The organism is Microbispora sp. NPDC004025 (assembly GCF_053604425.1).
The window spans coordinates 1-52,898 of sequence record NZ_JBSGHN010000012.1; the positions used below are offsets into that span (position 1 = coordinate 1).

The 52,898-nt window shown below is 73.7% G+C and carries 53 protein-coding genes and 1 pseudogene; 23 read left to right on the forward strand and 31 right to left on the reverse strand.

What is annotated here, in order from left to right; genetic code table 11:
* The 4 genes from ACWEQG_RS26415 to ACWEQG_RS26430 all read right to left on the reverse strand — a co-directional run.
* Window positions 1–993: family 1 glycosylhydrolase (locus ACWEQG_RS26415; RefSeq protein ID WP_452288643.1), on the reverse strand; the 993-nt coding region annotated here is incomplete at its 3' end.
* Window positions 990–1,880 carry a carbohydrate ABC transporter permease gene (locus ACWEQG_RS26420; protein WP_452288645.1) on the reverse strand — a complete coding sequence of 297 codons (891 nt, stop codon included), beginning with the start codon at window positions 1,878–1,880 and terminating at the stop codon, window positions 990–992. The genes ACWEQG_RS26420 and ACWEQG_RS26415, both read right to left, overlap by 4 nt.
* 1 nt (window position 1,881) lies before the next feature.
* Window positions 1,882–2,808, reverse strand: coding sequence for a carbohydrate ABC transporter permease (locus tag ACWEQG_RS26425; protein ID WP_182875223.1), 927 nt, complete (start codon window positions 2,806–2,808; stop codon window positions 1,882–1,884).
* Window positions 2,809–2,877: 69 nt separating this feature from the next.
* On the reverse strand, window positions 2,878–4,146 hold the full coding sequence (locus ACWEQG_RS26430) for an ABC transporter substrate-binding protein (RefSeq protein WP_363473850.1): 1,269 nt from the start codon (window positions 4,144–4,146) through the stop codon (window positions 2,878–2,880).
* A gap of 235 nt (window positions 4,147–4,381) precedes the next feature.
* Here ACWEQG_RS26430 and ACWEQG_RS26435 point away from each other — a divergent pair.
* A pseudogene (locus ACWEQG_RS26435) lies at window positions 4,382–4,507 on the forward strand (LacI family DNA-binding transcriptional regulator); the annotation flags it as partial.
* A 69-nt stretch (window positions 4,508–4,576) separates the two neighbouring features.
* Here ACWEQG_RS26435 and ACWEQG_RS26440 read toward each other — a convergent pair.
* Window positions 4,577–5,530, reverse strand: a complete 954-nt coding sequence (locus ACWEQG_RS26440) for a tyrosine-type recombinase/integrase (protein ID WP_363473852.1) — start codon at window positions 5,528–5,530, stop codon at window positions 4,577–4,579.
* A gap of 98 nt (window positions 5,531–5,628) precedes the next feature.
* Between ACWEQG_RS26440 and ACWEQG_RS26445 the strand changes: the two genes are divergently transcribed.
* On the forward strand, window positions 5,629–8,721 hold the full coding sequence (locus tag ACWEQG_RS26445; RefSeq protein ID WP_452288647.1) for an AfsR/SARP family transcriptional regulator: 3,093 nt from the start codon (window positions 5,629–5,631) through the stop codon (window positions 8,719–8,721).
* Between the two features lie 6 nt (window positions 8,722–8,727).
* Here ACWEQG_RS26445 and ACWEQG_RS26450 read toward each other — a convergent pair whose 3' ends face one another.
* The 3 genes from ACWEQG_RS26450 to ACWEQG_RS26460 form a co-directional block, all read right to left on the reverse strand.
* A complete protein-coding gene (locus ACWEQG_RS26450; RefSeq protein WP_452288649.1) occupies window positions 8,728–8,997 on the reverse strand; it encodes a glutaredoxin domain-containing protein in 270 nt (89 codons plus the stop codon).
* A 257-nt stretch (window positions 8,998–9,254) separates the two neighbouring features.
* Window positions 9,255–10,208 carry a sigma-70 family RNA polymerase sigma factor gene (locus tag ACWEQG_RS26455; RefSeq protein ID WP_452288651.1) on the reverse strand — a complete coding sequence of 318 codons (954 nt, stop codon included), beginning with the start codon at window positions 10,206–10,208 and terminating at the stop codon, window positions 9,255–9,257.
* An 18-nt stretch (window positions 10,209–10,226) separates the two neighbouring features.
* A complete protein-coding gene (locus ACWEQG_RS26460; protein ID WP_452288653.1) occupies window positions 10,227–11,426 on the reverse strand; it encodes an NAD(P)/FAD-dependent oxidoreductase in 1,200 nt (399 codons plus the stop codon).
* 120 nt (window positions 11,427–11,546) lie between these two features.
* Here ACWEQG_RS26460 and ACWEQG_RS26465 point away from each other — a divergent pair, with 120 nt between their 5' ends.
* The 3 genes from ACWEQG_RS26465 (at window position 11,547) to ACWEQG_RS26475 (ending at window position 13,829) form a co-directional block, all read left to right on the forward strand.
* Window positions 11,547–12,338, forward strand: a complete 792-nt coding sequence (locus ACWEQG_RS26465; RefSeq protein ID WP_452288655.1) for a TetR/AcrR family transcriptional regulator — start codon at window positions 11,547–11,549, stop codon at window positions 12,336–12,338.
* A gap of 145 nt (window positions 12,339–12,483) precedes the next feature.
* On the forward strand, window positions 12,484–13,023 hold the full coding sequence (locus ACWEQG_RS26470) for a DUF2243 domain-containing protein (RefSeq protein ID WP_452288657.1): 540 nt from the start codon (window positions 12,484–12,486) through the stop codon (window positions 13,021–13,023).
* Window positions 13,020–13,829, forward strand: a complete 810-nt coding sequence (locus ACWEQG_RS26475) for a cytochrome c oxidase assembly protein (protein WP_452288659.1) — start codon at window positions 13,020–13,022, stop codon at window positions 13,827–13,829. Before ACWEQG_RS26470 ends, ACWEQG_RS26475 begins: the two co-directional genes overlap by 4 nt.
* Here ACWEQG_RS26475 and ACWEQG_RS26480 read toward each other — a convergent pair.
* A complete protein-coding gene (locus ACWEQG_RS26480; protein WP_452288661.1) occupies window positions 13,750–14,961 on the reverse strand; it encodes an NAD(P)/FAD-dependent oxidoreductase in 1,212 nt (403 codons plus the stop codon). The two genes, ACWEQG_RS26475 and ACWEQG_RS26480, sit on opposite strands and share 80 nt — an antisense overlap.
* Before the next feature lie 152 nt (window positions 14,962–15,113).
* On the opposite strand from ACWEQG_RS26480, the gene sigJ reads away from it, so the two are divergent.
* Window positions 15,114–16,055 (forward strand): RNA polymerase sigma factor SigJ, encoded by a 942-nt coding sequence (sigJ, locus tag ACWEQG_RS26485; protein WP_452288663.1) that lies wholly within the window; start codon window positions 15,114–15,116, stop codon window positions 16,053–16,055.
* Between the two features lie 66 nt (window positions 16,056–16,121).
* Here sigJ and ACWEQG_RS26490 read toward each other — a convergent pair whose 3' ends face one another.
* Window positions 16,122–17,282: a cation:proton antiporter gene (locus ACWEQG_RS26490; RefSeq protein WP_363471639.1), complete on the reverse strand. Its 1,161-nt coding sequence runs from the start codon at window positions 17,280–17,282 to the stop codon at window positions 16,122–16,124.
* A gap of 9 nt (window positions 17,283–17,291) precedes the next feature.
* On the reverse strand, window positions 17,292–17,774 hold the full coding sequence (locus ACWEQG_RS26495; protein ID WP_363471637.1) for a cation:proton antiporter regulatory subunit: 483 nt from the start codon (window positions 17,772–17,774) through the stop codon (window positions 17,292–17,294).
* A 115-nt stretch (window positions 17,775–17,889) separates the two neighbouring features.
* Here ACWEQG_RS26495 and ACWEQG_RS26500 point away from each other — a divergent pair, with 115 nt between their 5' ends.
* Complete coding sequence (locus ACWEQG_RS26500) at window positions 17,890–18,489, forward strand: helix-turn-helix domain-containing protein (RefSeq protein WP_452288665.1); 600 nt, start codon at window positions 17,890–17,892, stop codon at window positions 18,487–18,489.
* Window positions 18,490–18,493: 4 nt separating this feature from the next.
* Here the strand turns inward: ACWEQG_RS26500 and ACWEQG_RS26505 are convergent, their stop codons facing one another.
* The 8 genes from ACWEQG_RS26505 to ACWEQG_RS26540 all read right to left on the reverse strand — a co-directional run bounded on the left by ACWEQG_RS26505 (window position 18,494) and on the right by ACWEQG_RS26540 (window position 25,791).
* Window positions 18,494–19,282 carry a class I SAM-dependent methyltransferase gene (locus tag ACWEQG_RS26505; protein ID WP_452288667.1) on the reverse strand — a complete coding sequence of 263 codons (789 nt, stop codon included), beginning with the start codon at window positions 19,280–19,282 and terminating at the stop codon, window positions 18,494–18,496.
* A gap of 56 nt (window positions 19,283–19,338) precedes the next feature.
* Window positions 19,339–20,601: an RNA polymerase sigma factor gene (locus ACWEQG_RS26510; RefSeq protein ID WP_452288669.1), complete on the reverse strand. Its 1,263-nt coding sequence runs from the start codon at window positions 20,599–20,601 to the stop codon at window positions 19,339–19,341.
* Between the two features lie 7 nt (window positions 20,602–20,608).
* Window positions 20,609–20,980, reverse strand: coding sequence for a YciI family protein (locus ACWEQG_RS26515; RefSeq protein ID WP_452288671.1), 372 nt, complete (start codon window positions 20,978–20,980; stop codon window positions 20,609–20,611).
* Between the two features lie 48 nt (window positions 20,981–21,028).
* Entirely contained in the window at window positions 21,029–21,691 is a 663-nt protein-coding gene (locus tag ACWEQG_RS26520; RefSeq protein ID WP_452288673.1) for a DUF998 domain-containing protein, read from the reverse strand.
* 99 nt (window positions 21,692–21,790) lie between these two features.
* Window positions 21,791–23,044 (reverse strand): sensor histidine kinase, encoded by a 1,254-nt coding sequence (locus ACWEQG_RS26525; protein WP_452289157.1) that lies wholly within the window; start codon window positions 23,042–23,044, stop codon window positions 21,791–21,793.
* Between the two features lie 76 nt (window positions 23,045–23,120).
* The gene (locus ACWEQG_RS26530) at window positions 23,121–23,780 is read right to left on the reverse strand and encodes a TetR/AcrR family transcriptional regulator (RefSeq protein ID WP_452288675.1); all 660 of its coding nucleotides are present in this window, start codon (window positions 23,778–23,780) and stop codon (window positions 23,121–23,123) included.
* 274 nt (window positions 23,781–24,054) lie between these two features.
* A complete protein-coding gene (locus tag ACWEQG_RS26535; protein WP_452288677.1) occupies window positions 24,055–24,951 on the reverse strand; it encodes a helix-turn-helix domain-containing protein in 897 nt (298 codons plus the stop codon).
* 24 nt (window positions 24,952–24,975) lie between these two features.
* Window positions 24,976–25,791, reverse strand: a complete 816-nt coding sequence (locus tag ACWEQG_RS26540) for an alpha/beta fold hydrolase (protein WP_452288679.1) — start codon at window positions 25,789–25,791, stop codon at window positions 24,976–24,978.
* A 234-nt stretch (window positions 25,792–26,025) separates the two neighbouring features.
* Here ACWEQG_RS26540 and ACWEQG_RS26545 point away from each other — a divergent pair, with 234 nt between their 5' ends.
* Window positions 26,026–26,175, forward strand: a complete 150-nt coding sequence (locus ACWEQG_RS26545) for a hypothetical protein (protein WP_452288681.1) — start codon at window positions 26,026–26,028, stop codon at window positions 26,173–26,175.
* Here the strand turns inward: ACWEQG_RS26545 and ACWEQG_RS26550 are convergent.
* A complete protein-coding gene (locus ACWEQG_RS26550; protein WP_452288683.1) occupies window positions 26,153–26,560 on the reverse strand; it encodes a nuclear transport factor 2 family protein in 408 nt (135 codons plus the stop codon). The genes ACWEQG_RS26545 and ACWEQG_RS26550 overlap by 23 nt on opposite strands.
* Window positions 26,561–26,691: 131 nt before the next feature.
* Between ACWEQG_RS26550 and ACWEQG_RS26555 the strand changes: the two genes are divergently transcribed.
* Complete coding sequence (locus ACWEQG_RS26555) at window positions 26,692–27,288, forward strand: TetR family transcriptional regulator (RefSeq protein ID WP_452288685.1); 597 nt, start codon at window positions 26,692–26,694, stop codon at window positions 27,286–27,288.
* Window positions 27,289–27,399: 111 nt separating this feature from the next.
* Window positions 27,400–28,326, forward strand: coding sequence for a pentapeptide repeat-containing protein (locus tag ACWEQG_RS26560; RefSeq protein WP_452288687.1), 927 nt, complete (start codon window positions 27,400–27,402; stop codon window positions 28,324–28,326).
* Here ACWEQG_RS26560 and ACWEQG_RS26565 read toward each other — a convergent pair.
* Window positions 28,232–30,379, reverse strand: a complete 2,148-nt coding sequence (locus tag ACWEQG_RS26565) for a BTAD domain-containing putative transcriptional regulator (RefSeq protein WP_452288689.1) — start codon at window positions 30,377–30,379, stop codon at window positions 28,232–28,234. The two genes, ACWEQG_RS26560 and ACWEQG_RS26565, sit on opposite strands and share 95 nt — an antisense overlap.
* Window positions 30,380–30,492: 113 nt before the next feature.
* On the opposite strand from ACWEQG_RS26565, the gene ACWEQG_RS26570 reads away from it, so the two are divergent.
* Entirely contained in the window at window positions 30,493–31,371 is an 879-nt protein-coding gene (locus ACWEQG_RS26570; protein WP_452288691.1) for an alpha/beta fold hydrolase, read from the forward strand.
* A 28-nt stretch (window positions 31,372–31,399) separates the two neighbouring features.
* Here ACWEQG_RS26570 and ACWEQG_RS26575 read toward each other — a convergent pair whose 3' ends face one another.
* Window positions 31,400–32,989 carry an alpha/beta fold hydrolase gene (locus ACWEQG_RS26575; RefSeq protein WP_452288693.1) on the reverse strand — a complete coding sequence of 530 codons (1,590 nt, stop codon included), beginning with the start codon at window positions 32,987–32,989 and terminating at the stop codon, window positions 31,400–31,402.
* A gap of 219 nt (window positions 32,990–33,208) precedes the next feature.
* On the opposite strand from ACWEQG_RS26575, the gene ACWEQG_RS26580 reads away from it, so the two are divergent.
* The gene (locus ACWEQG_RS26580; protein WP_452289159.1) at window positions 33,209–33,622 is read left to right on the forward strand and encodes a YciI family protein; all 414 of its coding nucleotides are present in this window, start codon (window positions 33,209–33,211) and stop codon (window positions 33,620–33,622) included.
* The gene (locus tag ACWEQG_RS26585) at window positions 33,619–34,884 is read left to right on the forward strand and encodes an RNA polymerase sigma factor (protein WP_452288695.1); all 1,266 of its coding nucleotides are present in this window, start codon (window positions 33,619–33,621) and stop codon (window positions 34,882–34,884) included. Before ACWEQG_RS26580 ends, ACWEQG_RS26585 begins: the two co-directional genes overlap by 4 nt.
* 28 nt (window positions 34,885–34,912) lie before the next feature.
* On the opposite strand, the gene ACWEQG_RS26590 is transcribed toward ACWEQG_RS26585, so the two are convergent.
* Together ACWEQG_RS26590 and ACWEQG_RS26595 are read right to left on the reverse strand one after the other, a co-directional pair.
* The gene (locus ACWEQG_RS26590) at window positions 34,913–35,293 is read right to left on the reverse strand and encodes a VOC family protein (protein ID WP_452288697.1); all 381 of its coding nucleotides are present in this window, start codon (window positions 35,291–35,293) and stop codon (window positions 34,913–34,915) included.
* Window positions 35,290–36,105: an arsenate reductase/protein-tyrosine-phosphatase family protein gene (locus tag ACWEQG_RS26595; protein ID WP_452288699.1), complete on the reverse strand. Its 816-nt coding sequence runs from the start codon at window positions 36,103–36,105 to the stop codon at window positions 35,290–35,292. The genes ACWEQG_RS26590 and ACWEQG_RS26595 overlap by 4 nt, the downstream gene beginning before the upstream one ends.
* A gap of 68 nt (window positions 36,106–36,173) precedes the next feature.
* Here ACWEQG_RS26595 and ACWEQG_RS26600 point away from each other — a divergent pair, with 68 nt between their 5' ends.
* The 8 genes from ACWEQG_RS26600 (at window position 36,174) to ACWEQG_RS26635 (ending at window position 44,055) form a co-directional block, all read left to right on the forward strand.
* Window positions 36,174–36,854 (forward strand): pyridoxine/pyridoxamine 5'-phosphate oxidase, encoded by a 681-nt coding sequence (locus ACWEQG_RS26600; RefSeq protein ID WP_452288700.1) that lies wholly within the window; start codon window positions 36,174–36,176, stop codon window positions 36,852–36,854.
* Between the two features lie 67 nt (window positions 36,855–36,921).
* Window positions 36,922–38,181: an APC family permease gene (locus ACWEQG_RS26605; protein ID WP_452288702.1), complete on the forward strand. Its 1,260-nt coding sequence runs from the start codon at window positions 36,922–36,924 to the stop codon at window positions 38,179–38,181.
* A 93-nt stretch (window positions 38,182–38,274) separates the two neighbouring features.
* Window positions 38,275–38,985 (forward strand): MerR family transcriptional regulator, encoded by a 711-nt coding sequence (locus tag ACWEQG_RS26610; RefSeq protein ID WP_452288704.1) that lies wholly within the window; start codon window positions 38,275–38,277, stop codon window positions 38,983–38,985.
* 83 nt (window positions 38,986–39,068) lie between these two features.
* A complete protein-coding gene (locus tag ACWEQG_RS26615; protein ID WP_452288706.1) occupies window positions 39,069–39,461 on the forward strand; it encodes a GntR family transcriptional regulator in 393 nt (130 codons plus the stop codon).
* Entirely contained in the window at window positions 39,458–40,348 is an 891-nt protein-coding gene (locus ACWEQG_RS26620; RefSeq protein WP_452288708.1) for an ABC transporter ATP-binding protein, read from the forward strand. The genes ACWEQG_RS26615 and ACWEQG_RS26620 overlap by 4 nt, the downstream gene beginning before the upstream one ends.
* A complete protein-coding gene (locus ACWEQG_RS26625) occupies window positions 40,345–41,406 on the forward strand; it encodes an ABC transporter permease (protein WP_452288710.1) in 1,062 nt (353 codons plus the stop codon). The genes ACWEQG_RS26620 and ACWEQG_RS26625 overlap by 4 nt, the downstream gene beginning before the upstream one ends.
* On the forward strand, window positions 41,403–42,827 hold the full coding sequence (locus ACWEQG_RS26630; RefSeq protein ID WP_452288712.1) for a S41 family peptidase: 1,425 nt from the start codon (window positions 41,403–41,405) through the stop codon (window positions 42,825–42,827). The genes ACWEQG_RS26625 and ACWEQG_RS26630 overlap by 4 nt, the downstream gene beginning before the upstream one ends.
* A 37-nt stretch (window positions 42,828–42,864) precedes the next feature.
* Complete coding sequence (locus tag ACWEQG_RS26635; RefSeq protein ID WP_452288714.1) at window positions 42,865–44,055, forward strand: alpha/beta hydrolase family protein; 1,191 nt, start codon at window positions 42,865–42,867, stop codon at window positions 44,053–44,055.
* 19 nt (window positions 44,056–44,074) lie between these two features.
* On the opposite strand, the gene ACWEQG_RS26640 is transcribed toward ACWEQG_RS26635, so the two are convergent.
* The 3 genes from ACWEQG_RS26640 to ACWEQG_RS26650 all read right to left on the reverse strand — a co-directional run bounded on the left by ACWEQG_RS26640 (window position 44,075) and on the right by ACWEQG_RS26650 (window position 46,895).
* Window positions 44,075–45,031: a phosphotransferase family protein gene (locus ACWEQG_RS26640; protein WP_452288716.1), complete on the reverse strand. Its 957-nt coding sequence runs from the start codon at window positions 45,029–45,031 to the stop codon at window positions 44,075–44,077.
* 92 nt (window positions 45,032–45,123) lie between these two features.
* Window positions 45,124–46,008: a fructosamine kinase family protein gene (locus ACWEQG_RS26645; RefSeq protein ID WP_452288718.1), complete on the reverse strand. Its 885-nt coding sequence runs from the start codon at window positions 46,006–46,008 to the stop codon at window positions 45,124–45,126.
* A 74-nt stretch (window positions 46,009–46,082) separates the two neighbouring features.
* Window positions 46,083–46,895, reverse strand: coding sequence for a putative protein N(5)-glutamine methyltransferase (locus tag ACWEQG_RS26650; protein WP_452288720.1), 813 nt, complete (start codon window positions 46,893–46,895; stop codon window positions 46,083–46,085).
* A gap of 415 nt (window positions 46,896–47,310) precedes the next feature.
* Here ACWEQG_RS26650 and ACWEQG_RS26655 point away from each other — a divergent pair, with 415 nt between their 5' ends.
* Window positions 47,311–48,384, forward strand: a complete 1,074-nt coding sequence (locus ACWEQG_RS26655; protein WP_452288722.1) for a TRM11 family SAM-dependent methyltransferase — start codon at window positions 47,311–47,313, stop codon at window positions 48,382–48,384.
* 29 nt (window positions 48,385–48,413) lie between these two features.
* Here ACWEQG_RS26655 and ACWEQG_RS26660 read toward each other — a convergent pair whose 3' ends face one another.
* Together ACWEQG_RS26660 and ACWEQG_RS26665 are read right to left on the reverse strand one after the other, a co-directional pair.
* Window positions 48,414–49,820: an MFS transporter gene (locus ACWEQG_RS26660; protein ID WP_452288724.1), complete on the reverse strand. Its 1,407-nt coding sequence runs from the start codon at window positions 49,818–49,820 to the stop codon at window positions 48,414–48,416.
* The gene (locus ACWEQG_RS26665; RefSeq protein WP_452288726.1) at window positions 49,817–50,458 is read right to left on the reverse strand and encodes a TetR/AcrR family transcriptional regulator; all 642 of its coding nucleotides are present in this window, start codon (window positions 50,456–50,458) and stop codon (window positions 49,817–49,819) included. The genes ACWEQG_RS26660 and ACWEQG_RS26665 overlap by 4 nt, the downstream gene beginning before the upstream one ends.
* Window positions 50,459–50,568: 110 nt before the next feature.
* On the opposite strand from ACWEQG_RS26665, the gene ACWEQG_RS26670 reads away from it, so the two are divergent.
* Window positions 50,569–51,396, forward strand: a complete 828-nt coding sequence (locus ACWEQG_RS26670) for an MOSC domain-containing protein (RefSeq protein WP_452288727.1) — start codon at window positions 50,569–50,571, stop codon at window positions 51,394–51,396.
* A 142-nt stretch (window positions 51,397–51,538) separates the two neighbouring features.
* Here the strand turns inward: ACWEQG_RS26670 and ACWEQG_RS26675 are convergent, their stop codons facing one another.
* The gene (locus ACWEQG_RS26675; RefSeq protein ID WP_452288729.1) at window positions 51,539–52,129 is read right to left on the reverse strand and encodes a DinB family protein; all 591 of its coding nucleotides are present in this window, start codon (window positions 52,127–52,129) and stop codon (window positions 51,539–51,541) included.
* Window positions 52,130–52,275: 146 nt separating this feature from the next.
* A complete protein-coding gene (locus ACWEQG_RS26680; protein WP_452288731.1) occupies window positions 52,276–52,806 on the reverse strand; it encodes a hypothetical protein in 531 nt (176 codons plus the stop codon).
* Window positions 52,807–52,898: the final 92 nt, after the last annotated feature.

Below are 52,898 nucleotides of genomic sequence, written 5' to 3' on the forward strand. Positions count from 1 at the left end.
CCGCACACCCAGATCGAACGCCGTACGCCGCGCGGGATCGGGCTCGTCATACGGCGCGGCCTCCACATGCAGCCGGTAGTAGTAGTTGACCCCCAAGAAGTCCACCGGCCTGCCGATGATCTCCAGATCGCCGTCCCGGCGGAAGGAGAAGCCGGTGATCCGCCCGAACGTCTCACCCATGTCGGCGGCATAGGCCCCGCCGAACAGCGGTTCGGTGAACTGCCGGTTGACCAGCAGATCCATCCGCCGCGCGGCCTGGAGGTCCTGCGGGGAGGAGGTCACCGCAACCGTGGGCGACATGTTGAGCGTCACCCCGATCTGCTGACCGGGCCTGGCCATCTGGCGCAGGCGGGCGACGGCCAGGCCGTGCCCCACCAGCAGGTGGTGGGCCGCGGCCAGCGCGCCCTCCCCCTCCGTGGCACCGGGCGCGTGCCGTCCCTCGCCGTAGCCGACGATCGAGGAGCAGTACGGCTCGTTGAGCGTGATCCAGTTCGAGACCGACTCACCGAGCGCCTCGTACATCACCTCGGCGTAATCGGCGAACCGCTCGGCGGTCTCGCGGACCCGCCAGCCCCCGCGGTCCTCCAGCGCTTGCGGCAGGTCCCAGTGGTACAACGTCACATACGGCTCGATACCGCCCTCACGCAGGGCGTCCACGAGCCGGCGGTAGAAGTCCAGCCCGCGCCGGTTCACCGGCCCACGGCCCTCGGGCAGCACCCGCGGCCAGGCAACGGAAAATCGGTAGGCCCCCGCCCCCAGGTCTTTCATGAGATCGACATCCTCTTGCCAGCGGTGATAGTGGTCGCAGGCGAACTCACCCGACTCGCCCCGTGCCACCGCGCCGGGCACCCGGCAGAAGGTGTCCCAAATCGAAGGCCCCCGGCCGTCGATGTCGACGGCCCCCTCGATCTGATACGCCGCGGTGGCCGTGCCCCACACAAAGCCCGCGGGAAAGGTCCGCGGCATGGCGGGACGTTCGTCGGTCGCCGTCATCCCTTGATCGCTCCTGACATGATTCCTCCGATGATCTGCCGGCCCAGGGCCGCGAAGACGGCCACGACGGGCACCGTCGCCAGCACCGTGCCGGTGAGCACGAGCGCGTAGTCGGTCGTGTAGCCGCTGGCCAGTGAGGAGAGCGCGACCTGCACGGTCGGGTTCTCCGGGGTGAGGACCACCAGCGGCCAGAAGAAGTCGTTCCATGCCTGCATGAACGTGAACAGCCCGAGCACGGCCGCGGCCGGCCGCGCCGCGGGCACCACCACGTGCCAGAACAGGCGCAAGGTGGAGCAGCCGTCGATCCGTCCGGCCTCCAGGAGTTCGTCCGGCACCGCGCTCGACAGGTACTGCGTCATGAAGAAGACGCCGAACGCCGTGACCAGGCCGGGCACGATCACCGCCTCCAGCCGGCCGGTCCAGCCGAGCTCCGCCATGAGGATGTAGAGCGGGATGATCCCGAGCTGGTGCGGCACGGTGGTGGTCGCGATGGCAACGACCAGCAGCGACGTCCGGCCCCGGAAGCGGAGCTTGGCGAAGGCGAACCCGGCCAGCGTGGAGAACAGCACGACCGAGACGGTGACCGAGCCGGAGACGATGAAGGAGTTGAGCATCGCCTTGCCGAACGCGGTCGTGTCGAAGACCCGCGCGATGTTCTCGAACAGGTGCCCGCCGGGCGTCAGGACGGGAGGCACGCGCGCGATGGCGTCGTTGTCGTGCGACGCCACGATGAGCGACCAGTAGACGGGGAACAGGGAGCCGAGCAGGACGGCGGCCAGCGCCGCGTAGGTCCAGAACCCGGCCGAGCGGCGCCCGCCGCGGGAGCGGGCCGCCCGCGAGCGGGGCACGCGCGCCTGCCGGGGCGCCTCGGTGATGATCGTCGTCACGTCAGCTTCTCCTGATCCGGCGGGTGACCGAGTAGTTGACCAGAGCCATGACCACGATGATCAGGCACAGGGTCCATGCGATGGCCGAGGCGTAGCCGAACTTGTACAGGCTGAACCCCTGCTCGTAGAGGTAGAGGCCGACGGTCTGGAACTGCCGGTCCGAGCCTCCCGTGGGGTTGCCTGTGCCGGCTTGGAACAGCAGCGGCTCGGCGATGATCTGGAAGCCGCCGATGGTGGACACGACGGCGGTGAAGATGATCGTCGGCCGCAGCATCGGGATCGTGATCTTCCGGAACTGGGTGAACTGGCCGGCCCCGTCCAGCGTCGCGGCCTCGTACAGATGCTCGGGGATCGTCTGCATGGCGGCCAGGTAGATCAGCGCGTTGTAGCCGGTCCACCGCCAGATGACGATGAGCGAGATGGCGATGTGCGAGGACAGGGTGCCCGCCTGCCAGTCCACCGGGTCGAGCCCCACCAGATCGAGCGCCCAGTTGACCATGCCGAAGTCGCGGCCGAAGAGCTGGGCGAAGATGATCGTGACGGCGACGATGGACGTCACGTTGGGCAGCAGCACGCCCATCCGAAAGAACGTGCGGGCACGCAGGCTGCGGTTGAGCATGTGCGCGATGAACAGGGCCGCGAGCAGCTGCGGCACGGTGGACAGCAGCCAGATGCTTACGGTGTTGAACAGCGCGTTCCAGAAGTAGTCGTCGGTCAGCAGTTCGGCGTAGTTCGCCAGCCCCACCCAGTGCCGGGTGGGCTCCAGCAGGTTCCAGTTCGTGAGCGAGACGTACGCGGTGTACAGCAGCGGGAACATCCCCACCGCGCCGAACAGCAGGAAGAACGGGGCGATGTAGAAGTACGGCGAGCCCTTGACGTCGAGCTGGTAGGCCCAGCGGCGCCGTGGCCCGGATCGTGCGAGGGTCATGGGTCCATCCCGGGGGAAGGGGTGACGGCGGGCCCTTACCTCCCGCCGTCACCCGGCTTGGCTGGGCGGCTACTGCTCGATGCGCTCGACGTCCTTGAGCATCTGCTCCCAGGCCTGCGGGCCGTCCTGCTTGCCCTCCTCCACCCGGTTGATCGCGTCGCGGATGGCGGTCTGGATGTCGCCGGCCCGCGGCCCTTGGTACTGCGGCTTCAGGTTCAGCGCGGCGGTGGTGAAGACCTGCCCGACCGGGGCGTCGTTGAAGAAGGCGTTCTTCAGGTTCTTGACCTCGGGCTTCTCGTACGTCGCCACGGTCGAAGGCAGGATGCCGTGCGCCTTGAACACCTCGATCTGCTGCTCGGGAGCCGTCAGCCAGGTGATCAGGTCCACCGCTTCCTTCGCGTGCTTGCTCTGCGCCGGAACCGTCAGGTAGGAGCCGCCCCAGTTGCCGCCGCCGCCGGGGATGGCCGCGATGTCCCACTTGCCGGCGAATGCCTTGGCCTGGTCCTGGATCTTCGCGAGCATCCAGGCGGGGCAGGCGATGGTGGCGAACTGGCTCTTGGCGAAGCCGGTGTTCCACGCCGGGGAGCTGCCCACCAGCTTGGCCGACTCGCCGTCGGCCACGGCCTTGAGCACCTCGTCGTACGCCGAGCGGACCACCGGGTTGGTGGCGACGACCACGTGGTCGGAGGCGTCGTAGTAGCCGGTCTCGGCCTGCCCGATCATCGCGTTGAAGATCTGCGCGCCGCCGTCGAAGAAGCTGGCGCCCTCCGGCTTGTTCGCGGTGTACTTCCTGCCGGCCTCGAAGTACGACGCCCAGTCCGGCCAGAGCTTGCTCACCTCGTCGCGCTCGGTGGGCAGGCCGGCCTTCTCGAACAGGTCGCGCCGGTAGCACATGGCCAGGCCGCCGACGTCCGTCCCGTATCCGATCTGGGCCCCGTTCTTGGCCACCGACGCCTGCCACTTCCACGGCAACCACCGGTCCTTGAGCCCGTCGGCGCCGTGCTTGCGCAGGTCGACGAAGCGCTCCGGCTGCGCCCTGAACTGGGCGATGAAGCCGGTGTCGATGCCCTCCACGTCCGCCGCGCCGCTGCCCGTCGCCAGGTGGGCGGCCAGGTTGCGGTGGTGGTCGTTGTACGCCGACGTACGCTCGACGATCTTGATGTTTGGGTGGGCGGCCTCGTACTTGGCGTACAGGTCCTTGAACCCCATGTTCCCGAACAGGTTGAGGGTGAGGGTGACGGGGCCGTCGCCGGACGAGCCGGACGAGCCGCCGCAGCCGGCGGTGAGCACGCCGACGGCGAGCACACCCACGAGCAGACGAAGTTTCGAAGCAGACACCGTGAACTCCTTGGCAGGGAGGAGGGGGTGGCTGCGAGATGCGACGGTCGAACCGCGGCAACGAATCGACCGATACGCCCGCCATAAGACATAACAGCAGCACGCGCTGTCAAATTACGAAAACGTAACGCCGATGAAGTTTTCTGCCATCTTGACAAAATTCCCGAGATTGCGTAATTTCTGCGAAACCGGTTACATGAAACCGGTTGCAGCGAGATGCGACAGCGTTTGATCCGTGGCAACGATCAAAGAGCCGGCACGCCTTTGCGGCGTGTCCCCGGCAACCGTCTCCCGCGTTTTCGACAATCCGGAGGTAGTGAACGCGAAGACCAGGACGCAGGTTCTGCGGACGGCCCGCCAGATCGGCTACCTGCTCAACAAGTCCGCCCGCACGCCGGCCCCGGCCGTCGCTGAACTCGCCACATTCGAGTCAGCGGGCGGCGCCGGGGACGCGGAGCCGGTCGACGGCCTCGCGACGGCGCCGCTCGGGCCGCCGGTCGTACCGCGCGGTGGTGGCGGGGGAGGCGTGGCCCACCAGGGCCTGGGTGGTGGCGAGGTCGACCCCCGCGTCGAGCAGTTCGCCGATGAACGTGCGCCGGAAGTCGTGCGGCGTCCGCGGTGACGCCCCGGCGGCGGCCAGGCGGCGGGAGACGATGTCGGCGATGGCCTGGCCGGTCATGTGGGCCGGCCGCAGCCGCCCGCCCTTGTTGATAGGGCAGAACAGAGGGCCCGTCGCCCGGCCGCGTACGGCGAGCCAGAGGTCGAGGCGTTCGACGGCCTCCGCGGTCAGGTAGACGAGCCGTTCCTTGTCGCCCTTGCCGCGCACCCGCAGAGAGCGGGCGTGGGGATCGAAGTCGGCCAGGGTGAGCCCGGCGATCTCGGCCCGGCGGCAGCCGGTGGAGTAGAGCGCGGCGAGCATCGCGCCGTCGCGGCGGCCGGCGGGGGAGTGGTCGCCGTCGCACACCTCGAGCGCCGCCGCCAGCGCCTCGGCCTCGACATGCCGTCCCGCCGGGACGCGGGTGTGCTTGTAGGCGGGCAGGTCGGCGGCGCGCTGGTAGTCCTCGCCGCTCATCAGGCCGAGCCGCCACGCCTCCTTGAGCACGCGGCGGAGAGCGACCAGGTGCTTGTTGACGTGGGCGGGCGACCAGCCCTGCTCCCGCATCAGCGTGCGCAACCGGATCGTGTGCTCGTAGCGGAGCAGTTCCCAGGGTTGTCCGGCGCCGGTCGCCTCGGGGTCGCCGGTGATGAGGCGGGCGATGCGGTCGAGGCAGCCCTTCATCGTGCGCTTGGACTCGGGACTCTGGAGCGCGTCGAGATACACCCGGTAGGGGTCGCGCTCGGGCCGCGCGGGGGTGTCCCGCTCGGGGACGGCGGGCGTGTTCATCACGGTGATCCTACTATGAATCTACAATGTAAAGGCGCTCGATTATTACAAGATCATTTAGATCGCCAGCCAAAACCCTCAACGACAATGAGGGGACCATGCGAATCCGGATTCTCGGGCCGTTGCACGTGGAGGGGGCCCCCATCAGAGGCGCGCGCCTGCGCGCGCTCCTGATCCGGCTGGCCCTGGAACCCGGCAGGGTGGTCGCCGCCGGGAGCCTCGTCGACGACCTGTGGGAGAAGCCGCCGCTGAACCCGGCGGCGGCGCTGCACTCCCTGGTGTCGCGGCTCCGCCGAGAGCTACACGAAGCGCTGCGGGACGCGGTCATGTCGCATCCGGCCGGTTACCTGCTCGACGTCCCGGCGCGGGAGGTCGACGCGGCGGAGTTCGAACGCCTGGTGCGAGCGGGCCGGGCCGAGCGCGATCCGGGACGTGCCGCCGCGTCACTGCGCGCCGCCCTGTCGCTCTGGCGCGGGTCGCCGCTCGCCGACGCGGCGGACCTGCCGTTCGCGCGGGTCGCCGCGGCACGGCTGGACGAGCTGCGCCTTTCCGCACTGGAGTCGCGGGTGGGCGCCGACCTCGCCGTGGCCGACACGACGGCCGACACGACGGCGGCCGGCGCGCTGGTGGCGGAGCTGGAGGAGCTGGCGGCCGCGCATCCGCTGCGTGAGCCGTTCCACGCCCTGCTGGTGCGGGCGCTGTGCGTGGCGGGGCGGCGCGGGGACGCGCTGGAGGCGTTCGAGCGCGTCAGGCGACGGCTGGCGGACGAGCTGGGCGTCGACCCCGGGCCCGGACTGCGCGCGGCACATCTGGAGGCGGTGCGCGATCCTCCGGCTGCCCGGGTCGTAGAGGCCGTACGGGCCGTACGGGTCGCGCGGGCCGTACGGGGAAACCTGCCGGCGCCGGTGACGAGCCTGGTCGGCAGGCGGGAGGACGTGGCACGGGTGCGGAGCCTGCTGTCGGCCGCGCGGCTGGTCACGCTGACCGGGCCGGGCGGCGCGGGCAAGACCAGGCTGGCGGTGGAGGTGGCGGGCGGGCTCGCCGCGGCCTCGGGCGTCTGGCTGGTCGAGCTGGCCGCCGTCGGGGACCCGGCGGACGTGGCCGCCGCGGTGCGGGCGACCATACCGGCGGCCATACCGGCGGCCGGGCCGGAGCCGGACGGGGACCCTGCCGGGCGGCCGGCCGCGTCGCCGCTCGACGCGCTGGTGCGGGCGCTGGCCGGCCGGGAGCTCGTGCTCGTGCTGGACAACTGCGAGCACGTGGTGGACGGGGCGGCGACGGTCGCGGAGCGGTTGCTGTCGGGGGTGCCCGGGCTGCGGATTCTGGCCACCAGCCGGGAGCCCCTGGACGTCCCCGGCGAGCACCTTCATCCGGTGCGGCCGCTGGCGTTGCCGGCGGACGGGGTGGCCGCGGCGCGGGCGCTCGAGTTCCCGGCGGTGGCGTTGTTCGCGGAGCGGGCGTCGGCGGTCCGCCCGGGATTCGCCGTGGACGACTCCGTGGTGGCGGAGGTGGTCGCGCTGTGCCGGGACCTCGACGGCCTGCCGCTGGCGATCGAGCTCGCCGCGGCCCGGCTGCGATCGCTCACGATGCGGCAGCTCGTGGAGGCGATGGGGGAACGGCTGACGTTGCGCGGCAGCCGTACGGCGGGGCCGAGGCACCGGACGCTGCGGGCGGTGATCGACTGGAGCTGGGATCTGCTGTCGCCGGGGGAGCGCGTGGTGTTGCGCCGGTTGTCGGTGTTCTCGGGCGGGGCGACGGCGGAGGCGGTGCGGCGGGTGTGCGGGGGCGATCTGGAGACGGTCGCCTCGCTGGTGGACAAGTCGCTGGTCGTGGTGACCGAGCCGGGCGGGTCGTCGGCCCGGGCGGCACAGGTGCGTTATCGGCTGCTGGAGACCGTCCGGGCGTACGCCGCCGAGCGTCTGGAGGAGTCGGGCGAGGCGCGGGCGGTCCGGGACCGGCATCTGCGTTTCTTCCTGGAGTCGGCGGAGGCGGCGGAGCCCGGGTTGCGGACGGGTGAGCAGCTTCGCCTGCTGGCGACGCTGGACGCCGAGCGGGGCGACCTCGACGCGGCGCTCGGCCATGCCGTACGGACCGGGCGGGAACGGGCGGCGCTGCGGCTGTTCATGGCCAGGTTGTGGGCGTGGACGGTGCGGGGGCGGGGTGACGAGGCGGTGAGGTGGGCGCGGGCGATCCGGACGATACGGGCTGCGCCGGACGGGGACGCGCCGGCCGGGCTGGAGCTGCCCGCCATGGTGTGTGCGCTGCTGGCGTCCGAGGGGCCGTACGCCTCGCGTGAGGCGCTGCGTGTGGTGGAGGAGTCGCGCCATCCCGTGGCGCTGTGGGCCTGGACCGTGGGGGTGAGGCCGTCCGGCGGGGGCGCGGAGCACTGGCGACGGGCGATCGCGGCGATGCGGGCGTTCGGTGACCACGAGGACCCGTGGGCGCGGGCGACGGCGCTGCTGATGGGCGGGATCGCGGAGTTCGAGTACGGCGGGGCGGGGGCCGGGGCGGCCGAGGCGCGGCTGCGCGCGGCGTTGGCGGGCTACCGGGCGCTGGGGGAGCGGTGGGGGTTGTCCCTGGCGCTGTACTGGCTGTCGCTGGTGGCGGAGAACCGGGGGGACGCGGCGGAGGCGCTGACGCTGCTGGAGGAGGCGGCGGAGCCGGCGGGGCTGATCGGGGGGATGGAGGCGATTCCCGTCCCGTTGATGCTGCGGGTGCGGCTGGCCCAGTTGCGCGCCCGTACGGGTGACCTGGCGGGGGCGGAGCGGGAGCTGGCGCGGGCCGGCGAGGTGGCCGGTCGTACGCGGGATCGGGTGGCGCTGGCGCGGGTGCGGCAGGCGGCCGGGGAGGTGGCGCGCCGGCGTGGGGTGCCCGCCGAGGCGGAGGCCCTGCTCGTGGAGGCGTTGGAGCTGGCGGGCGGGCAGGCGGGTGTGCCCGCGCAGTTCCTGGCCACGGTCCACGTGGAGCTGGCCCGGGTGCGGGGGGAGCGGGGTGACCGCGCGTCGGCGTGGCGGTCGCTGCGGTCGGCGCTGGAGTCGTCGGGGCTCGCGGGTGACGAGACGGTGCGGGCGACGGTGCTGGAGGCGGTGGCGGATTGGTGCGCCGGGGGTGGGGACCTGTCGCGTGCCGCGCTGCTCGCCGGTGCCGCACGGACGCTGCGCGGCCTGGACCGCGCAAGCCGGGAGGGCTGAGGCAGGTCAGGGCAGTTGCGCGCGCACCCATCGGGGGTCGGGGTTGACGTGAGGGGTGCCGGCCACCACCACGGTCGGCACGGTCTCGTCGCCGCCGGTGGCCGCCCGGACCGCCGCGGCGCCTTCGGGGTCGCGCCAGATGTCGACCCAGTGCGCCCGGTGGGCGTGCCTGCCGAGCCGGGTGCGCAGCCGCAGGCAGTAGCGGCAGCCGGGGCGCCAGTAGACGATCGGGCGGCCGTCGGTCGCGCTGCGGCGCAGCGCCTCGGCGGCGCTCACGGATTTCGGGAACGCCAGGGGGGGACAGCAGGACGCCTGCCACCAGGAACAGCAGGAGCAGTGTGACGGCGCCGCCCGGGGATCCCTGGGCGCTCTGCCGGGCCGCCGCGGCGAGCCCGAGGGCGAGGAAGAGGATCGGCAGCATCCATCGGCGCAGCATGGCGATCACGCTAGCGCACGGGGTGGCGCACCTCCGCCCCGTGTCCGGCCTGCCGTGCCAGGCCGGGCACGGCTGGCATGACTCGGATGGCGTGGGGTCACCAGCGGCTGATGAGCGGCGTGTCCGGTCCGTGCCGCCGCCAGGTCTCGGCGAGGCGGAGGAGACGGGCCGGGGCGGCGATGCTGCGCACGGTTGCGATCTTGCCGCCCGTGATGTCGAACGTCACGGCGCCGATAACCCGGTCGCCGATCACGAAAAGGATGGCGGGGGCGCGGTTGACGAGCGCGTAGTGGATGGCGGGCGTGCCGCCGGCGAATCGCCGCTTGGCGGGTGTGGGTTTGAGGCCCGCCCGGACGACGGCGGCGACGCGCTGGGGAGTGTCGTACCACATCAGCTTCTCGGCCAGGCCGGCACCGTCGGAGATCGCGGTGGCGTCGTCGGTGAGAAGCTCCACCAGCCGTTCGGTGCGTCCCGAGGTGGCGGCGGCGAGGAACTCCTCGACGACCCTGCGGGCGGACGCGGGGTCGACCACGCCGCCGTTGCGGCGTGCGGCGGTGACGCGGCGCCGGGCCCGGTGGAGGTGCTGCTGGCTCGCGGACTCGGTGATGTCGAGGATCTCCGCGATTTCGGCGTGACTGTAGGAGAACGCCTCGCGCAGGACGTAGACGGCTCGTTCGACGGGCGACAGGCGCTCCATGAGCGTCAGCACGGCCAGGGAGACCGATTCGCGCTGCTCGAACGAGTCGGCCGGGCCGAGCATCGGGTCGCCGTCGAGGAGTGGTTCGGGCAGCCAGGCGCCGGCGGTGTGTTCGCGGCGGGCTCGCGCCGAGCGGAGCCGGTCGAGGCACAGGTTGGTGACGACCTTGGTCAGCCATGCTTCCGGCACCTCGATCCGTCGCCGGTCCGCGGCCTGCCAGTGCAGGAACGCGTCCTGCACGGCGTCCTCGGCGTCGGCGGCGGAACCCAGCAGCCGGTAGGCCAGCGCGGCCAGCCGGTTCCGGCTGGCCTCGAACCGGCTGGTGTCGAAGCGATCGGTGGCGCTGCTGTGCACGTGGACCACCCTAGGCGGCTACGCGACGGCCTTTTCGGCGGTCGTGTCCGTTGCGGCGGCGAGGCGGCGCTTGCGCTGGGGCATGCCGAAGGTCGGGTGCGAGGTGGCCCACAGCGACATCGTGAGGATGCCCGCCTTGACGCGCGCGGCCTTCCGGCCGCCCGTGTACGTCGGCTTCGCCTGCCCTTCGTCGTCGATTGGCTGCAGGATCCCGTCCCGCCGCCCGAGGCTGATGTGGTTGTACGTGTAGGCCAGCCTGGTGTGGGTGATCTCGCGGCCGGTCAGGCGTCCCGTGATCGCCTCGACGGCCTGCCGGCCGGTGTAGCCGGCCGAGGCGCAGGACATCGGCAGGGGCCGGCCGTTGTCGCCGATGGCGTGGGCGCTGTCACCGACGGCGTAGACGTCCGGGTGCGAGACCGAGCGCATGGTGCGGTCGACGACGATCTGACCGGTTCCGGTGACGTGCAGCCCGCCGGTGGCGGCGATGGGGTCGACCGCGAACCCGGCCGTCCACACGGTCGCGTCGGACTCCAGGGCGGTGCCGCCGGCGCACAGCACCCGTGTCACTTCCACGGTTTCGACGGCGGTGTGCTCCAGGACGGTGATGCCCAGACGGTCGCAGGCCCGGCGCAGGTGGCCGCGGGCCCCGGGGGAGAGCCGGGCGCCCAGCTCGCCGCGGGCGACCAGTGCGACCGTCAGGCCGGGCCGGGATTCGGCGATCTCGGTGGCGGTCTCGATGCCGGTCAACCCGTCGCCGACGACCACCACGCGGCCGCCTGCGCGCCGCCTGTCCAGGGTGTTCAGGCGCTCGCGCAGGCGCAGCGCCGCGGGCCTGGCGGCGACGTCGAAGGCGTGCTCGGCGGCGCCGGGGACGGCGTGGTCGTCGCCGTGGCTGCCGAGCGCGTACACGAGCGTGTCGTAGCCGAGTTCGCCGCCTCCGTCGGCGTCGGCCACGGCGACGACCCGGTGCTCGGGGTCGACGACGGTGACGCGGGCGAGGCGCAGCCGTATCGCCGTGCCCGCGAAGACGTCGGCGAGCGTGGGCGCCGCGATGTCCCGGCCGGCCGCCAACTGGTGCAGGCGCATTCGCTGGACGAAGTCCGGCACGGCGTTGACCACGGTGATCTCGGTGTCCGCCGGGGACAGCCGGCGGGCCAGGGTTCCTGCCACGTAGGCCCCGGCGTAACCGGCGCCGAGGACGACGATGCGGTGCTTCATGTGATGCTCCTGTCGGCTCGCTTGCTCTCGGTGAGTTGAGCGGAGCAGCGCCCCGATTGCTGACAGGAACCCCATGTGGCGTGGGTCACAGAGCGGCGGTGCGCATAGAATTCGCAGGCGATGACGGAGTACAGCTCGCAGGCGGACCCGGCGCGGAGTCTGGCCCTGCTGTGGCGCACGGGTGAGCGGACCGGGCGTAAGGGTAAACCGGACCTCGGCGTCGACCGGATCGTGCGCGCGGCGATCGCGGTGGCCGACGCCGAGGGCCTGGCCGCGCTGTCCATGCGGAAGGTCGCCGAGCGGCTCGGTGTGGGGACGATGTCCCTGTACACCTACGTCCCGGGCAAGGCCGAGCTGATCGACGTCATGGTCGACACGGCGTACGGCGAGCTGCCCGCGCCCGCGGAGGTGCCGGGCGGCTGGCGGGGCAGGCTGGAGCTGATCGCCCGGGAGAGTCTGGCGCTGTACCGGAGGCATCCGTGGATGCTGCAGGTGCCGACGGTGAGCCGGCCCCCGCTCGGTCCCAACTTCATCGCCAAGTACGACTACGAGTTGCGGGCGGTCGACGGCATCGGCCTGGACGACCTCGAGATGGACTCGGTGGTGACGCTGCTCAACGGCTACGTGAGCGGGGCGGCGAGGGGTGCGGTGGAGGCGGCGCAGGCGCCGGGGGACACGGGCGTGACCGACGAGCAGTGGTGGTACGCCCACGCGCCCTATCTTGCCAAGGTCTTCGATCCGCGGCGGCATCCGCTGGCGGCCCGGGTGGGCGCGGCGGCGGGCGAGGCCTACAACGCGGCCTACGACCCGGACCAGGCGTTCGAGTTCGGCCTGCAGCGGGTGCTCGACGGCATCGAGGCGTTCGTCGCCGCCCGCGCCGCCGCCCGCGCCGCCGGACGAGGCGCTGTCTGAGAGGTCCTGTCTGAGAGGTCCTGTCTAAAGAGTCGGTAGGCCCGGCGGGGCATCCGCGCGTGCCTGCGTGACTACGGCGCCCGATCCGGGGACCCTGCCCAGGCGGAGATCCGCACAGCGGCGGCCGGGGGACGGGGGCAGGGCGATGACGACCAGCGCGGACGAGGCCGGGACCGGCCCGGCGCCGGCCAGTCTGCGCCTGCCGGGCATGGTGCTCGGGGTGGGACTGGGCGGGTTCGTCGACGGGATCCTGCTGCACCAGCTCCTGCAGTGGCACCACATGCTGAGCAGCACCGACACCGACCGCATCGGGGTGCGGTACTACGACCCCCGCACGGTTTCCGGGCTGGAGATGAACACGGTGTGGGACGGCCTGTTCCACACCGTGTGCTGGCTCGCGGTGCTCGTCGGCCTCGCGATCCTGTACTCGCGCGTCACCCGCGAGCGGCGCCGGGTGTGGACCTCGCGGGTGCTGTGGGGGTGGATCCTGGCCGGCTGGGGCGTGTTCAACCTCGTCGAAGGCGTCCTGGACCACCACATCCTGGGCATCCATCACGTCCGCGGCGGCCCCCACCAGCTGTGGTGGGACCTCGGGTTCCTCGTCCTGGGCGCGCTGCTGCTCGCCGGGGGGTATCTGCTCGCGCGCAGCGGGCGGTCCTTCGACCCCGCCGGGACTCCCGCGTGACCGACCACGGCGCCCACTTCGCGGGGGTGTCCGGCGTGCTCGCGCCGGTCCTCGTCCTGCTCGTGTACCTTCGCCTGGCCCGGCGGGCGCGCCGCCGCAACCCGGTCCTGGGCTGGAGCGGGTGGCGTACGGCGAGCTTCGCCGCCGGGCTCGTCCTGGTGGCGGCGGCGCTCCTGCCGCCCGTCGCGTCCCTCGCCCACGCCGACTTCCGCGGTCACATGGTGCAGCACATGCTGATCGGGATGTACGCCCCGATCGGCCTGGTGCTGGGCGCTCCCGTCACCCTGCTGCTGCGGACCCTGCCCGTCGCCGGGGCGCGGCGGCTGACCGCCGTCGTGCACAGTGGTCCCGGCCGGCTGGCGGCCCATCCGGCGACCGCCCTGCTGCTGTCCGCCGGCAGCCTCGTGGTCCTCTACTTCACGCCGCTCTATGACGCCGCCGCGGCGCACCCGGCCGGGCACTGGCTGCTGCACGCCCACTTCCTGCTGTCGGGCTGCCTGTTCGCCCATGTCATCGCCGGTCCCGATCCCGCGCCCGCCAGGCCGGGCGTCCGTGCGCGCCTGGTCTACCTCGGCTGCGCCATCGCCGTGCACGCGATCGTCGCGCAGCTGATGTACGGCGGCTTCCGGCTGGACGTGCGGGCTCCCGTGGCCGAGGTGCGGGGCGGCGCGGAGATCATGTATTACGGCGGCGACATCGCCGAGCTCCTTCTCGCCGCCGCCCTCGTCACCACCTGGCGCCCCGAGCGCCGTGATCGTCCCGAACGCCGTGGGCGGCCGGCTGCCCGGGTCGCGGACCGCCCTTGATCCAGATCAGGGAACCCGGTCTGCGGGCCTCGCGGCGGATCTTCCACAGCGCGAGCTTGCAGGTCAGCTCCTTGTACATGGCGCCCATGCGGCCGTCGAAGTGGACGTTCGTCGCGGCGTCGTCCTTGCGGGCGAACTGTCGCAGGCCGGCGCGCCGGCCGAGGCTGACACACGATCCCGTGAAGGCCAGGTCGATCACCGCCGGAGTGGTTCCCGCGATGCGGCTCAGCACGGTGTCGGCGGCCTGTGCCCCGAGCGGTCCGGCGGCGTAGCAGCTCATCCGCAGCGGCCGGTCCGAGGGTGCGGCGGCGTCCCCGGCCGCGACGACGTGGTCGTCGTCGACGCTGGTCAGCGTCTCGTCGGTGAGCAGGCGGCCGAGTGCGTCGGTGCGCAGCCCGCTGGCCGCCGCCAGCTCCGGTACGCCGAAACCGGCGGCCCAGACGGTCAACGCGCTGGCCCGGACCGTCCCGTCGGCGAAGACGACCGCATCCGGCCGGACCTCGTTCACCACGGCGGCCTCGAGCACCACGACACCGTGCCGGGACAGCCACGTGGACAGGGAACGGCGACCCGGCGCACTCAGCGACGGCGCCAGGGTGTGGCCGCACACCAGCGTGACGCCGCGCCCCTGCCCGGCCAGCTCGGCGGCCGTCTCTACACCGGTCAGCCCACCGCCGACCACGGTGATCGGAGCGTCGAGGGGCAGCTCCCGCAGCCTGGCACGCAGCCGCCGCGCGGACTCCAGTTCGGCGATGGGCACAGCGAACTCGGCCGCGCCGGGCACCGATGACGGTACCGCGCCGGTGCTGCCGACCGCGTAGACGACGTAGTCGTAGTCCAGCGCGCGGCCCGACGCCAGCCGTACCGTGCGGGCGGCGGTGTCGATGCGCTCGGCGCTGTCGACGACCAACCGGACGCCGTCGCCGAGCAGCGTGCCGTAGTCCGCCGTGGCCTGGCCGGTGCCGGCCGCGAACTGGTGCAGCCGGATTCGGTCGACGAACTCCGGGCGTGGGTTCACCAGCGTGACGCCGACGTCGGGGCGCCTCCGCAGCCGGTTGGCCGCGAGCGTGCCGGCGTAACCGCCGCCGATGACGACGACCCTGTGGGGGGCGTGGTGTCCGGTCGTGGACATGGTGGGTTCCCTTCTCGAACTCGCTGAGTGGCTCTTCCACCAGTCCGACAACGCACCTGCCCGGAATGTGAGGCGAGCCGTCGGCCTTACACTTCGCCGCGCTGCCTTGTCGGACAGGTAAGGATGACGCGAGCGAGGGAGCCGAGCACACCATGACCATCCAGTCCGAGCCGGGAGGCGGCCGGGTCGATCCCGGCCTGAGCGTGATCATGAGCGAGCGGCGTCACCTGATCAATCTGGCGTATCGCCTCCTCGGCTCCCTTGCGGACGCCGAAGACGTCGTGCAGGAGACCTACGCCCGCTGGTATGCCATGTCCCGGCAGCAGCAGGACGCCATCGCGTCCCCCGGCGCCTGGCTGACCAGGGTCGCCGGACGTGTCTGTCTCAACGTGCTCTCCTCGGCGCGGGCCCGGCGGGAGACCTACGTGGGGGAATGGATTCCCGAGCCGTTGCCCGACCCCGCGGAGTGGCCCGGCGGCCGGCCGGGCATGACCGCCGACCCGGCCGACCGGATCACCCTGGACGAGTCGGTCAATCTGGCCTTCCTCGTCGTGCTCGACGCGATGACCCCGGCCGAGCGGGTCGCGTTCGTCCTGCACGACGTCTTCCGCTACTCCTTCGCAGAAGTGGCCGGCATCGTCGGGCGCACCCCGGCGGCCTGCCGCCAGCTGGCCTCCTCGGCCCGCCGCCGCATCCGCGGCACGCGGGTTCCGGCGGCTCCCGTGGCCCGGCAGGCCCGGATCGTCAGAGACTTCAAACAGGCGTTGGAAACCGGGGACATCGACGCCCTCATCGGGCTCCTCGACCCCGGCGCCACGGCGGTCAGCGACGGCGGCGGCCTGGTCAGCACCACGCTGCACCCGATCGAAGGCGCCGAGCGGATCGTGCGTTCCCTGGTGCGTCTTCAGGACAGGCTCCGCGACCTGACGATCCTGGAGCGTACGGTCAACGGCCGGCCCGGCCTGGTCGCCCAGCAGGACGGCGTGACCGTGTCGGTGTACGCGTTCGAGATCGTCGGCGACCGGATCACGCACATCTGGGCGGTACGCAACCCCGACAAGCTCCGGCCGTGGACGACCATTTCACCGCGATAGCACAACGGCCTGCCGCCGCGGTGCGGGGGCAGGCCGATGCCGGGGGGCGACGGGGGGTGACGGTCGTCAGGCGCGGGCCGCTATCCGGGTGAGGAGCGGCTGGACCAGGCGCGCCGCCAGGGGGCCGAAGGCCGCCAGGATCAGGACGTACGCGGCGGCGAGGGCGCCGAGGTCGGGGTGGGCGCCGGCGGCCACCGCCAGCCCGGCGATGACGATGTTGAACTCTCCGCGGGGGATGAGCGCGATGCCGGCCCGGACGCGTCCGGCGCGGGCGATGCCGGCCCGGCGTGCGGCGTACCCGCCGGTCAGCAGCTTGGTGATCATCGTCACCACGGCGAGACCGGCGGCCAGGCCCGCGGCGGGCAGGATCTTGGTGGGGTCGGTCTGCAGGCCGAAGAAGACGAAGAAGATCGCGGCGAACAGGTCGCGCAGCGGCGCGAGCAGTGCCTGGGCGTCTTCGGCAAGTTCGCCCGATAGGGCGATGCCGACGAGGAACGCGCCGACCGCGGCCGAGACCTGCAGCTGCTGGGCCAGTCCCGCCACCAGCAGCGCCAGTCCGACCACCTTGAGCACGAGCACTTCGGGGTTGGGGCTGGCGACGAACGCCTCGATGTAGCGGCCGAAGCGCAGCGCGACCAGGAGCACCACGCTCACCGCGGCGAGCGCGATGGCCACGGTGATCGCCCCGGCGACCGCGCTCAGGCCCGCCAGCATGGCGGTCAGGACCGGCAGGTAGACCGCCATCGTGAGGTCCTCGAAGACCAGCAGCGACAGCACCACGGGGGTCTCGCGGTTACCGATCCAGCCCAGGTCGGACAGGACCTTGGCGGTGATGCCGGAGGAGGTGGCGTAGGTGACGCCCGCCATGGCGACCGCGGCGACCGGCCCCCAGCCGAGCAGCAGCGCCAGGATCGCGCCGGGCGCGGCGTTGAGCACGAGGTCGACCAGGCCGGCGCGGGCGTTGCCCTTGAGGCTGGTCACCAGTTCGTCGGCGTTGTATTCCAGGCCGAGGGTGAGCAGCAGCAGGATGACACCTAATTCGGCGCCGGTGGCGATGAACTCCTCGCTGGTGGCCAGCGGGAGGATGCCACCGGTGCCGAAGGCCAGGCCCGCGATGAGGTAGAGGGGGATCGGGGAGATGCCGACGCGCAGCGCCAGTGCCCCGAGGATGCCGAGTCCGAGGACGACGGCGCCGAATTCCAGGAAAAGTATCGCGGTATTGTGCACGCGCTGCCCTCAGCCGCTGGCGAAGATGTCGGCGACGGCGGCGGTGCTGTCCTCGCTGCCCACCACGACCACGACGTCGTCCGTGGCGAGGACGAAGTCGGGAGCGGGGCTGGCGAAGACGCGCCCGGCGCGGACCACGGCCACGATGGAGGCGCCGGTGCGGGTGCGCACCTGGGCCTCGCCCATGGGACGGCCGGCGAAGGGGGTGCCCGGCGAGATCGGCAGCTGGACGCTGACCAGTCCCTCGACCTCGCGGTGCAGTGCGTTGAGCCGCTGGACGATGCGGGGGGCGCCGAGCAGCTCGACGAGCGCGTCGGCCTCCTCATCGTTGAGTTTCACCGTCTCACAGGCCCTGTCGGGATCGTCGGGGTCGTAGATCACCAGATCGCGTCGCCCGGTGCGGTGGGAGACGACTCCTATTCGCCGTCCCGAGCGGGTGGTGAACTCGTGCCGCAACCCGATCCCCGGCAACACCGTCTGCTCGACATCCACGGCGCTGCTCCTCCGTTCAATAGGTCAATGTCTGTCCAGGAACCTACCAATGATGAGTTGACGTCTTATTTCCGGCTCTTCGTCAGCGGTGTGAGGGGTATGGCAAGCTGACGGCGTGGACGACGACCTCGAACACGCGCTCGTCGCGGTCGGGCCGCGGCTGCGCGCGCTGCGCCGGCAGCGCGAGACGACCCTGGCCGACCTGTCGGCGGCGACCGGCATCTCGGTGAGCACGCTGTCGCGCCTGGAGTCGGGGTCGCGGCGGCCGACCCTCGAACTGCTGCTGCCGCTGGCGCGGGCGCACGGTGTCACGCTGGACGAGCTCGTCGACGCCCCGCCGACCGGGGATCCCCGCGTCCATCTGCGTCCGGTCGTGCGCAACGGGATGACCATGCTGCCCCTGAGCCGCAGGGCCGGGGGCATCCAGGCGTACAAGCTGGTGATCCCGGCGGGCAGCGCCAGGAGGAAGCCGGAGCCGAAGACCCACGAGGGCTACGAGTGGCTCTATGTGCTCAACGGGCGGCTGCGGATGGTCCTCGGCGAGCAGGATCTGGTGCTCTCCCCGGGGGAGGCGGCCGAGTTCGACACCCGGCTGCCGCACTGGTTCGGCGCCGCGGACGCGCACGCGGTGGAGTTCCTCAGCCTGTTCGGGCAGCAGGGTGAGCGCGCCCACCTGCGTGCCCGCCCGAAGGCCAAGCAGGAGCCCGCGCCGTAGGGCGCTACGCGGGGCGGCGCGCCAGGGTGAGCAGGTGGCCGCTGACGCCGAGGAGGGACGGCACGCGCTCCATGGCGCGCTGGGCGTCGAGCATGAGCCGGCGGCGTTCGGGGTCGTCGAGCCAGTCGTCGACGTCGCCGTACAGCCAGAAGGCGCCCTCCAGACCGTACCGCTCGGCCTCGGGCAACCCGGCGTCGGCGAACTCCCCGACCACCTCGTCGGGCTCGTGGAAGTAGGCGGAGAAACCGTGCCCGGGAGACAGCATCACGCCGTCCGTCACGGCTTGGTGCGCCGCCCGCCGCTCCGGCTCCTGCGTGTAGACCCCGAGGTTGATCGTGTCGTGCACGGCGGCGTAGCGGTTGATGGTGGCGGCGGCCACCAGCCCTCCGGGGCGCACCACGCGGCGCGCCTCGGTCAGGGCCGTGACCCGGTCGGCGCGGTCGGCCAGGTGGTAGAGCGGGCCCAGCAGCAGGACCGCGTCCGCGCTCGCGTCCGCTGCGGGCAGGTCGCGTGCGTCGCCCAGCCGGGCCGTCACTCCGGCCAGGGCCCCGGCCCGCTCGACGTGGAGCGGGATCGGGTCGAGCAACTCGACCTCGTAACCGTCCGCGACAAGCCATTCGGCGTGCACGCCGGTGCCGCCGCCGACGTCGAGCACCCGGGCGGGCGGCGACGGCAGCGCCCGGCGCAACACGTCCTGTGTCCGCCACAGCTCCAACCGCCCTCGCCCCGCGCGGAGCCTGCCGTGCTCCCTGTCCTGCTCGTAGTAGGCGCGCACTTCCCGCGTCACCGACATGACCGGCTTCCTCCTCGACTCGTCGGACCGTACGGCGTGCTCGCCGCCGGACGGGGCTATCGGCTGCCGGCGGCGCGGCCGAGGAACAGGGCCCGCTCCCGCTCGTTGCCCGTCAGCGACGCCGCCCGCTCGAACTCCCGCCGCGACTCCTCCGTACGGCCCAGCCGGGCCAGCAGGTCCCCGCGTACGGCGGGCAGCTGGGGGTAACCGCGCAGGGCCTTGTCGGCGGCGACGGCGTCGGCGATCTCCAGCCCGCGTGCGGGGTCGCCGGCCATGGCGACCGCGACGGCGCGGTTCAGCTCCACGACGGGGGAGGGTGAGACGTGGGCGAGGACCCGGTAGAGGGCGGCGACGCGCTCCCAGTCGGTCTCGCCGGCGTGGGCCGCGCGGGCGTGACATGCGGCGATGGCCGCCTGCAGGGCGTAGGGGCCGAAGACGCCGCCGAGCGACTCGGCCCGCTCCAGCGCCTCGAGCCCCCGGCGGATGAGCAGCCGGTCCCACAGCCGCCGGTCCTGGTCGGCGAGCAGGACCGGCGCGCCGCCGGGCCCGGTGCGGGCATGCAGCCGGGAGGCCTGCAGTTCCATCAGCGCGGCCAGGCCGTGCACCTCCGCTTCGCGGGGGAGCAGGCCCGTCAGGAGACGGCCCAGGCGCAGCGCCTCGTGGCAGAGGTCGGGACGGGTCCAGTCGTGGCCCGCCGTGGCCGAGTAGCCCTCGTTGAAGATCAGGTAGACGACTTCCAGCACGGACGCCAGCCGTCCGGCCAGCTCGTCGGGGGCCGGCATCTCGAACCTGACCCCTTTCGCGGCCAGGGTGCGCTTGGCGCGGACGATCCGCTGGGCCACCGCCGGCTCGGTGGCCAGGAAGGCCCGGGCGATCTCCCCAGTGGTCAGGCCGCCGAGCAGGCGCAGCGTGAGCGCGACGCGGGCCTCGGTGGTCAGGGCGGGGTGGCAGGCGGTGAAGATGAGCCGCAGCATGTCGTCGCGGATGTGGTCGTCCATGTCGGCGTCCGGGTCGGGCTCCGGCCTGCTGCCGAGGTCGCGGCCGATCTCCTGGAGCTTGCGCTCGTATCGGCCGCGCCGCCGCAGGTGGTCGATCGCGCGGTGCTTGGCGGTGGCCATCAGCCAGGCGCCCGGGTTGTCCGGAACGCCCGCCTCCGGCCACTGCTCCAGCGCGATGAGCAGCGCGTCCTGGGCGAGTTCCTCGGCCAGGCCGATGTCGTCGACGAGGCGGGCCAGCCCCGCGACGAGCCTGGCCGACTCGATCCGCCAGACCGCCTCGATCGCGCGGTGCGCCGCGAGCCGCGGCTCGGTGCCGGTCATGGGGTGCTCAGGCCGGTGGGGCGAAGTCCTCGGGGCCGAGCACCTTGACCACCTCGGCCTCGCCTTCCCAGCCTTCCCACAGGTCGCGGTGCAGGCGCATGAAGCGTGCGGTCCATTCGACCGCCTCCTCCTTCGACCGCACGTCGTACAGGGCGTAGCTGATCAGTTCCTTCGACTCGGCGAAGGGGCCGTCGGTCACGCTGAGCCCGCCCTCGGCGAGCCGTACGGCCGCCCCGGAGACGCTGGGGGCCAGGCCGGCGGTGTCGAGCAGGGCTCCGGCGACGGTCGCCTCCTGGCCGAGCTTGGCGATGGCCTCCATGAGGTCGGCGGGCGGCGGGGTGGCGGGCTGGGCGGCCCTGAGCAGAACCATGTATCGCATCGGTCGTCTCCCTTCAAGCAATGATCTATCAGGTGATCGCGGGACGGGTCAGGCGTTCCGGTAGGTGTGCACGGCCAGGGCGGCGATCCAGGCCCAGCCGAGCACCACGGCGCCGGTGAAGGCGAGGTTGGACCAGGCCGCGCCCGCGGCGGAGACCATGGCCAGGAAGCCGGCCGCGAACAGCGCGCCGGTCGCCCGCGACCCCCACGCCCAGGCCGTCCTCCCGCTGCGGGCGAAGCGGCGGGCGAGGACGAAGCAGGCCGCGACCAGGCAGGCGAACCCGACGCCGCCGGAGGCCAGGTGCGCGATGCCGTGCCAGCTGACCTCGCCGCCCGGCACGCCGCGGGGGAAGCCCTGGGCCGGGTCGGCCCGGAAGGCCCCGGCCGCCAGCAGGCTCAGGCCGTAGACGGCCAGCAGGCGGGGGGCCCAGCCGCGTCCGGCGGCCCGGCGCAGGCCCGCGGCGAAGGCGATGGTCATCGCCCCGGCCAGGACGAGGTTCGTGATGTGGATCCAGCCGAGGTCGCCGTTGGCGAGCAGGCTCCAGGCGTGCCGGGTCAGGTCGAATCCGTCCCGGGTGAGGGCCTCGGTGAGCGACACCCCGACGTAGATCGGGCCGGCGATCACGCCGTACCCCAGCAGGCTGCGGGTGACGGCGTCGCGGCGGTCGCAGGCGCGGGACGGGGTGACGGCGTGAGCGGTGGCGGTGGTCATGGGTGGTCGTCCCTCCGGGCGGGGGCCGGTCCCTCACCGGCCCTTCACCCACTCCTCGAACGGGACGAGCCCGGATCGACATCTCTCCCGAATTTTTTTTCAAGATTTTTCTCGGGGCTCCGATGCGGACGGGACGCCGCCGATCGCGTTCCGGCGCATGAGCGGCAGCCGCAGGACGAACCGCGCGCCGCGGGGAGAGTCCTCGACGCGCAGGGTGCCCCGATGGGCCCGGGCGATGTCGCGGGAGATCGCAAGACCCAGCCCGGTGCCGCCGGCGTCCCTGCGCCGCCCCTCGTCCAGCCGGGTGAACCGGTCGAAGACCCGCTCGCGGTCGGCGGGTGCGATGCCGTTCCCGTCGTCGGTCACCGCCACGACCGCCTGGCCGCCGGCGGACCCGACCCGGACCGTGACGCCGGTCGCCGCGTGCCTGCGCGCGTTGCTCAGCAGATTGCCGACCACCCGGACCAGTTGCACCCGTGAGCCGTGCACCCACACGTCCCCGGTCATGTGGACCTCCACGGGCGTACGGCCGGGGTGTGCCTCCACCTCCTCGGTCACCAGCGCGCCGAGGTCGATCGGCTCGTGCGGCGCGGGCCGGCCGGCCCGCAGCCCGGCCACGGCCAGCACATCCTGCACGATCGCCTCCAGGCGGCCGGTGGCCGACAGCGCCCCCCGGATGGCGTCGCGGGGGGCGACGTCGTCGGGGTAGAGCAGCGCTTCCTCCAGCTGCACCCGCAGCCCGGCGATCGGCGTCCTGAGCTCGTGGGAGGTGATGGAGGCGAGCCGGAACTGCTGCTCCACCGGGCGCAGCGTCCGGCCCGTGATCCACCATGTCAGCAGGCCGCCGAGCAGGACGACGAGGAGCGCGGCCGCCGCGATGAGGTATTCGAGGCGGTGTGTCGCCAGGAGGGGCGGCTCGGCCGTGCCCGCGTAGACGACGGGGGCGTCGGGGGCCGTCGACACCCGGTCGGCCATGAGCAGGACGCACCGTTCGCCCGGCCCGCACTCGACGCGCCGCTGGAGCCGGTTGTCCGGCCCGGGCCTGAAAGAGCTCAGAGGCGGTCGTCCGGTCGCGGCGGGACTGGCGTCCACGACCCTGCCCCGCGCGTCCACCAGCTGGACCAGGTCGACGGAACCCGAGACGGGGCCCGGGACGGATGCGGTGGGCAGCGTGCCGTTGCGCACCTGCGCGCTCCACAGGGCGGCGACCTGCTCGGCGTCGAACAACACCCGGTCTTCGACGCCGTAGCGGATCGCCAGGTCGAGGCTCACCCCGCCCAGGGCCGCGAACAGCAGGAACAGCACCGCCACGGCTGTCGTGTAGCGCTTCTGGATCGAGCGCAGGAACGGCATCGGCCTCACCACTCTCCTGCCGCACCCGTGGACGGTCGGTACCACGAAGGATTGGACGATTTCGTCCACTTTGGGGTTAGTTGTCTGGTTGTGTCAAATTCGCGACAGGGATCCTGACGTGGGCTTTCACGTGGTCCAGCGCCATGTCGAGGGCGACCGCCAGGGGCCGTTCGTCCTGCATGGTCTCGGCGAGCAGGTAACCGCCCTGCAGGGCGGCGATGACCGCGACGGCGAGTTCCCGGGGATCGGCGCCGGGGTCGAGCTCGCCGCTTTCCCGCATCCGGGCGAGGCCGCCGGCGAGCAGGCCCTGCCAGGTGTCGAAGACGGCCGCCAGGGAACGGCGGGCGTCGTCGTGCCGGCAGGCGAGCTCGTTGGCCAGTGAGCCGATGGGGCACCTGTAGGGCTCGCCGCGCTCCCGGCGGTTCGTCACCAGCCAGTCGCGCCATCGTTCGAGATCCCGCATCGAGCGCACCTGGTCGAGCTGCGGCTTCTGCGAGGAGACCATGCGATGCTCCCGTATCGCGATCACCTCGGCGATCAGGGCTTCCTTGTCCGGGAAGTAGTGATAGAGCTGCGACTTGCTGATGCCGCAGGCGTCCACCACCTGATCGAGGGTCGTCGCCGCGACCCCCTGCCTGAACATGAGGTCGGAGGTGGTGGCGACGATGCGGTCGCGAGTGGCCGCGCCACGTGCGGTGAGCCGTGGGGGATCCTTCCTCGGCCCTCGATCGGCCATGCGACAACCCCACCTTCGGGCACGCGGCCCCGCTGGAGATAAGTCTTGATATTACCCGACATACCACCATAAACTGGACGAAATCGTCCAACCCATCTGGATCGCCCGCAGTGCCGCGGTCATGACCCTCCCGGTTGGAGTGTGATGCCATGGCGCCCGTCGGCGTCGATTATCGCGAGTCCGACGATCGCGCCGGTGCCTTCGGCGACCGTAAGCCGGCCGGTGTGCTGGTTCGTGCCGGTGGCGGCCAACGTGCGGGTGGCGGGTTCCGGCGTCATCCGCGGCGGGAGCTTGGCGCGCATGGCCAATCCCGGGACGGCGTGCTCGCGCCGGTGGGCGACGAAGCCGGCCACGCGACGTCATCGACCGCGAGCCACGGCGCGACCGCCAGAGCCGTCGGCGTGCGCCCGGCGAACGTCACGACCTCCCGGTGCAGGTGGGACTGATCGACGTAGCCGCTCTCGGCCGCAACGCGGGCGGCGGTGTGACCCGCCGCGAGCAGATGGGCGGCATGGTCGAAACGCACCAGCCTGGCAGCGCGTTTGGGGGTGATGCCGAGCTGGGACCCGAAGCGGGACCACAGCCGCTTGCGGCTCCAGCCGACCTCGTCCGCCAGCCCGTCGATGCGAACCCGCCCCCGGCTGGACAGCGTCCGCCGCCAGACGTGGGCGACCTCGGGGTCCACCGGCGGGTGGGCGCCCAGCCGCCGGCCCAGGATGTCCGCCGCGATCGCGAACCGCTCGTCCCACGACGCGGCGGCGCGCAGCCTGTCCTCGGCTCGCCCGGCGTCGCGGCCCCAGACATCCTCAAGGGCTGCCACCGTCCCGCTGAGCTCGGCCGACGCGCCCAGCACCGCGGCCGCCGCGACCGGATCCAGCCGGATCTGAAGCAACTGTCCGGCTCCCCGGCCGGTTGCCCGGAGATCGCCGGGCAGGAGCCCGGCGACGACACTGCCGCGCTCGTGCCGGCCATGGGTTTCGTAGACGACGCCGGAACCCTCGTTCAGATCGATGAGCAGGGTGACGGAGGGGTAGGCGACCATGGAGATGTCCACCGAGGCCGGGGCGCGATGGCGGAACCCGGCCATGCTGACCCCCGGCAGCCGAACCGGCGGGCGCGGGACCGCGACGTCCACCCATGCCCAGTCAAGTGACGTCCCGGTCGGCAGCACCCGGCCAGTCTAGGCATCAGGGAATCACCGGTCGTCGACCGTCGCCGTGAAGCTCAGCAGCAGTTCGCCGACCGTCTCGGGCGCTTCCAGCATGGGCAGGTGCCCGATGCCGGGCAGCAGCTCGACCCGAGCGCCCGGCACCGCGTTGTAGCGGTGCGCCGACGACGGCTCCCAGCGGGGGTCGGCAGCGCCGAAGATCACTTGCACGGGGAGGCCGAGGGCGGCCAGACGCTCGGGCACGCTCCGCTCGGCGATGTAGGCGGTGTTGCGGCGCAGGACCGTCCTCATCGAGCGGTAGGTGATGTTCCGAACGTCGGCGACCACGTCGTCCGGGAGGTCCACCGGGCGAACGGCCGTCGCACTGATCCCCTTGCGGATCATCGCATCCGAACGCCTCGGCCACAGGAGCGGGCCCAACGGCGGGGCCAGCAGCACCCGAAGGATGAACGGCTGCCGGCGGAGAGCATCCGGGCTCGGGCCGCTACTGATCAGCGCAAGCGAGCCCACGAGGTCGCGACGTCGCTCGGCAAGCGCGGTGGCGACATAGCCGCCGCTGGAGTGCCCGGCCACGGCGACGTGACGGAGGCCGAGGCCGTCCAGCAGCGCCGCCACCTGGCCCGCCTGCGCGGGCACGTCATACGACGGCGCGGGCGGGGACTGGCCGCAACCCGGCAGGTCGACGCGGATGACGTGATGGTGGCCGGCCAGGGCCGGGACCACCGGGCCCCAGAAGCCGCCCGAGGCGCCCGACCCGTGGATGAGCAGCAAGGGCGGCGCCTGCCGCGGGCCGTCATGAACCACGTGCATCCCATGCGAGCGTTCACTGTCGTATTCATTCATGCGGAGACTGTGCACCGGCGACCGGCTGTCGGTCTTGGACAAATGTTCCCGCGCCGGCCGGCACACCTTCGTCACCCGGCTGATCCGCGGCGGCGAGGACCTCATCACCGTCGCCGAGATGACCGGCCACGCCCGCCTGGACACCCTGCGCGTCCACGGCCAGCCACCGAGGAGGACAAACAGCACGCCCTGCGATACCTCACCGTCGACCGCTGACCGGCAAGGACCCTGCCGATGACCGACCCGCATGCCCCCGCCGAGCCCCTGGCCGCCCGCCTGACGACGCTGTGGCCGCCTGACCCCGCGCTCCGTCCGGCGGCCGGCCGCGCCGGGGACCGGCCGCCGGACGGGGAGCGCCGGATCAGGCGGCGTACGCCTCGCTGATCGCGTGGCTGTCCTCGTGCATGCGATAGCCGGTGATCCTGCCGTCGGCGACGGTGAAGTGCAGGGCGAACTCGTTCAGGAACGACCTGCCGGTCGACAGCACGCCGAAGCGGCTGCGGCCGGTCGTCACCGCGTGCCCGCCGTCGACGAGGGTGGTGTCGATCGTGAACTCCTCGGGGGCGAGTTCGGTGGCGAGCACCGTGAAGAACTCGGCGATCTCGTCCTTGCCGGAGCGGGCCCCGGTCCAGGGCACCTTCGGGTCTCCGGGGACGAGGAAGTCCACCCGGTCGGCGAACAGGTCGAGCAGGCCGGGCAGGTCGCCGGCGGCGAAGCGGGCGAAGAAGGCGTCGACGACCTCGTGGGTGGTCCGGGATGTGGCGGTCATGCCGTTTTTCCGATCTGTCGTGGTGGCGTGGAGCGCGGCCGGCCGGCGAAATCTCCAACTGATCGGTTGGAGTATGGCAGGCGCCCGCCACAAAACCAACTGGACGGTTGGAATTGTGTAGGCTGCCGGTCATGGCATGGGACACCGCCAGGACCAGACGGCTGCTGCTGGAGGCGGCGGTCGAGGAGTTCGCCGAGCACGGCCCGCAGGGCGCGCGGGTGGACCGAGTCGCCGCCCGCGCGGGGGTGAACAAGGAGCGCATCTACCAGTACTTCGGCGGCAAGCGGCAGCTGTTCACCGCCGTCCTGGAGGCCGAGCTGGCCAAGGTGGCCGCCGCAGTCCCCCTCACCGGCGAGCAGATGGCCGACCTGGGCGAGTACGCCGGGCGGGTGTTCGATTACCACTGCGCCCACCCGCACTTCCTGCGCCTGCTCGCCTGGGAGGGACTGGAGGACGGCCGGGCCGAGGTGGCCGCGCAAGACGAGCGGGCCGCCCACTACGCGGGCAAGGTCGCCGCCTTCGCCGCCGCGCGCGACGACGGGCTCCTCACCGGCGAGGTCGAGCCCGCGCACCTGGTCTACGCGGTGTACGCGCTGGCGACCTGGTGGTTCACCGCCCCCCAGATCGTACGGATGATCATGGCGGGGGTCCGGGGAGACAGCCTGGCGGAGCGGCGGGCCGGGCTGGTCCGCATGGTCGGCCGCCTGACCGCCTCCGCGAGCGCCTGAACCGGTGACGGCGGCCCGGCGTCCGGCGCTCGGCGGGTGGGATACGTTTCTAGCTGGGCGCCGGGCCGGCGAGCGGCCGATCGCCCGCGGAACACGAGGAGATCAGGCACGTTGCCCGACACGCACGACCCCGCAGGCATCGGCACGGACGCCCCGGCGGGTCCCGGCGGCAGGCGGCCCGGCCTGCGGGCCGACTGCGCGAACTGCTTCGGGCTGTGCTGCGTCGCGCTGCCCTTCGCCGCCTCGGCCGACTTCGCGATCACCAAGGACGCCGGGAGGCCGTGCCCCAACCTGCGGGACGACTTCCGCTGCGGCATCCACGCCCGGCTGCGCGACAGCGGCTTCCCCGGCTGCACCGTCTACGACTGCTTCGGCGCCGGGCAGAAGGTCTCGCAGATCACCTTCGGGCGCAGCTGGCGGGACGAACCACGGACCGCAGCCCGGATGTTCGAGGTCTTCCCGGTCATGCGGCACCTGCACGAGCTGTTGTGGTACCTGGACGAGGCGCTGTCCCTGCCGGCGGCCCGCCCGATCCACGCCGAGCTGCGCGGCGCGTTCGAGGAGACCGAGCGCCTGACGACGGGCACCCCCGACGACCTGCTGGGCGTGGACGTCGCCGCCCACCGCGAGAAGGTCAACGTGCTGCTGCTGCGGACGAGCGAGCTGGTGCGGGCGTCGGCCGGGGGCCACGCCCCCGACCGCAGGGGAGCCGATCTCATCGGCGCCCGGCTGAGGAAGGCCGACCTGCGCGGAGCCAACCTGAGGGGCGCCTACCTCATCGGGGCGGACCTGCGGGGGGCCGACCTGCGCTGGGCGGACCTCATCGGGGCGGACCTGCGCGGCGCCGATCTCGGCGGAGCCGACTTCACCGGGAGTGTCTTCCTCACCCAGGTCCAGCTGAACGCGGCCAAGGGGGACGAGGCCACGAAGCTGCCCCCGGGCCTCATCCGGCCGTCGCACTGGTCGGGCCCTGCGGCCCGTCCGACCACGGCGGCGGGCCGGGCGCCCGCGCGCCGGCCGCGCCCCCGCCGCCGCTGACGGAAGCGTCCCTGAGCGAAGCGTCCCTGCTCGTCTCGATGCCGAGGGCGGCGGCGAGGTCGTCCAGGTGCGCCGCCACCGGGCCGAGCGTCAGCACGCCGCTGCCCGCCCCGGCCAGTTCACCCGCCGCGGGCAGCAGCGCGGCGTACGCGCGTTCCATCGTCGTGCGGTCGCCGAGCGTGAGGGCCGCCCGCGCGGTCAGGCACCACAGGGCCTCCGTCAGCAGATCGGGCGGCGGTTCGGGAAGTGCGCGCAGCGCCGCCGCGGCCTCCGTCCGGCGGCCGCGGGCCAGCAGCACCAGAGGCCGGGCCCACGGCGCGTACGGCCCCCAATCGGCATGTTCGCCGTCCGGTGCGGGCTGCGCGTGCCGCAGGCGCAGGCACAGCAGCGCGAGCGGCAGCAGGCCGCGCTCCATGCCGGGCATCCCGGCGCCGTCCAGCCGCGTGGCGGCCTCCCGGTAGGCGGCCTCGACCTCCTCCACCGGCGCCTGCCCGGTCGCGTCCAGGCGCAGCGCCCGGTACCACCCGGTGAACACCCCCACCAGGGGCCGCTCGTGCCGTACGGCCAGGCTCTCTGCGGCGGCGGCGTGCGCGTCGGCGGCCGGGAAGTCCGCGAGGGCCGACCGGGCCTGCATCCGGATGAGGTGCCCGAGCACCTCGAAGGTGACCAGGCCGTGCCGGGCGGACAAATCCACCAGTTCGGCGCCGATCCCGTCGCGGCGGGCGGCGAGGCCCGTGCGGTGGAAGGTCTGCATGAACACGCCGCTCAGCGCGAACGCCAGCGACGCGGGGTCGTTCAGGCGGCGGGCGATCTCCTCGGCCTGCCGCGCCGCCGCCCGCGGCCCGGGGCCGGAGCGGGCGCCGCGCGACTCCAGCGCGATCGTCGCCAGCAGCCGGGCGCGGGCCGCCTCGTGACCGGCGGCCGCGCGACCGTATGCCTCGTGGTCGGGGACCTCGTGGTCGGGGGACAGGGCGGCCAGTGTGCGCCCCGCCGCCGCCACGATCCGCGCCGCCTGCCCGGGGTCGTCGGAGCGGGTCCAGATGGCCGGGACGTCGAAGGCGCCGATGACCCGGGCGGTCAGCTCCGGGTCGCCCAGCTCCTCGGCCGCCTCGACGGCGGCCACGCGGTGCTCGCGGGCCGCCCGCAGACCGCCGCCCCCGGTCACGGCGAGATCGCGCAGCAGCCCGGCCGTCGACTCCAGGCGGGCCCGTGCTCCGGTGGCGACCGCGCGGTCGTACGCGGCGGTCGCCTCGGCCCACACCCGCTCGGCCGCGCCGGCGGTTCCGGACGGGGTGGGGTCGAGGTGGCCGGCCTGGCGCAGGATGTCGGTCTCCAGACTGCGCAACCCCGGGCCGGGGTCCACGCCCAGCTCGTCCACCAGCAGGGCCCGCGCCCGGCGCAGCACGGCCAGCGCGTCGCCCTGCCGTCCGCCGCGATACAGCGCGAGCGCGAGCAGCCGCCAGGCCTCCTCGCGCCAGGGATGCCCGGCCGTGTGCGCGTCCAGGTCGGGCACCGCCTCGGCGGCCCGGCCCAGGGCCAGCAGCGCCTCGGCCCGGCGTTCGACCGCGTGCAGCCGCAGCTCGGCCAGGCGGGAGCGCTCGGCGCGGGCCCAGTCCTCGTCGGCGAACTCCGCGTAGGCGGGGCCGCGCCACCACCCCAGCGCCTCCTCCAGCCGCCCGAGCGCGTCCTGCGGAGGCAGCGCCACGGCGGCGGCCACCGCGTGTTCGAAACGCCACGAGTCCACCGCGCCAGTCGCGGCCCGCAGCGCGTACCCCGGTCCCTCGGTCACCAGCAGCCGCGCGGGGGTGCGGGGCGGCCGGCCGGGTTCCAGCGCTCGGCGCAACGCCGCCACGAACGTCCGTACGGCCCCGATCGCCCCCGCCGGCGGTTCGTCCCACAGATCGTCCACCAGGCGGGTGACCGGGACGACGCGCCCGCGGGCGACGATCAGCCGGGCCAGCACGGCGCGGTGCCGGGGCCCCTTCAGGGCGATCGCGGCGCCGGCGCCGTCCCAGGCCGTCACCGGCCCCAGCACCCCGAACGTGATCCCCACCTGCGGCTCCCCTCCAGGTCACGGCACCTGTCACGGTAGCGCGCTGACCGGATGCTCATTCACGCCCGGCAGCCTGGGGACACATCCGATCCCGCACAGAAAGGGAACGCGTCATGGCGCCCGTCCTTCCCGATTTCGACTACCTGCGCGTGCCGGTCGCCGACGGTGTGTCGCTGAACACGGCCGTCGCCGGGTCGGGGAGCCCGATCGTGCTGCTGCACGGCTTCCCCCAGACCCACCTCATGTGGCGGCACGTCGCCGCCGACCTGGCCGCAGACCACACCGTGATCTGCCCCGACCTGCGCGGCTACGGCGACAGCGACAAGCCGGCCGAGGCCGGTCCCGAGACCTATTCCAAGCGCACGATGGCCGCCGACGTCGTCGCCCTGGCCCGGGCGCTGGGACACGAGCGGTTCGCCCTGGCCGGGCACGACCGCGGCGCCCTGGTCGCCTTCCGCGCCGGGCTCGACCACCCGGCGGCCGTCAGCCACCTGGCCTGCCTCGACGTGCTGCCCACGCTGGACATGTGGGAGGTGATGCACGGCGCCGCCGCGGCGGTCGGGTTCCACCTGTACCTGATGGCCCAGCCGCCCGGCCTGCCCGAACGGATGATCGGCGCGAGCGCGGACGCGTTCTTCGGTCATTTCCTCGACCTGTGGACCCTCGACCGAGGGGCGATCCCCGGCGACGTACGCGCCGCCTACCTGGACGCCTGCCGTACGGCGGTGCCCTCGATCGTGGCGGACTACCGCGCGTCGGCGGGGATCGACGTGGACCACGACCGGGCGGACCGGGAGGCGGGGAACCGGCTGCGGATGCCGGTGAGCGTGCTCCAGCAGGACTGGGGGGCCGCGCTCGGCTACGACGCCGGGGCGCTGTGGGGCGCCTGGGCCCCCGACCTGGCGCACTCCACGGTCGCCTGCGGGCATTTCATGGCCGAGGAGGCCCCGGCGGTGGTCGCCGGGGCCCTGCGCGCCCTTCTCACCCGCTGAGCCGCGGGGGCCTGCCCCGTCGCGTCGGTCAGCAGGCGACGTCGGCGGGCGGGAGCGTCCCGGTGGTGAGGAAGGCGTCGACGGCGCCGTTGAGGCAGGCGTCGCCGAACGACGGGTACGGCGCGTGGGTGTGGGCGTCGATGGTCACCAGCCGCGAGCCGGGGATGTGCGCGGCGACGGCGCGGCTGTTGGCGACCGGGACGGCCACGTCGCGCAGCGCCGCGGTCACCAGGACCCCGGGTGCCCGGTTGGCCGACAGCCGCACCGGCTCGTCCTTGATCCGGGGCCAGAAGGCGCACGGCGTGATGTTGGCGTTGGCCGGCCCGAACAACGGATACCGCGCGCTGTAGGAGGCGAGGTCGCGCAGGTAGTCGCGGGGGTCGCGCGGCCAGGGGCCGTCCCCGCACCGGTAGGCGATGTTGGTCGCGGTGTGGTTGTCGGCGGGGACGCCCGGCACCCCGGCGGGCGGCAGCGGCCGGAGGGGGAACGGCACGAACGGCTCCCGCCCGGCGGCGAGGTCGGCGAAGGCCGCCGCGACCAGCCCGAAGGTACGCTCGTCGTAGATGCCGGCCACGAGCAGCGACCCCAGTTCGCCGCCGGTCCAGGCGTGTCCCGCGACGACGAGGGGGCTCGTCGCGGCGCGGCGGATGAGCCCGGTGACGGCGTCGGTGACCTCCTGCGCGGTGGCGCCGAGGCCGTAGTCGGCGTCGCGCGCGGCCGTCCAGGCGGCGAAGGCGGCCGTTCCGGCCTCGAACGCGGGGGTGCGCGCCAGCTCGTACGGCCGCCACACCGTGTCGCCGTAGGGCGGGCTGTCCAGCACGAACCTGTCCACCCGGCCGGGGAACAGGGTGCTGTAGGTCGCCCCGAGCATCCCCGCGTACGACCCCCCGAGGTAGGAGATCTTCTCCTCGCCGAGCGCGGCCCGGATGACGTCCATGTCGCGGGCCGCGTTCGCCGTCGTGGCGTGGGGCAGGGCCCAGCCGGCGGCGCGCACGCAGTCGCGGGCGTACGCGCGGGCCTCGGCGGCGTCGGCGGGGAAGCTTCCCGGGGTGGCGGTGCGCACCCAGTAGCCGCCGGTCTCCTCCAGGTCCTGCCCGCAGCCGATGGGCGTGCTCCGCTCGACGAAGCGCATGTCGAAGCCGATCAGGTCGTATCGGGCCCGCACCTCGGGGGACAGCTGGGGCGCCAGGGCCGACGGCAGCGGCACGCCCGGCCCGCCGGGTCCGCCTCCGGTGGTGAGCAGCACGCCCCGGCGGCGGGCCGGGTCGGTCGCGGGCAGCCGCGAGATCGCGATCGTGATCGTCCGACCGCGGGGACGGCGGTGGTCGAGCGGCACGGTGACCTCCGCGCAGCGCAGGGCCGGGTCGTCCACGCCCGCGCAGTCGCCCCAGCGCAGCTGCTGCCCCGGCGGCCGGCCGGGAGGCCGCGGCGGGCCCTGCCGCGTGTCCTGCCGCGTGTCCTCGCCCGGAAGCGGCTGTGGCGCGAAGGCCGCCGCGCCCTGCACTTCCTGCACGTCCGCCATCGCCGGGGCCGCCGCCACCGGCGAGAGCAGCACGATCGATGCCACAGTGGTTGCCGTTATCGCCGCGATCCGCGACGCGCCTGCCCAGTCCGCCATGCCGCACACACTGATCAACGAAGGCCGCGCGCGCCAACGGCCCGGGTCCGCGCAGCGGCCGGCGGGAGAGTGCGCGCTGCTCCGGGACGCGGCCCCCGTGCCCGGGCGTGAAACTTTCCCTCGCGCGTGAGACCGTGTCCGGATCGGACGGCCGGCTCCGACGTCCCTTGCGCGGCGGTGCGGCAGGCGCCCGCCGGAGAGGAGCGAACCGTGAAATACATGATCATGCTGTACGGCTCGCAGCAGGACTACGACGCCATCGAGGGACGGCCGGGCCACACGCCCGCCTGGTCGGCCGGCGACGTCGCGGCGATGCACGCGTTCATGACCGAGTGGAACGACGACCTGGTGAAGTCGGGCGAGTTCGTCGACGCCCAGGGCCTGACCGCCCCCGTCCACGCCCGCAGGATCCGGCTGCGCGAGGGCGTCCCCGTCGTCACCGACGGGCCGTACGCCGAGACGGAGGAGGTCCTGGCGGGCTACACGATCGTCGAGTGCGACAGCTTCGACCGGGCGACGCAGATCGCCGCGCGCCTGGCGCACACCCCGCATCCCGAGGGCGCGGCTCTCGCGCACGAGTGGTACGTGGACGTGCGTCCGATCGCCGAGTCACAGCCCGAGCCGGAGCTGTGACGACGCCTCACGGCGATGCCGAGGACCTGCTGCGCGGCCTGGCGCCGCGGGTCCTCGGCGCGGTCGTGCGGCGGTACGGCCACTTCGACACCGCCGAGGACGCCGTGCAGGAGGCGCTGCTCGCGGCCGCCGTCCGCTGGCCGGAGGACGGCCTGCCGGACAACCCCATGGGCTGGCTCGTCACCGTCGCCGGCCGCAGGCTCACCGATCTGCTGCGCGCAGAACAGGCCCGGCGAGGCCGGGAGGAGGCCGCCGGCAGGCGGGCGCTGCCCGAGTGGCGGACCGCGCCCGCCGCGGACACGTCCGCGGCCGCGTCCGACGACACGCTGACCCTGCTGTTCATGTGCTGCCATCCTGCGCTGTCGCCCGCCTCGCAGATCGCCCTCACCCTGCGTGCGGTCGGCGGCCTGACCACCGCGCAGATCGCGCGGGCGTTCCTGGCGCCGGAGACGACCATGACCCGGCGCATCACCCGGGCCAAGCAGCGCATCAGGGACAGCGGCATTCCGTTCGGCATGCCCGCGGGAGCCGACCGCGACGCGCGGCTGCGCAACGTCCTCCACGTGCTCTACCTGGTCTTCACCGAGGGGTACGCCGGGGACGCCGGCGGGACCGGGCCTCGCCGGGAGGACCTGGCCGCCGAGGCGATCCGGCTGGCCCGCATCCTCCACCGGCTGCTGCCCGGCGACGGCGAGGTGGCCGGGCTGCTCGCCCTCATGCTGCTCACCGATGCCCGCCGTGCGGCCCGCGCCGCCCCGGACGGCACGCCGATCCCGATGGCCGAGCAGGACCGGAGCCTGTGGGACGCCGCCCGCGTCGCCGAGGGCGTGGCGCTGGTCGACGCCGCTCTGTCCCGGGGCGTGCCCGGGCCGTACCAGATCCAGGCGGCGATCGCCGCCCTGCACGACGAGGCGCCGAGCGCGGAGGCGACCGACTGGCCGCAGATCGCCGCGCTGTACGCGGTGCTGACCGGGATGTCGGCCAACCCCGTGACGGCGCTGAACCACGCGGTCGCGGTGGCGATGAGCCGGGGCCCGCGGGCGGGGCTGGATCTGCTCGCGGGACTGGAGGACGACGAGCGGCTCGCCCGCGACCACCGCCTGCCCGCGGTGCGCGCGCACCTGCTGGAGATGGCGGGGGAGCGGGCAGCGGCGCGGGAGGCCTACCTCACGGCGGCCCGGCGGGCGGCGAGCCTGCCGCGCCGGCGCTACCTGAACGCCCGTGCGGCCCGCCTGCCGCCGGCGCCCGGCGGCGACGCCTGACCGCCGGTCGATTCCCGGCGGGGCCGGGTCAGGAACGGGGCTGGAACAGTTCGACGAGGTTGCCGGCGGGGTCGGGGAGCAGGATCTGCCGCCCGCCGGGGCCTGCGACCACTTCCCCGCGGAACGACAGGCCCGCGGCGCGGAGCCGGGCGATCTCGGCGTCCAGGTCGTCGACGACGAGGTGGATGCGGTTGCGGCCCGCGCCGGAGACGTCGGCGGGGGTGGCGCGGGCGCCGGAGCTGGCGGGCCCGGACAGCAGCAGCCGCAGCGGCCCGCGTACCACGTCGGCGAAGGCGGGCGCGGCGCTGCCGTTGAGGGTGAAGCCGAGATGGGTGGTGTAGAAGTCGACGGCCGCCTGGACGTCGTCGACGACGTAGCGGACGCAGGCGTAGCGGTCGGTCACGGTCATCGGGGAGCCTCCGGAGTGTTGGCCAGGACATTGGTGGCCATGACGGTGTCGGCCAGGACGGGGAGCAGATGGCGGATGCGTGTGTCGATGTCCGCCGCGGTCCGGCCGAACGCGGCGTGGCTGTCCGGTTCGGGCCGGTCGGCCGCGGCCGGGTCGGGGGTGCTCCAGTGGATCCGCCGCGCGTCGTCGCCGAATTCGGGGCAGGTTTCGCGGACCTTGTCGCAGAGGGTGATGACGTAGTCGAACCGGCGGCCGCGCAGCGTGTCCAGGTGGCGGGGCCGCCGGCCGGCGATGTCGATGCCGTGGCGCTCGCGCAGCACCCGTACGGCCTGCGGATGCATCTGCGGCCGGGGCCGGCTGCCGGCGCTGGTCACGGTGACGAGGCCGGAGGTGTGGCGGCGCAGCAGGGCTTCGGCGATCGGTGAGCGGGCGCTGTTCCCCGTGCAGGCGAACAGCACCGAGAGCCGGGGCCACCGCGGCTGGTGCTCCGGCGGCGCGGGGACGCCGCGCAGCGCCGGATGTAGGGCGGGGTGCAGGGCGGCCCCGGCGGCGGCCAGGGCCTGTGCGCATCGGTCCAGGTCGAGCCGGTAATAGCTGTCGCGGCCGTCGTGGCTGCTGCGGGTGGCGGTGACCAGGCCGCCGGCGCGCAGCAGCCGCAGATGGTAGGAGACCAGGTTCTGCGGCGCTCCGGCCAGCGCCGTGAGCTCGCGGACCCGCAGGTCGCCCGCGGCGAGCTCGGTCAGCAGCCGCCAGCGCAGCGGGTGCGCGGCCAGGCGCACGAACGTCGGGGCGGCTTGACTCGACGACGCCATGCCCCGGACGATACATCAAACGCATTTGATGGAATAGCCATGGATTCGTCGCGTGGCGAGGTGGAGGAATGGACGTGGGGGAGAGCGGCCCGGCGGGTTCGATCCGTGATCTGTTGCGGGGGCTTCCGGTCTTCGACACCGAACTGCCGGGGTTCGACGTCGGCGCCGCGCCGGCCGATCCGGTCGCGTTGTTCGTGGAATGGCTGACCTCGGCCGTCGAGGCCGGCGTGCGGGAACCGCACGCCATGGCGCTGGCGACCGCCGACGCCGGCGGGCGGCCTTCGTCCCGCGTGCTGATCTGCAAGGACCTCGACGCGGACGGCACCTGGTATTTCGCGACCGGCGCGGGCAGCCGCAAAGGCCGGGAGCTGGCCGCCACGCCGTACGCCGCGCTCAGCTTCTACTGGCCCGAGCAGGGCCGCCAGATCCGGGTGCGGGGCGCGGCCGTCCCGGCGGACGCCGGGCGCGGCGCCGCCGACTTCCTCGCGCGTTCCCCCGGAGCCCGCGCCGACGCCCTGACCGGCCGCCAGTCGCAGGTCCTGGACGATCCGTCCGACCTCGAAGCCGCCCTCCGCGCGGCGCACGCGCGGATCGAGGCCGACCCCGAGGTGGTCGCGCCGGAATGGACCGTCTACGGCGTCCGCGCCGACGACGTCGAATTCTGGCAGGCAGACCGCGACCGCCGGCATACCCGCCTGCGCTACACGCGCGCGGATGGCGCCTGGACGCGTCACCGCCTGTGGCCCTGAAGCCCCAGGCCCCTCGACAGCCGCAGGCCCCTCGACAGCCGCAGGGTCCTCGACATCGGAGGTCGGCATGACGGGCACGCCGGCCGGCTCCGGGCAGGGGCCGCTGGAGCGGCGGCTGGGCCTGCCCGACGCCGTGGTCATCGGGCTGGGCTCGATGATCGGAGCGGGGATCTTCGCCGCCCTGGCGCCCGCGGCGCGCGCGGCGGGGTCCGGGCTGCTGCTCGGGCTGGCCCTGGCGGCTGTCGTCGCCTACTGCAACGCGACCTCCTCGGCCCGGCTGGCCGCGCGCCACCCCGCCTCCGGCGGCACCTACGTGTACGGACGGGAGCGGCTGGGAGAGTTCTGGGGCTACCTGGCGGGGTGGGCGTTCGTCACCGGCAAGACCGCCTCGTGCGCGGCGATGGCGCTGACCGTGGGCGCCTACGTGTGGCCGGAGCGGGCCCATCTGGTGGCGGTGGCCGCCGTGGTGGCGCTGACCGCGGTGAACTACGCCGGGATTCACAAGAGCGCCTGGCTCACCCGGGTCATCGTCGGGGTGGTCGTCGCGGTGCTGGCCGCCGTGGTGGTGACGGGCCTGTCCTCCGGCGCGGCGGACCCGGGGCAGCTGCGCGCCGGGGCCGGCGTCACCGCCGGCGGGGTGCTGCAGGCGGCGGGCCTGCTCTTCTTCGCCTTCGCCGGTTACGCGCGCATCGCCACCCTCGGTGAGGAGGTGCGCGACCCCGCGCGGACCATTCCCCGCGCGATCCCGCTCGCGCTCGGGCTCACCCTGGTCGTCTACGCGGCGGTCGCGGTGTCCGCGCTCGCCGTGCTGGGCGGTACGGGACTGGCGGACGCGGTCGCCCCTCTGGCCGCCGTCGCGCGGGAGGCCGGTCATCCCGGCCTGGCCCAGGTCGTACGCGCGGGCGCCGCGGTCGCCGCGACCGGCTCGCTGCTCGCGCTGATCCTCGGGGTGTCCCGCACCACGCTGGCCATGGCCCGCGACCGGCACCTGCCGCACGTCCTGGCCGCCGTCCATCCCCGGTTCCGGGTGCCCCACCACGCCGAGGTGGCCGTCGGCGCGGTCGTGGCGGTCCTGGCCGCGACCGCGGACCTGCGCGGCGCGATCGGGTTCTCCTCCTTCGGCGTGCTGGTCTACTACGCCATCGCCAACGCCGCCGCCTGGACCCTCGGGCCCGGCGAGGGACGGCCGCCGCGGGCGGTGCCCGTCCTCGGCCTGGCCGGCTGCCTGGTCCTGGCCTTCGCCCTGCCCCTGTCCTCGGTGGTCTCCGGGGCCGCCGTGCTCGCCGCCGGCGCCGTCGTCTACGCCGTGCGCAAGGCCGTCACCTGACGGGGATCACTTGAGACTCGCATGCGGCTACCATGAGCCGATGCGAGGCGGAGTCTCAACCATAGTGAAAGCAGCCGGCGCGGGGCGGGCCCGATGAGCCGCAGGGCACTGCGCCCGGTCGACCTGGCACGGGAGGCGGGGGTCTCCACCCAGCAGATCCGCAACTACGCCGACGCGGGCATCCTCCCGCCCGCCGAGCGGACGGCGGCCGGCTACCGCAGGTTCGACACGCGGCACCGCGACGCCCTGCTCGCCTACCGGGCGCTGGCCAAGGGGTACGGCTGGGAGGCCGCCCGTTCGATCATGCTGGCCGTCCACGACGGCGACCTGGCGGGCGCGCTCGCCCTCGTCGACGCCTGCCACGCCGCGCTGCACCAGCAGCGGCTGGCCCTGCGGGCGACGGGGGAGGCGCTCGAAGCGGTGGCCGGGCAGGATCCCGGCGGCGCGGTGACCCCGCAGTCCCCCCTGCGGATCGGGGAGGTGGCCGCGCTCCTCGGCGTACGCGCCTCGGCGCTGCGCGTGTGGGAGGAGGCCGGGCTGCTCACCCCACAGCGCGAGCCCGGCACCGGCTACCGGTGGTACGGCCCGGCCGAGGTCCGCGACGCCCGCATGGTCCACATGTTGCGGCAGGGCCGGTATCCGCTGTCGCGGATCGGCGACGTGCTCGACGGCCTGCGCCGCACCGGCAGCACCGAGGCGCTGCGCGCGGCGCTGGCCGAACGCCGGGCCGCCCTCGCCGCCACGGCCGTCGCCATGCTCGAAGGCTCCGCCCGTCTGCACGACTACGTCGCCGGCGCCCCCTGACACACGCCTGATCCGCTGATCCTTACGGCCTCTTAACAACTAGACTCCTAAAGTGCTAGGAACCTAGATGAATAGAGGTTGTGGTGATCGAGTTCTACCTGGACGGCAGGTCCGGTCTCTCGCCGTACCTGCAGCTCGTCCAGCAGGTGCGGCACGCGCTGCGGCTGGGCCTGCTGCGTGAAGGCGATCAGCTTCCCACCGTCAAGGACGTGGTGGCGCGGTTGGCGATCAACCCCAACACCGTGCTCAAGGCCTACCGGGAGCTCGAGCACGAGGGCCTGGTGGCCGCCCGGCCGGGCGTCGGGACGTTCGTGACCAGGACCCTGGCGGACGCCTCGCTGGCGGCGCACGGCCGGCTGCGGCAGGACCTGCGCCGCTGGCTCGCCAAGGCGCGTCTGGCCGGCCTCGACGACGAGAGCATCGAGGCCCTGTTCATGACCACCTTCCGGACCGCCGCTCAGGAGGACATCGCGTGACCGCTGTCCTGCAGGCCCGCGACCTGGGCAAGAAGTACGGCAAGCGATGGGCGCTGCGCGACTGCGGCGTCGACATCCCGGCCGGCCATGTCGTCGGGCTGGTGGGCCCCAACGGCGCCGGCAAGACCACCCTGCTCAAGCTGGCCGCCGGGCAGCTGACGCCGACCTCGGGAAGCATCACCGTGCTCGGCGGCCGTCCCACGGGAGATTCGGCGCAACTGGCCCGGATCGGATTCGTCGCCCAGGACGCCCCCGTCTACGCGGGCCTGAGCGTCGGCGACCATCTGCGGCTGGGCGGCCGGCTCAATCCCGGCTGGGACGCCGCGCTCGCCCGAGATCGGATCACACGGCTCGGTCTCGATCCACGGCGCCGGGCGGGCAAGCTGTCGGGCGGGCAGCGCGCCCAGCTGGCCCTCACCCTGGGCCTGGCCAAACGGCCCGAGCTGCTGATCCTGGACGAGCCGGTCGCCGCGCTCGACCCGCTGGCCCGCCGCGAGTTCCTGCAGGGCCTGATGGAGGCCGTCGCCGAGCACGGGCTCAGCGTCGTGCTCTCCTCCCATCTGGTCGCCGACCTGGAAAGGACCTGCGACTACCTGATCGTGCTGGCCGGCTCGCGCGTGCAGGTGGCGGGGGAGACCGAGGAACTGCTGGCCACCCACCATCGGCTCACCGGCCCGCGCCGCGACCCCGGCCGCCTGCCCGCCGGCCGGCATGTCGTGTCCGCCAGTCACACCGACCGGCAGAGCACGTACATCATCCGCACCGGCGCCCCGATCCACGACCCCGCCTGGAGCGTCAGCCAGGTCACCCTGGAAGACCTCGTCCTGGCCTACATGGACCAGCCCGCCCCCGCCCCCCTCAGATCGGTCCTGGAGGTCGAGCGATGATCTGGCTGACCTGGCGACAGTTCCGCGGCGCGGCCGCGACGACGGTCGCCGCGCTCGTCGCGCTCGCCGCCGCCCTGGTGCTGACCGGCCCCGGCCTGGCCTCCGGCTACTCCGCCGGGATCACCGCGTGCACCCGGGACGGCGACTGCGCGCGCTTCTTCGACCGGTTCTTCGACGACTACCAGACGCCGTTCACGGCCGTCACCGTCATCGTGCTGATCTTTCCGGCCCTGGCCGGTCTCTTCTGGGGGGCGCCGCTCGTCAGCCGGGAACTGGAGGCCGGCACGCACCTGCTCGTGTGGAACCAGAGCATCACCCGCACCCGCTGGCTGGCGGTCAAGCTCGCGTTCACCGGCCTGGCCGCCGTCGCCGCCGCCGGACTGTGCAGCCTCGCGGTGACCTGGTGGTCCGGCCCCCTGGACAAGTCCGCCGCCCCGGGCTTCACGCTGATGGATCCCCTGGTGTTCGGCGCGCGCGGCGTCGTTCCCATGGCGTACGCGGCATTCGCCTTCGTGCTCGGGGTGACCACGGGCATGCTCATCCGCCGTACCGTGCCCGCGATGGCCGTCACCCTGGCCGTCTTCGCCGCGGTGCAGATCGCCGTGCCGCTGGTGGTCCGGCCTCATCTGCTGCCGCCGGTCAGCTCGTCCTTCGAGCTCGGTCCGGAGAACGTGGACTCCTTCAACATGTCCCGCGACGAGCGATTCCCGCGAGTGATCCTGGATTCGGCGATCCCCGGCCACACGGGCGCCTGGGTCCTGTCCAGCCGCCTGGTCGATCCGTCCGGACGCGCGATCGGCTCCGGCGCCGCCGGCGCCGTGGTCCGGGTGTCGGTGACGTCGGGGCCCTGCGCGCCGTCCGAACAGGCGCGACAGGCGGGAGGCGGCATGGACGCCTGCCTCGCCGAGATCAACCGGCTGGGCTACCGGCAGCAGGCGACCTACCAGCCGTTCGGCCGTTTCTGGCCGCTCCAGTGGATCGAGACCGCGATCTACGCGCTCCTCGCCGCCGGGCTGACCGGGCTCTGCTTCCGGTGGATCCGCAGGCGCCTGTCATGACCGCCAAGCCGATGGCGGCCGGACTCGCGCTCCTCCTGGCGGCCGCCTGCACCACGACGCCGCCGCGTTCCCAGCCCGGCACGGCGGCCGCGGGCGCGAGATCCGTCTGCGCCGAGCCCCAGGGGCCTGCGCCCCCGGAGACGCCCACCACGATCGACGTCGTCGAGCAGGCGTACTTCTGCATCCTCGCCGGCTACTACGGCGGGGCCACGCTCGACGCCCGCGCACTGCTGACCGCGGGATTCGCCGCCTTCGCCCGGGAGCTCGACCGCGGCGGGCGCGACCTGCCCGAGGCCACCATGCCGGCGCTGACCGGTGACCGCCGCGCCGACTGGGACGCGTTCGAGACGGCCTACCGGCGGGTCATCGCGAAGCTGCCGGACGACGCGGACCTGCGGGGGAAGCTCGCCGCCGCCACCCTGCAGGCGATCGTGGCCGCTCTGGGCGACGACCACGCCCGCTGGACGCACGGCGGCGGGCGGCCCCCCGACTTCTACGACGGCGACCAGTACGGCCTGGGCCTGCGCGTCAGCCTCGGCCCGGCCGCGGACCCCGGGACCGCCCCGCCGCCGCTGTTCGTCACCGCCGTCCTCGGCGGAGCGGCGAAGGCCGCCGGGTTGCGCCCCGGCGACGTCATCGAGTCGATCGACGGATCGGCGCCCTACATCGGAGGGCAGGCCGTTCCGGCCGCCGTCGCCGCGCTGTATCCGCGATACCCGCAAGCCCGGCCGGTCCGGGTCCAGGTGATGCGGCAGACGAGCGGCCGGCGCCGGACGGTCACGTTGAAACCGGGCCTGTACCAGCCCGACCCGGCCACCCTGCCAGTGGTCACACCGAAGCTGCTGCGCGACCGCATCGCCTACGTACGGCTGAGCGGTTTCGCGCCCGACTCCGCGGACCGGGTCTTCCGGGCGGTCTCCAGGCTGGGCGCGGGCCGCACGCTCACCGGCCTCGTGCTCGACCTGCGCGGCAACGGCGGCGGCAGCCCCGCCGAGGCGAACCGGCTGCTGAGCGGGTTCGCCCACGACCGGGTCACGGCCTACCTGTGCGCGGCGGACGGCACGTGCGACCCCATGCGGACCGACGACGGCGTCGCGCTGCTCGGCCTGCCGCTGGTGGTGCTCACCGACCACGGCTGCGCCTCGGCCTGCGAACACTTCAGCTCCGCCGTCAAGGACCTTCGTCTCGGCCGGCTGGTCGGGACGCGGACCGCGGGCGCCGTCTCGGGCCCGGCGCAGGCGTACCTCCTCGGCGACAACACCATCCTGGCGTTCCCGTCGAAGCACCACTTGGCGCCCAACCGTGAGGTGATCGACCGGGTCGGTGTGGCGCCCGACCACTACGTGCCGCTGACCCCGAAGGACGCCGCCGCCGGGCGCGACCCCGCGCTGGCCGAGGCGCTGACCTTGCTGCACCACTGACGATCCGACGGGTCGCCGAGAAAGGACGGGCCGCTCCATGAGTCATGCCGTCAAGCACCTGGCGGTCGCCGGGCTGGTCGTCCTGGCCGCGGCCGCCTGCGTCGCGCCGGCCCCGCCCAGGACCGTCGCCGCCCCCGCCACCGCCCCGGGGGCCGCGCCCACCGGTCCCGCCGCACTGCCCGCGCCCACCGGTCCCCGGCCGGTCGGCGCGACCACCCTGTATCTGAAGGACACCTCCCGCTCCGACCCCTGGGTGCCCGAAGTGAAGGTCAGGGAGCTCATGGTCACCGTGTGGTACCCGGCTCGGCCGGGGGAGGGGCGGCGGGCCCCCTACATGACCGCGAAGGAGTCCGAGCTCACGCTGAGGGGCAAGAAGGTGACCGGCGTGCCGTACGACGTGCTGAGCCGCACCCGCACCAACGCCGTCGAAGACGCGGAACCGGCCGGGCGCACCGGCGGCCTGCCCCTGGTGGTGCTGTCCCCCGGGTTCACCATGCCTCGCGGCACGCTCACGGCGCTGGCCGAGGAGCTGGCCAGCAGGGGATATGTGGTGGCCGGCGTCGACCACACCTACGAGAACTACGCGACGACCTTTCCCGGCGGGCGGGTCGCCGAATGCGTCGCGTGCGACAGCGACACCGACCCCGGTTTCGGCACGAAGGTGGCCGGGGTCCGCGCGGCCGACGTCTCCTTCGTGATCGACCGGCTGACCGGGCTAGGCGGGACGTGGGAGGGCTCCTCCCTGATCGACCCGTCCGAGATCGCGGTGGCCGGCCAATCGATCGGCGGAGCCGGCGCCCTGGCGGCCATGGTGAAGGACTCCCGGATAGACGCTGGAATCGACATGGACGGCACCACCTACGCCCGGATCCCGAAGAGCGGACTGTCGCGGCCGTTCCTGTTCATGGGCTCGGCCGGTCACCTGCCCGCGGGCCGCGACAACTCCTGGGACCGCGACTGGAGGCTCCTTACCGGCTGGAAACGCTGGCTCGTCCTGCCCGGCGCGGACCACCAGTCCTTCACCGACGTGCCGCTCCTGGCGGGCGCTCTCGGCCTCGCCGTCCCCGGCGACCTGACCGCGGCCCGCTCCGCAGAGATCACCCGCGCGTACGTCCGTGCCTTCCTCGACCGGCACCTGCGGCACCGGCCGCAGTCCCTGCTGGACGGGCCGTCGCCACGCTACCCCGAGGTGCGGTTCTGCACTCCGGGCGGCGGGGCCTGCCGGTAGCGCGGCGGGACGTGCGGCCCTACAGGGCCCACCAGTGCGTGGCCAGGAGGTCGAGGGTGGGCCGCGGCGGCGCGGGCAACCGGGTCAGATACCAGGCGAGGCTGCTGTACCGGTGCAGCAGGGCATAGGCCAGCAGCCGCCTGCTCAGTTCCTCGCCCAGGTCGCGGTCGCGGTAGCCGTACGCGAGGAGCAGGCGGCGCAGGATCCCGCCCTCGCCGCAGGACAGGAACAGCCCCACCGACGCGAACTCGTACTCCCGCGCGCCCCGCATCGCCGGTTCGAAGTCGAACAGGCCCGACAGCCGCCAGCCGTCGCCGTCGCGCACGACCATCAGGTGCTCGCGCATCACCTCCGTGTGCAGCAGCACCGGCGCGGACGGCGTGAGCTCGACGCTGTCGAGGAAGTCCGGGATCTGCGCCAGCCAGGCCTCCTCCAGCCCGTCGGCGCGGTGGTGCGCCACGCACGCGTCCCGTCGGGTACGGAGGAAGCCGTCCCAGTCGTGCGGCCCCACGACCGCGTCGAGGCCGGGGGAGGACACCGAGTGGAGCGCGGCGAGCGTCTCGCCCACGGCGGCGGCGAGCTCCACCCGGTCGTCGCGGGGGATGCGCGGCCAGGCCTCGGCGAGGCTCTCCCCGGGCAGGCGGGTCATCAGGATGTAGCTCCAGCCGTCGAGATGCTCCGCCTCCAGCACCCGCGGCGTCGCGATCGGCAGGCGTCCCTCGACGGCCCGCAGGACGGTCAGCTCCGTGTCGTACTCCTCGGGCAGGTAGACCTCGGGGTAGAGCTTGAGCACGTGCCGGTCGCCCACGGCGTAGACCGGCAGCGACCCGCCGGCGAAGCGCTCCACGGGTTCGCCGCCGAGCCCGAGATGTCTCAGCAGGGCGGAGACGGCCGGGCCGAGACGGGACTCGTCCCGCCGGACGGCCACGAACTGCTCCTGGGACTCGGCCGGCGGAAGCCGCACGTCGGAAAGCACGGCCCGACGATAGACGAGAGCCCCGGGAGCCGATCAACCGGTTTATCTCCTCCCGGAAACCGGCCGATGCCCTCGGCCGGTTTCAGCTGATCTCACGGCCGCTTGCGGAACGGGGCGAGGGTGGCGCGCACGAGGTCGGCGGCACCCCAGTCGGGGTCGAACTGGGCGATCACGGCCAAATGCTGGCGTAGCTGGATGATCGGCATGCGTTCGCGCCAGTCGCGGTCGAGCCCGGTCAGCTCGGCGTACAGCTCGAAGAACACGTGCGCCTCGGGCGGCGGCGCCGTCGTCCAGAGGTGGGCCAGGTCGACCTCGGCCCACATGTACGACACGGCCGGGTCGATCAGCGCGGGCCGCCCATCGGGGGTGGCCATGACGTTCTGCGCCCACAGGTCGCCGTGCGTCAGGCATGCGGGCCTGACCGGCAGCAGCTCGGGCAGCCGGTCGCACAGCCGCTCCAGCGCCACCCGGTCCGCGGTGTCGAGCGCCTCCCGGACGCGGGGCTCACCGAGCCAGCGCAGCAGACGGTGCTGGGCGAAGAACGCGAACCCGTCGTCGTTCCAGGTGTTGACCTGCCGGCGACGGCCCAGCCAGTTGTTCCGGCGCCAGCCGAACCGGGGGTGCCGAGTGGTGGTGTGCAGGCGGGCGAGCGCATGCGCCAGCCGCACCCAGAAGGCCTCGGTGCCCGGCCGGGGCCGCAGCGTGGACAGCACGAGCAGGTCGCGGTCGGCCAGGATGATCTCGGGCGTGGCGACGCCGCCGGCCTCGCGCAGCACGGTCAGCCCTTCGGCCTCCGCCGCGAAGGCGTCGTCCGACGGCGGCTCGCCGAACGCCTTGACGAACACCGGCGTGCCGTCACCGCGGCGCGCGAGCCCCGCGGTCGCGGCGAGGCCTCCGGTGGCCGGCTCGACCGCGACGACGTCGGTCAGGCCGGCCGCGTGCAGGCGTTCCAGCAGCAAAGACGTCGTTTCTGTCACGGAATGCGCTCCTCTGCTCCCCGACGCCCCGGACGAGGGCCCCGAAGTGGATCAACCGATTATCCCCACGGCCGTCATGTGCGCGCGCCGCCCGGCCAGGTGCCGATCACGGCGGTCGCGTCCAGCTCGTCGTCGTGTGTCAGCCGGGCGGCCAGCCCGGCACGGGCGACGGCCTCGGCGGTCTGCTCCGCCTGGCTCTCGCTCGTCTCCACCAGCAGGTGGCCGCCCGGCGCGAGCCAGCCGGCCGCCCCGGCGACGACCCGCCGTACGACGTCGAGCCCGTCCGCGCCGCCGTCGAGCGCGACCTGCGGTTCGTGCACGCGCGCCTCCGGCGGCAGCAGCCCGATCGCGCCGGTCGGCACGTACGGCGGGCTGGCGACCAGGACGTCCACCCGGCCGCGCAGCGCGGTGGGCAGGGCCGCGTAGAGGTCGCCCTCGTACACGGTGCCGGCCACCCTGCCGCCCGCCGGGGCGAGGTTGCGGCGGGCACAGCGTACGGCGGCGGGGTCGACGTCCACGGCGTGCAGCTCGACCGGCCCGGCGACGGCCGCCAGCGCCGCGCCCATCGCACCCGAGCCGCAGCACAGGTCGACGACGACGGCGCCCGGCCGGGCGAGCGCGGCGGCCTGGCGGACCAGGAACTCGGTGCGCGGCCGGGGCACGAAGACCCCCGGGTCGACGGCCAGCCGCAGACCGCAGAACTCGGCCCACCCGATGACGTGCTCCAATGGCAGGCCGCGGACGCGCCGGTCCACCATGTCGTCGAGCTCGGCGGGCGTACGCGCGGCGGAGACCAGCAGACGGGCCTCGTCTTCGGCGAAAACGCACCCCGCGGCCCGCAACCGGGCCACGACCGAGGAGAAAGCGGGGGAGAGGGACAGTGACAAGGGAGAACCTTCCGGTGTGCCGAGGGCGCTCCCGTGGTCGCCTGCCTCTACGCGACCGGACGTGCGGGGAGAGGGGAGCACCCGACCTGTTCAGCGGTAATGGGGCTCACCTCCTCGTGTCGTCGCCGCCGTGACCGGCACCCTACACCAGAGCGCCCGCCCAGCGGCACGGGGCGGGGCGGGGCCCGAGCAAAGACGTTGATCGAGGGGTTCGCGCGGTCCTAGGATCGCGACCGTGACGTTCACGTTCTTCTTCCACCTCCGCTAGCCGCCGTCGGCGAAGCGAGGCCCTGCCCGTCGCCGACGAGGCGGGACGGCGACGTGCCGTCCCGGGCCGACGCGGGAGAACAACGATCACGATGCGCGTTCGCGCTGTCACTTTCCCCGCTCCGCGTCCCAGCGCTCCCACCGTCCCATGACGGCGGCGAGTCTGGTGGCGCGGTGCGTCCACGGGCTGGAGCCGACGGTCGCCGCCGAGATACTGCGGCACGGGCTCGGCATGATCACTCACATCGGGCATCGCGAGGTGCACTTCCGCGCGGCGCGGCCGCCCGCGTCGCGCGGTCTCGTACTGGGCCTGCGTACGGCGGACGACGTGTTCCTGCTGGCCGCGCGGGGCGCCGACATCGGCCCGTCGCGCACGGGGGTCGCCGCGCTGGCGGAGCTCGCCGCCGCCGCCGACCTCGCCGCCCTGACGCGGCTGCGCCGCGACCACGGCGGCCCCGGCGCGCTCACCGGCGTCGAGGTGTCGGCGTCGTTCCTGGGCAGGCGCAACTTCACGCGGTACGACGTGGAGGACGCGGTCGGGCAGGTTCTGGCCGCCCGGTTGGGGGTCGGCTACCACTCGCGGCGCGGTGGCGCGCCGCCGCCGGGTCACGGCGGCTGGCGGGTCACCCTCGACGGGGAGCAGGCCACGCTGCTGCTGCGCGTCGCCGAGCGCCCGCTGCACCGGCGGGCCTACAAGCGGCGGTCCGTCCCGGGGACCCTGCATCCCCCGCTCGCCGCCGCCATGGTGGCCATGGCCGGCATCGAATCCGGTGACACGGTCCTCGATCCCTGCTGCGGCGCCGGCACCCTGCTGGTGGAGGCGGCGCGGCAACGGCCGGGCATCCGCGCCTGCGGATTCGACCTGGCCGGACGGGCGGTGGCGGCGGCGAGGGAGAACGCCGCGGGGCTGCCCGTCGCCGTGACCCGGGCCGACGCCGGCCGCCTGCCGGTGCCGGACGGCGTCGCCCACCGCGTGCTGGCGAACCCGCCCTGGGGTGGTCAGGTGGCCCCGGGCGGTCTGCTCGCCGCGTCCGCCGGACGCTGGTGGGCGGAGATGCGCCGCGTGCTCGCGCCCGGCGGGACCGCCGTGGTCCTGCTGCCCGGCGTCGGCGAGGTGCCGCTGGGCATCCGTCACGGCCTCACGCCCGTGCACCTGCAACGCGTACGGGTCGCCGGGGCGGAGTCGTTCCTGGTCCGATGGACCGCGCCACGGCCGGGCTGAGGGGCACCCGCGTTGCCGGGCCGCCGCCTTCAGGAAGCGGGCGCGTCTCCTGCCGCTCCGGCCGGTTCGGGGGAGGAGCGCGGGGCGGGCCCGGCGGGCAGGAGCGCGGCCGGCAACAGGCCGAGGGCGGCGAGCCCCGCCATGACCGGCAGCGTGAGGCCGGACCCCGGCGCGCCCGCCGCGACGGGCGCGTCGAGGGCCGTCGCCCCGGCGGCCACCGCGATGCCCAGGCTGGGGCCGATGTTCATCACGGTCTGCTTGAGCCCGCCGACGACTCCGGCGTACCCGGCCGGGGCGTCGCCGACGACGGTCCCGGTAGCGGTGACCATCACGGCCGCGAATCCCGCCCCCACGAGGGCGAACGCGACGCCGGTGGCCGCCCAGGGGCCGCCGGCGCCGAGCCCGGACCCGCCCGCGACGCCCACGACGGCCAGAGCGGTCCCGGTGACCGCCGTACGGCGCGGGCCGTACCGGCGCAGGGCGGCGGCCGCCGCGGGCGCGCCGAGGACCATGACCACCGTGACCGGAAGCAGCCGTAGACCCGTCGTGAGCGGATCGAGCCCGAGCCGTTCCTGCAGCACGAAGGTGGCGGCGAACAGCGCGCCGAACACCCCGCTCGTGACGGCCAGCAGGAGCAGCAACGACGCGGCCACCGGCATCGACCGGACGACCGCGGCGGGCACGATCGGATGCGCCGCGCGGCGCTCGTGCGCGACGAACACGGCGGCCAGGCCCGCGACGGCGAGTAGCCCGAGCAGCGTCGGCGCCGCGGCCCAGCCGTGGACGGGCACGCCCGCCAGCGTGTGCACGCCCATCGCGAGCGTGCCCGCGAGCAGCGCCGCGCCGGTCAGGTCCAGGCGCGAGTGCGCGGGCCGTTCGGGTGCGGGTGCCCGTACGGCGAGGGTGAGCGCGGCGATCAGGACGGCGGCCGGGATGTTGAGCACGAAGACGGTGCGCCAGCCGAGCTCCGCCACGACGACGCCGCCCAGGACCGGCCCGGCCGCGCCGGCCACGCCGATGGCGCTGGTGCGTACGGCGATCGCCGTGCCGAGCCGGTCGGCCGGATACGCGAGCCGCAGCAGCGCGAGCGTCGCCGGCTGAACGAGCGCGCCGAAAACGCCCTGGACGACCCGAAGGCCGATCACCCAGCCGGCGGTCGGCGCGAGCGCGATGCCGGCCGAGGCGGCCGCGAAACCGAGCACACCGGCGACCAGCAGGCGCCGATGGCCGTACCGGTCGCCGAGCCTGCCCGCGATGACGAGCAGCGCGGCCACCGCGACCATGTAACCGGTGCTGGTCCACTGCACCTGGGTGACGCTCGCGGCGAGGTCGCGCCGCAGGCTCGGCTGCGCCACGACCAGCACCGTGCCGTCCAGTGCGACGATCATCGCGGCTGCGGCGCTGACCACCAGCGCCAGGTGGCTGCGCGCGGTCATGAGGCGACGGGCCCGAGATGGGCGTCCAGCGCCTCGGCGACCAGCCGGTCGAGGCGTTCCGCGCCGGGCGGGCCGCCGGCGCCGAGGACGAGCTGCAGGCTGCCCCACGTCCACAACTGGGCGATCCCGTGCAGGTTCGCCCAGAAGGCGGCGGCGGTCACCGCGGGGTCCTCCGGGGGGCCGGCGTCCCGGCGCTGTTTCTCGCGCTGTTGTTCCCGGCACCGGGCGACCAGCGTGGTCAGGCGCTCGAACAGCGGGAGTGTGGACTCGCGCAGCCTCGGCCCGTCCGCGCCGTGCCGGTCGCTGTCGAGCAGCTCGTGGCGGAACATCAGCTCGAACATGCCCCGGCACTCCAGCGCGTAGCCGACGTACTCCCGCGCGAACACCTGGAGCTGTTCGCGCGGTGCGGTCAGCCCGGCCATCGCCGCGGCGAACCGCGCCTCGAGGTCGGCGAAGCCCCGGCGGGCGATGGCCGACAGCAGAGAGTGGTGCGTGGGGAAGTACCGGCGCGGAGCCCCGTGCGACACCCCGGCCCGGCGGGCGATCTCCCGCAGTCCCAGCGCGGCGGTGCCCTCGGTCAGCACGAGCTGCACCCCCACCTCCACGAGCCGCTCCCGCAAAGAACCCGCATCGTCCATAGACAGTGTCTACCAAGAATCGGTAGACAGTGTCTACTAGTTTGTGGTCTCTGTCGAAATGTAGGAGTTCCAGGCTTTCGAGGAGTCCTCGCCGGACGTACGCTGACGGCGTGGAGCTGGCCGAGATCCGTAGATATCCGGTGAAGTCGGTTTCTGGGTGGATTGTTGACTCGGCGGTCGTGGAGCCGTGGGGGCTGGCGGGGGATCGCCGCTGGGCCGTGGTGGACGAGTCGGGCAACCTTCACTGGGTCGGGGAGAACCCGCGGCTGCTGTCCGTCGTGGCCACCCCCACCGCCGAGGGCGGCCTGCTGCTCGATGCCCCCGGCCTGCCGCAGCTGAAGGTCCCCCCGGCCACCGGCCGGCACGTCCCCGTCCACTTCGTGGAACTCGACACGGCGGTCCTCGCCAATCCCGAGGCCAACGCCTGGTTCAGCCGCCTGTTGGGGAAGCCCGCCCACCTCGTCTGGCTCGACGACCCCCGCCGCTGCTCCGTCCCGGCCTCCCACGGCGGCCTCCCCGGCGACGTCGTCAGCTTCGCCGGGGACGCCCCCTTCCTGCTCGCCTCCCGTTCCTCCCTTCGCCGGCTCGACGACTGGATCGCCGAGGGCGCACTCGAACGGCAGGAGGAGGTCCCCGCCCCTCTCGACATGGCCCGCTTCCGCCCCAGCCTCGTCGTGGACGGCTTCGCCCCTTACGCCGAGGACACCTGGCGTGAGATCCGCATCGGCGCCCTCCGCTTCCGCATGTCCGAACTGTGCGACCGCTGCGCCGTGCCCACCTACGACCCCACCACCCTGGAGAAGGGCAAGGAACCCCTGCGCACACTGGCCCGCCACCGCCACTGGGACGGCAGGACCTGGTTCGGTGTCCGCTTCATCCCCCGCGACTACGGCGAGATCCGAGTCGGCGACCCGGTGACGGTCCTCGCCACCGCATGACCCGGCGGCGTGGACCTCAAGAGGATCACGCGGAAGCGCGAGCGGTATCGCGGCCGAGCGCCGGCGCACACCGCCGGCCGGGTACCAGGTCGCGGGGGACCCGCCGCGGCCGTGCTCACGGCGGGTTCGCCCCCGCCCGTGATCAGCCTTCGCCGGCTTCCCGCGCCGTCTGCTCCAGACGGTTGCGGTAGCCCTCCCACCACGCCTGATCGCCGTGGGGCAGGTTGAGGTTCCCGTTCCGCATCCCGGCGGTGCCGTCGATGAGTTCCCTGACGATGTCGGCGTGACCGGCGTGCCGGTTGGTCTCCGCGATCACGTGCACCAGGATCTGGTGCAGCGTCGCCGTGCTCCGTTCGTCCGGCCACCACGGGACATGACCGGTCGCGTCGAGCGCCAGCGTGGCGATGGTGGTGTCGGAGTGCTGCCAGACCCGGCGGTACAACCCGACGATGTGGTCGCGCGACTCGTCCGCGGTCGCCCACATGTCCGCGTTGTCTTCCGCGTCGTCCTCCATCCACTCCAGCCGTTCGCCGAACGGCCGCCCGAACGTGTCGCCGAAGTAGCCCACTTCGACCCCGGCGAGGTGTTTGACGAGTCCCAGCAGATTGGTGCCGGTCGGGGTCAGCGGGCGGCGGATCTGATAATCGGAGAGCCCGTCGAGCTTCCACAACAGGGCGTCGCGGGCGGTCTGCAGATAGCGGTGGAGGTCCGTCTTCGGTTCCGGTGTAGCCATGCCGGGGAGTTTGTCAGCGGCGCCGGCGGCCCGCACCGGCTTTTCCCCCCGGCCGGTGCCGTACGGTCCGCGGGGAGGCCCTCCCCGGACAGGGAAACCCCGCCCCGGTGGGGACCGGGACGGGGCGTGCCCAGCGCGGCGGGGCCTCAGGTGATGGTCAGCGTCGTCACCCCCGTCGCTCCGGTGAGGCCGGTGGTGAGGCACATCAGCAGGTTCGGCTGGGGGAGGGCGATGAGCTGCACCGCGGACCGGCCGGTGAACGGACCCGAGGTGACGGTGCCGGTGAACGTGGTGACGACCTGCCCGGCCACACCGGTGCTGCTGCCGGTGCCCTCGATGACGCTGGCCTCCCCGGTGTTCCAGGTGATGGTCCGCGCGGCCGTGAAGCCGTCGAAGAGGTCGTTGCAGCCGGCGAGGATGGTGAACCGCTCGTCGTACGATCCGCTCGTCACATCGCCTCCGCCCAGGCAGGAGGTGAACCGGCCGGCGGTGGTGATCTCGAAGTCGCGGGGCTGGAAGAGCACTCCGGGGTTGTAGGCGACGGACTCGGTCCCCTGGCACTGCACGAGCGCGAGCGGCCGGGCCCGCGCCGGGCTCGCGGTGACCGGCGCCACCACGCCGAGGGCGGCTACGGCGGCAAGGGCGAGCGAGCGCGCCCGGGATCTCCAGTCGGGCAAGGCTGTCTCCTCGTGTCGAGCCGCGGGGGGGCGGGGCGGGCCCGGGGGGGGGGGGGGCCGGCGGACGGGGACGGCAGGGAGGGAGAGGGGCG

Bases quoted from the DNA above. Each gene is read 5' to 3' on its own strand.
- ACWEQG_RS26425 (WP_182875223.1), bottom strand. From the start codon at position 2,808: ATGACCCTCGCACGATCCGGGCCACGGCGCCGCTGGGCCTACCAGCTC.
- ACWEQG_RS26440 (WP_363473852.1), bottom strand. From the start codon at position 5,530: ATGAACACGCCCGCCGTCCCCGAGCGGGACACCCCCGCGCGGCCCGAG.
- ACWEQG_RS26445 (WP_452288647.1), top strand. From the start codon at position 5,629: ATGCGAATCCGGATTCTCGGGCCGTTGCACGTGGAGGGGGCCCCCATC.
- ACWEQG_RS26460 (WP_452288653.1), bottom strand. From the start codon at position 11,426: ATGAAGCACCGCATCGTCGTCCTCGGCGCCGGTTACGCCGGGGCCTAC.
- ACWEQG_RS26465 (WP_452288655.1), top strand. From the start codon at position 11,547: ATGACGGAGTACAGCTCGCAGGCGGACCCGGCGCGGAGTCTGGCCCTG.
- ACWEQG_RS26470 (WP_452288657.1), top strand. From the start codon at position 12,484: ATGACGACCAGCGCGGACGAGGCCGGGACCGGCCCGGCGCCGGCCAGT.
- ACWEQG_RS26480 (WP_452288661.1), bottom strand. From the start codon at position 14,961: ATGTCCACGACCGGACACCACGCCCCCCACAGGGTCGTCGTCATCGGC.
- sigJ (WP_452288663.1), top strand. From the start codon at position 15,114: ATGACCATCCAGTCCGAGCCGGGAGGCGGCCGGGTCGATCCCGGCCTG.
- ACWEQG_RS26505 (WP_452288667.1), bottom strand. From the start codon at position 19,282: ATGTCGGTGACGCGGGAAGTGCGCGCCTACTACGAGCAGGACAGGGAG.
- ACWEQG_RS26510 (WP_452288669.1), bottom strand. From the start codon at position 20,601: ATGACCGGCACCGAGCCGCGGCTCGCGGCGCACCGCGCGATCGAGGCG.
- ACWEQG_RS26515 (WP_452288671.1), bottom strand. From the start codon at position 20,980: ATGCGATACATGGTTCTGCTCAGGGCCGCCCAGCCCGCCACCCCGCCG.
- ACWEQG_RS26520 (WP_452288673.1), bottom strand. From the start codon at position 21,691: ATGACCACCGCCACCGCTCACGCCGTCACCCCGTCCCGCGCCTGCGAC.
- ACWEQG_RS26525 (WP_452289157.1), bottom strand. From the start codon at position 23,044: ATGCCGTTCCTGCGCTCGATCCAGAAGCGCTACACGACAGCCGTGGCG.
- ACWEQG_RS26530 (WP_452288675.1), bottom strand. From the start codon at position 23,780: ATGGCCGATCGAGGGCCGAGGAAGGATCCCCCACGGCTCACCGCACGT.
- ACWEQG_RS26540 (WP_452288679.1), bottom strand. From the start codon at position 25,791: ATGAATGAATACGACAGTGAACGCTCGCATGGGATGCACGTGGTTCAT.
- ACWEQG_RS26545 (WP_452288681.1), top strand. From the start codon at position 26,026: ATGACCGACCCGCATGCCCCCGCCGAGCCCCTGGCCGCCCGCCTGACG.
- ACWEQG_RS26550 (WP_452288683.1), bottom strand. From the start codon at position 26,560: ATGACCGCCACATCCCGGACCACCCACGAGGTCGTCGACGCCTTCTTC.
- ACWEQG_RS26555 (WP_452288685.1), top strand. From the start codon at position 26,692: ATGGCATGGGACACCGCCAGGACCAGACGGCTGCTGCTGGAGGCGGCG.
- ACWEQG_RS26570 (WP_452288691.1), top strand. From the start codon at position 30,493: ATGGCGCCCGTCCTTCCCGATTTCGACTACCTGCGCGTGCCGGTCGCC.
- ACWEQG_RS26575 (WP_452288693.1), bottom strand. From the start codon at position 32,989: ATGGCGGACTGGGCAGGCGCGTCGCGGATCGCGGCGATAACGGCAACC.
- ACWEQG_RS26580 (WP_452289159.1), top strand. From the start codon at position 33,209: ATGATCATGCTGTACGGCTCGCAGCAGGACTACGACGCCATCGAGGGA.
- ACWEQG_RS26590 (WP_452288697.1), bottom strand. From the start codon at position 35,293: ATGACCGTGACCGACCGCTACGCCTGCGTCCGCTACGTCGTCGACGAC.
- ACWEQG_RS26595 (WP_452288699.1), bottom strand. From the start codon at position 36,105: ATGGCGTCGTCGAGTCAAGCCGCCCCGACGTTCGTGCGCCTGGCCGCG.
- ACWEQG_RS26600 (WP_452288700.1), top strand. From the start codon at position 36,174: ATGGACGTGGGGGAGAGCGGCCCGGCGGGTTCGATCCGTGATCTGTTG.
- ACWEQG_RS26605 (WP_452288702.1), top strand. From the start codon at position 36,922: ATGACGGGCACGCCGGCCGGCTCCGGGCAGGGGCCGCTGGAGCGGCGG.
- ACWEQG_RS26610 (WP_452288704.1), top strand. From the start codon at position 38,275: ATGAGCCGCAGGGCACTGCGCCCGGTCGACCTGGCACGGGAGGCGGGG.
- ACWEQG_RS26625 (WP_452288710.1), top strand. From the start codon at position 40,345: ATGATCTGGCTGACCTGGCGACAGTTCCGCGGCGCGGCCGCGACGACG.
- ACWEQG_RS26630 (WP_452288712.1), top strand. From the start codon at position 41,403: ATGACCGCCAAGCCGATGGCGGCCGGACTCGCGCTCCTCCTGGCGGCC.
- ACWEQG_RS26635 (WP_452288714.1), top strand. From the start codon at position 42,865: ATGAGTCATGCCGTCAAGCACCTGGCGGTCGCCGGGCTGGTCGTCCTG.
- ACWEQG_RS26655 (WP_452288722.1), top strand. From the start codon at position 47,311: ATGACGGCGGCGAGTCTGGTGGCGCGGTGCGTCCACGGGCTGGAGCCG.
- ACWEQG_RS26660 (WP_452288724.1), bottom strand. From the start codon at position 49,820: ATGACCGCGCGCAGCCACCTGGCGCTGGTGGTCAGCGCCGCAGCCGCG.
- ACWEQG_RS26665 (WP_452288726.1), bottom strand. From the start codon at position 50,458: ATGGACGATGCGGGTTCTTTGCGGGAGCGGCTCGTGGAGGTGGGGGTG.
- ACWEQG_RS26675 (WP_452288729.1), bottom strand. From the start codon at position 52,129: ATGGCTACACCGGAACCGAAGACGGACCTCCACCGCTATCTGCAGACC.